Annotated in this window: 50 protein-coding genes and 1 tRNA gene; 31 read left to right on the top strand and 20 right to left on the bottom strand. The window is 63.6% G+C overall.

The genetic code is table 11. The features are described 5' to 3' along the window. Positions 1-78: 78 nt before the first annotated feature. On the bottom strand, positions 79-252 hold the full coding sequence (locus tag M3G14_RS10475) for a hypothetical protein (RefSeq protein WP_259926473.1): 174 nt from the start codon (positions 250-252) through the stop codon (positions 79-81). A 424-nt stretch (positions 253-676) separates the two neighbouring features. Continuing rightward, positions 677-750 (bottom strand) — tRNA-Gly (locus M3G14_RS10480). Between the two features lie 90 nt (positions 751-840). On the opposite strand from M3G14_RS10480, the gene dcd reads away from it, so the two are divergent. Continuing rightward, positions 841-1,404, top strand: coding sequence for a dCTP deaminase (dcd, locus tag M3G14_RS10485; RefSeq protein ID WP_259926474.1), 564 nt, complete (start codon positions 841-843; stop codon positions 1,402-1,404). A 33-nt stretch (positions 1,405-1,437) separates the two neighbouring features. On the opposite strand, the gene M3G14_RS10490 is transcribed toward dcd, so the two are convergent. Beyond that, on the bottom strand, positions 1,438-2,643 hold the full coding sequence (locus tag M3G14_RS10490) for a Fic family protein (protein ID WP_259926475.1): 1,206 nt from the start codon (positions 2,641-2,643) through the stop codon (positions 1,438-1,440). 203 nt (positions 2,644-2,846) lie between these two features. Between M3G14_RS10490 and M3G14_RS10495 the strand changes: the two genes are divergently transcribed. Both M3G14_RS10495 and M3G14_RS10500 read left to right on the top strand, forming a co-directional pair. After that, positions 2,847-4,166 carry a UDP-glucose/GDP-mannose dehydrogenase family protein gene (locus M3G14_RS10495; protein ID WP_259926476.1) on the top strand — a complete coding sequence of 440 codons (1,320 nt, stop codon included), beginning with the start codon at positions 2,847-2,849 and terminating at the stop codon, positions 4,164-4,166. 32 nt (positions 4,167-4,198) lie between these two features. Beyond that, positions 4,199-5,734 carry an FMN-binding glutamate synthase family protein gene (locus tag M3G14_RS10500; RefSeq protein WP_259926477.1) on the top strand — a complete coding sequence of 512 codons (1,536 nt, stop codon included), beginning with the start codon at positions 4,199-4,201 and terminating at the stop codon, positions 5,732-5,734. 89 nt (positions 5,735-5,823) lie between these two features. Here M3G14_RS10500 and M3G14_RS10505 read toward each other — a convergent pair whose 3' ends face one another. From M3G14_RS10505 to M3G14_RS10545, 9 genes are all read right to left on the bottom strand, one after another. Continuing rightward, positions 5,824-7,347 carry an ABC-F family ATP-binding cassette domain-containing protein gene (locus M3G14_RS10505; RefSeq protein WP_259926478.1) on the bottom strand — a complete coding sequence of 508 codons (1,524 nt, stop codon included), beginning with the start codon at positions 7,345-7,347 and terminating at the stop codon, positions 5,824-5,826. 233 nt (positions 7,348-7,580) lie between these two features. Further along, positions 7,581-8,870 (bottom strand): pyridoxal phosphate-dependent aminotransferase, encoded by a 1,290-nt coding sequence (locus tag M3G14_RS10510; RefSeq protein WP_259926479.1) that lies wholly within the window; start codon positions 8,868-8,870, stop codon positions 7,581-7,583. A gap of 9 nt (positions 8,871-8,879) precedes the next feature. After that, positions 8,880-9,500 (bottom strand): DUF1707 domain-containing protein, encoded by a 621-nt coding sequence (locus M3G14_RS10515; protein WP_259926480.1) that lies wholly within the window; start codon positions 9,498-9,500, stop codon positions 8,880-8,882. A 95-nt stretch (positions 9,501-9,595) separates the two neighbouring features. Then, positions 9,596-10,543, bottom strand: coding sequence for a substrate-binding domain-containing protein (locus M3G14_RS10520; RefSeq protein ID WP_259926481.1), 948 nt, complete (start codon positions 10,541-10,543; stop codon positions 9,596-9,598). Between the two features lie 15 nt (positions 10,544-10,558). Next, on the bottom strand, positions 10,559-10,849 hold the full coding sequence (locus tag M3G14_RS10525) for a hypothetical protein (RefSeq protein WP_259926482.1): 291 nt from the start codon (positions 10,847-10,849) through the stop codon (positions 10,559-10,561). A 9-nt stretch (positions 10,850-10,858) separates the two neighbouring features. Continuing rightward, positions 10,859-12,145, bottom strand: coding sequence for a Na/Pi symporter (locus M3G14_RS10530; RefSeq protein ID WP_259926483.1), 1,287 nt, complete (start codon positions 12,143-12,145; stop codon positions 10,859-10,861). A 113-nt stretch (positions 12,146-12,258) separates the two neighbouring features. Continuing rightward, the gene (locus tag M3G14_RS10535) at positions 12,259-14,145 is read right to left on the bottom strand and encodes an ABC transporter ATP-binding protein (RefSeq protein WP_259926484.1); all 1,887 of its coding nucleotides are present in this window, start codon (positions 14,143-14,145) and stop codon (positions 12,259-12,261) included. Then, positions 14,142-15,857 (bottom strand): ABC transporter ATP-binding protein, encoded by a 1,716-nt coding sequence (locus tag M3G14_RS10540; RefSeq protein ID WP_259926485.1) that lies wholly within the window; start codon positions 15,855-15,857, stop codon positions 14,142-14,144. Before M3G14_RS10540 ends, M3G14_RS10535 begins: the two co-directional genes overlap by 4 nt. Positions 15,858-15,929: 72 nt before the next feature. After that, positions 15,930-17,300, bottom strand: a complete 1,371-nt coding sequence (locus tag M3G14_RS10545; protein ID WP_259926486.1) for an FAD-dependent oxidoreductase — start codon at positions 17,298-17,300, stop codon at positions 15,930-15,932. Positions 17,301-17,683: 383 nt separating this feature from the next. Here M3G14_RS10545 and M3G14_RS10550 point away from each other — a divergent pair, with 383 nt between their 5' ends. Genes M3G14_RS10550 through M3G14_RS10580 form a run of 7 tightly spaced genes read left to right on the top strand, consistent with a single transcriptional unit; the run spans position 17,684 to position 24,283 of the window. Then, a complete protein-coding gene (locus M3G14_RS10550; protein ID WP_259926487.1) occupies positions 17,684-19,357 on the top strand; it encodes a nitrite/sulfite reductase in 1,674 nt (557 codons plus the stop codon). Beyond that, positions 19,354-19,620, top strand: a complete 267-nt coding sequence (locus tag M3G14_RS10555; RefSeq protein WP_259926488.1) for a hypothetical protein — start codon at positions 19,354-19,356, stop codon at positions 19,618-19,620. Before M3G14_RS10550 ends, M3G14_RS10555 begins: the two co-directional genes overlap by 4 nt. Beyond that, positions 19,617-20,399 (top strand): phosphoadenylyl-sulfate reductase, encoded by a 783-nt coding sequence (locus tag M3G14_RS10560; protein ID WP_259926489.1) that lies wholly within the window; start codon positions 19,617-19,619, stop codon positions 20,397-20,399. The genes M3G14_RS10555 and M3G14_RS10560 overlap by 4 nt, the downstream gene beginning before the upstream one ends. Before the next feature lie 31 nt (positions 20,400-20,430). Further along, positions 20,431-21,363 carry a sulfate adenylyltransferase subunit CysD gene (gene cysD / locus M3G14_RS10565; protein WP_259926490.1) on the top strand — a complete coding sequence of 311 codons (933 nt, stop codon included), beginning with the start codon at positions 20,431-20,433 and terminating at the stop codon, positions 21,361-21,363. After that, positions 21,363-22,652, top strand: coding sequence for a sulfate adenylyltransferase subunit 1 (locus M3G14_RS10570; RefSeq protein ID WP_259926491.1), 1,290 nt, complete (start codon positions 21,363-21,365; stop codon positions 22,650-22,652). Before cysD ends, M3G14_RS10570 begins: the two co-directional genes overlap by 1 nt. A 10-nt stretch (positions 22,653-22,662) precedes the next feature. Beyond that, the gene (locus M3G14_RS10575) at positions 22,663-23,352 is read left to right on the top strand and encodes a sirohydrochlorin chelatase (protein WP_259926492.1); all 690 of its coding nucleotides are present in this window, start codon (positions 22,663-22,665) and stop codon (positions 23,350-23,352) included. Continuing rightward, positions 23,345-24,283, top strand: coding sequence for a sulfite exporter TauE/SafE family protein (locus M3G14_RS10580; protein ID WP_259926493.1), 939 nt, complete (start codon positions 23,345-23,347; stop codon positions 24,281-24,283). Before M3G14_RS10575 ends, M3G14_RS10580 begins: the two co-directional genes overlap by 8 nt. Here the strand turns inward: M3G14_RS10580 and M3G14_RS10585 are convergent, their stop codons facing one another. Both M3G14_RS10585 and M3G14_RS10590 read right to left on the bottom strand, forming a co-directional pair. Continuing rightward, complete coding sequence (locus M3G14_RS10585; RefSeq protein WP_259926494.1) at positions 24,284-24,808, bottom strand: type 1 glutamine amidotransferase domain-containing protein; 525 nt, start codon at positions 24,806-24,808, stop codon at positions 24,284-24,286. 69 nt (positions 24,809-24,877) lie between these two features. After that, positions 24,878-26,233, bottom strand: coding sequence for an AI-2E family transporter (locus M3G14_RS10590; protein WP_259926495.1), 1,356 nt, complete (start codon positions 26,231-26,233; stop codon positions 24,878-24,880). 241 nt (positions 26,234-26,474) lie between these two features. Between M3G14_RS10590 and M3G14_RS10595 the strand changes: the two genes are divergently transcribed. From M3G14_RS10595 to M3G14_RS10620, 6 genes are all read left to right on the top strand, one after another. Beyond that, positions 26,475-27,995 carry an aldehyde dehydrogenase family protein gene (locus M3G14_RS10595; protein WP_259926496.1) on the top strand — a complete coding sequence of 507 codons (1,521 nt, stop codon included), beginning with the start codon at positions 26,475-26,477 and terminating at the stop codon, positions 27,993-27,995. A 99-nt stretch (positions 27,996-28,094) separates the two neighbouring features. Beyond that, complete coding sequence (locus M3G14_RS10600; protein ID WP_259926497.1) at positions 28,095-28,889, top strand: hypothetical protein; 795 nt, start codon at positions 28,095-28,097, stop codon at positions 28,887-28,889. Between the two features lie 200 nt (positions 28,890-29,089). Beyond that, a complete protein-coding gene (dnaK, locus tag M3G14_RS10605; RefSeq protein ID WP_259926498.1) occupies positions 29,090-30,934 on the top strand; it encodes a molecular chaperone DnaK in 1,845 nt (614 codons plus the stop codon). Positions 30,935-30,954: 20 nt separating this feature from the next. After that, positions 30,955-31,566: a nucleotide exchange factor GrpE gene (gene grpE / locus M3G14_RS10610; protein WP_259926499.1), complete on the top strand. Its 612-nt coding sequence runs from the start codon at positions 30,955-30,957 to the stop codon at positions 31,564-31,566. A 140-nt stretch (positions 31,567-31,706) separates the two neighbouring features. Then, a complete protein-coding gene (gene dnaJ, locus M3G14_RS10615; RefSeq protein WP_259926500.1) occupies positions 31,707-32,903 on the top strand; it encodes a molecular chaperone DnaJ in 1,197 nt (398 codons plus the stop codon). A 14-nt stretch (positions 32,904-32,917) separates the two neighbouring features. Next, a complete protein-coding gene (locus tag M3G14_RS10620) occupies positions 32,918-33,319 on the top strand; it encodes a heat shock protein transcriptional repressor HspR (RefSeq protein WP_259926501.1) in 402 nt (133 codons plus the stop codon). Here the strand turns inward: M3G14_RS10620 and M3G14_RS10625 are convergent. Beyond that, positions 33,316-35,085 carry a pyruvate dehydrogenase gene (locus M3G14_RS10625; protein ID WP_259926502.1) on the bottom strand — a complete coding sequence of 590 codons (1,770 nt, stop codon included), beginning with the start codon at positions 35,083-35,085 and terminating at the stop codon, positions 33,316-33,318. The genes M3G14_RS10620 and M3G14_RS10625 overlap by 4 nt on opposite strands. A gap of 42 nt (positions 35,086-35,127) precedes the next feature. Next, on the bottom strand, positions 35,128-36,216 hold the full coding sequence (locus M3G14_RS10630) for an alpha/beta hydrolase family protein (RefSeq protein ID WP_259926503.1): 1,089 nt from the start codon (positions 36,214-36,216) through the stop codon (positions 35,128-35,130). A gap of 394 nt (positions 36,217-36,610) precedes the next feature. Between M3G14_RS10630 and M3G14_RS10635 the strand changes: the two genes are divergently transcribed. Next, positions 36,611-37,441 carry a carbon-nitrogen hydrolase family protein gene (locus M3G14_RS10635; RefSeq protein WP_259926504.1) on the top strand — a complete coding sequence of 277 codons (831 nt, stop codon included), beginning with the start codon at positions 36,611-36,613 and terminating at the stop codon, positions 37,439-37,441. A 281-nt stretch (positions 37,442-37,722) separates the two neighbouring features. Beyond that, positions 37,723-38,997: an HNH endonuclease gene (locus M3G14_RS10640; protein WP_259926505.1), complete on the top strand. Its 1,275-nt coding sequence runs from the start codon at positions 37,723-37,725 to the stop codon at positions 38,995-38,997. A gap of 6 nt (positions 38,998-39,003) precedes the next feature. On the opposite strand, the gene M3G14_RS10645 is transcribed toward M3G14_RS10640, so the two are convergent. After that, positions 39,004-40,290: a hypothetical protein gene (locus M3G14_RS10645; RefSeq protein ID WP_259926506.1), complete on the bottom strand. Its 1,287-nt coding sequence runs from the start codon at positions 40,288-40,290 to the stop codon at positions 39,004-39,006. Positions 40,291-40,363: 73 nt separating this feature from the next. Here M3G14_RS10645 and M3G14_RS10650 point away from each other — a divergent pair, with 73 nt between their 5' ends. The 5 genes from M3G14_RS10650 (at position 40,364) to panC (ending at position 47,072) form a co-directional block, all read left to right on the top strand. Then, entirely contained in the window at positions 40,364-41,689 is a 1,326-nt protein-coding gene (locus tag M3G14_RS10650; RefSeq protein ID WP_259926507.1) for a sodium/glutamate symporter, read from the top strand. A 98-nt stretch (positions 41,690-41,787) separates the two neighbouring features. After that, entirely contained in the window at positions 41,788-44,343 is a 2,556-nt protein-coding gene (gene clpB, locus M3G14_RS10655) for an ATP-dependent chaperone ClpB (protein ID WP_259926508.1), read from the top strand. Between the two features lie 254 nt (positions 44,344-44,597). Next, the gene (locus M3G14_RS10660) at positions 44,598-45,752 is read left to right on the top strand and encodes an ImmA/IrrE family metallo-endopeptidase (RefSeq protein WP_259926523.1); all 1,155 of its coding nucleotides are present in this window, start codon (positions 44,598-44,600) and stop codon (positions 45,750-45,752) included. Further along, entirely contained in the window at positions 45,752-46,246 is a 495-nt protein-coding gene (locus tag M3G14_RS10665; protein WP_259926524.1) for a DUF4411 family protein, read from the top strand. Before M3G14_RS10660 ends, M3G14_RS10665 begins: the two co-directional genes overlap by 1 nt. A 28-nt stretch (positions 46,247-46,274) precedes the next feature. Continuing rightward, positions 46,275-47,072: a pantoate--beta-alanine ligase gene (gene panC, locus M3G14_RS10670; RefSeq protein ID WP_259926509.1), complete on the top strand. Its 798-nt coding sequence runs from the start codon at positions 46,275-46,277 to the stop codon at positions 47,070-47,072. Here panC and panB read toward each other — a convergent pair. Further along, the gene (gene panB / locus M3G14_RS10675; protein WP_259926510.1) at positions 47,069-47,887 is read right to left on the bottom strand and encodes a 3-methyl-2-oxobutanoate hydroxymethyltransferase; all 819 of its coding nucleotides are present in this window, start codon (positions 47,885-47,887) and stop codon (positions 47,069-47,071) included. The two genes, panC and panB, sit on opposite strands and share 4 nt — an antisense overlap. Positions 47,888-47,910: 23 nt before the next feature. Then, positions 47,911-48,924, bottom strand: coding sequence for an alcohol dehydrogenase AdhP (gene adhP / locus M3G14_RS10680; protein WP_396122252.1), 1,014 nt, complete (start codon positions 48,922-48,924; stop codon positions 47,911-47,913). Positions 48,925-49,078: 154 nt separating this feature from the next. On the opposite strand from adhP, the gene M3G14_RS10685 reads away from it, so the two are divergent. The 8 genes from M3G14_RS10685 (at position 49,079) to M3G14_RS10720 (ending at position 56,480) form a co-directional block, all read left to right on the top strand. Next, on the top strand, positions 49,079-49,492 hold the full coding sequence (locus M3G14_RS10685; protein ID WP_259926512.1) for a DUF4265 domain-containing protein: 414 nt from the start codon (positions 49,079-49,081) through the stop codon (positions 49,490-49,492). 55 nt (positions 49,493-49,547) lie between these two features. Next, a complete protein-coding gene (locus M3G14_RS10690; RefSeq protein ID WP_259926513.1) occupies positions 49,548-50,390 on the top strand; it encodes a sulfurtransferase in 843 nt (280 codons plus the stop codon). Positions 50,391-50,426: 36 nt separating this feature from the next. After that, positions 50,427-51,647, top strand: coding sequence for a hypothetical protein (locus M3G14_RS10695; protein WP_259926514.1), 1,221 nt, complete (start codon positions 50,427-50,429; stop codon positions 51,645-51,647). Continuing rightward, the gene (gene pyrE, locus M3G14_RS10700; RefSeq protein WP_259926515.1) at positions 51,648-52,190 is read left to right on the top strand and encodes an orotate phosphoribosyltransferase; all 543 of its coding nucleotides are present in this window, start codon (positions 51,648-51,650) and stop codon (positions 52,188-52,190) included. Next, positions 52,174-52,836, top strand: a complete 663-nt coding sequence (locus M3G14_RS10705) for a TrmH family RNA methyltransferase (RefSeq protein ID WP_259926525.1) — start codon at positions 52,174-52,176, stop codon at positions 52,834-52,836. The genes pyrE and M3G14_RS10705 overlap by 17 nt, the downstream gene beginning before the upstream one ends. A gap of 175 nt (positions 52,837-53,011) precedes the next feature. Beyond that, positions 53,012-54,133 (top strand): glycoside hydrolase family 76 protein, encoded by a 1,122-nt coding sequence (locus M3G14_RS10710; RefSeq protein WP_259926516.1) that lies wholly within the window; start codon positions 53,012-53,014, stop codon positions 54,131-54,133. A gap of 54 nt (positions 54,134-54,187) precedes the next feature. After that, entirely contained in the window at positions 54,188-55,222 is a 1,035-nt protein-coding gene (gene fbaA / locus M3G14_RS10715; RefSeq protein WP_259926517.1) for a class II fructose-bisphosphate aldolase, read from the top strand. 88 nt (positions 55,223-55,310) lie between these two features. Continuing rightward, complete coding sequence (locus M3G14_RS10720) at positions 55,311-56,480, top strand: aromatic acid exporter family protein (protein WP_259926518.1); 1,170 nt, start codon at positions 55,311-55,313, stop codon at positions 56,478-56,480. Between the two features lie 31 nt (positions 56,481-56,511). Here the strand turns inward: M3G14_RS10720 and M3G14_RS10725 are convergent, their stop codons facing one another. Then, entirely contained in the window at positions 56,512-57,363 is an 852-nt protein-coding gene (locus M3G14_RS10725; RefSeq protein WP_259926519.1) for a PRC and DUF2382 domain-containing protein, read from the bottom strand. Between the last annotated feature and the right edge of the window lie 151 nt (positions 57,364-57,514).

Raw genomic sequence — 57,514 nt, forward strand, 5'->3', positions numbered from 1 at the left:
CTCCATCTGCACTCGGCAATACGCCGAGTGGCCACACTTTTGCTACTTAACCCGTTGTTGATCTTCGTGCAGGCGGAATTAGAAGCGGGAGTTATCCCAGCGACCAACTGGGTCCTTCATTCCGCCAAGCAGCTCTGCCAACTCGCTCTGAAGGTGGATCTGGAAGAAGAAGTTATCAGCCAGCGGCACGGAAAGTAGTTGGAAGACATCCGGGGAACCGTTGACGCCGCGCCACCACTTGCCAACACCCATGCTGCAAGTATCTTGCTGGGTGGTGTTTGCCGAGGAAGTCAGAATTACTGGGCCAACTTCGTAGTATTGACCAGCGACCGGCCAGCACCAAGCACCGGCGGGAGCAGATGGGGATTTCCCCGGGGAAGCAGAAGCAGTGCCAGTCAGCGCTGACATAGAAACCAGAGCTGCAGTCATCGCCACAGCGATTCGACGCGAAGCGCGCATGAGATGCCTTTCACTAGTTGGGAAGCGTCTCTCAATGTACAGTAAAAACCCTGTGAGCGCGCGACAATCACGCAGGTGACTTTGCGGATCAAAATCGCCGGTGCAGACACACATTTTGTTACGTAACCCACAACATCGGCTCGGGGATTCGTACAAGTCAATGCATGACCTGCTGCATGACCTGCAACCCCGGTCAGCAGGAAACCCCCGGTAGTAGTGGAGCCGGCGACGAGAATCGAACTCGCACTCTCAGCTTGGGAAGCTGATGTTCTACCACTAAACTACGCCGGCATTTGTCGCACAACGATGCGCGCGACAATGGGAACACTGTAGCACCGTCCCGCGCTGAAACGGAAAACGTGCCTGCCGTATGCTTGTGGCGTGCTTCTTTCAGACCATGACATCCGTGACGCTATTGACTCCGGCCGCCTCGGCATCGATCCCTACGACGCTTCGCTGGTGCAGCCGAGCTCAATCGACGTGCGTATGGACAAGTTCTTCCGCGTCTTCAATAACTCGAAGTACACACACATCGACCCGAAGCAGGAGATGCCGGATCTCACCTCGGAAGTTGAGGTCCCAGAGGGGGAGGCCTTCGTCCTGCACCCGGGTGAGTTCGTCCTCGCGTCAACCCTGGAGCACTTCACGCTGCCGGCAGACCTCGCTGGGCGTCTAGAAGGCAAGAGCTCGCTGGGCCGACTTGGTCTGCTCACGCACTCCACGGCTGGCTTCATTGACCCGGGCTTTTCCGGCCACATCACCCTCGAGCTGTCGAACGTGGCGAACCTGCCGATCACGCTGTGGCCTGGCATGAAGGTTGGCCAGCTCGCCATCTTCAACATGTCTTCACCCGCCGAAGTTCCGTACGGCTCGGGCGCGCTCGGCTCGAAGTACCAGGGCCAGCGCGGGCCGACCCCGTCGCGCGCGTACTTGAACTTCCGCTAGGGCTTTCCGCTTGTCGACGCCCGCGTGCCCGTTTTACTGCAGATCCAGGTGTTGCCTGCCTAGTTCGGTCAGCTTCAGGGTGAGTGGCCGCTTTGATGCTGATTGCAGCAGTCCCTCTGATTCGAGTTCGTCTGCCACAGGTCGGAGTGTGTTCCAGGATCTGTCCATGGCTGCTGCGGCATCCTTCAGCGGAATTGGTTGGTCTGGGCCAAAAAGCAGTGCCTGTGCAGCCAGGAAAAGGAGACCGCGTTCGTATTGGTCACGCTTCAACGTCGATAGAGTGTCTTGCAAACTCCTCAGTTGCTCGTGTTTTTGGTCAAGAGATGATTCTAAGTCCTCTTGGGCGTCAACCAGCATCTCGAGCATCGACTTGAGAAAGAATGTCGCTTCTCCATAGTTCATACTATTTTCGGCATCTATAAAGGCCGCATAGTACTTCTTCCGTTGGAGCGAGAACTGATGAGAAAGGGACATCGAAGTGGGCGGGGACAGTATCTCGAGTGCCTTGAATGCGAGCAAGAATCGCCCCATACGCCCGTTTCCGTCGTAAAACGGGTGAGTGTACTCAAATATGAAATGGCCGATGAGCGCATTCACGAGCGTATGCGTTTCATGGAGTTGAGAGTCAAGGAAAGTTTGCATCCTCTTCTCAATGTCGTGTTCGCTGCGCGGGGCCCTGTGCACCTCTCTTACGCCGTCATGGATGTCCACGGAACCGGCGCGGAAGAGCTCACCATCGGGCAGGTCATCGCTGCTGATCTCCTTCGAGAGCAGTTTGTCATACTCTGCACGCAGCGCTGTCGGCGAATCTGGAAAAGGTGGGCGTTCGGCGGGGTCTAATAATGACTCATAAAAAGCAACCATTTCCCGGAAACGCTTATGGGGTCCGCTCTTAGGGGCTGTAAGCGCTTCAGCGATTTCCTTGCGTGTTGAGTGGACTCCTTCGATCTGGTTCGTGGCCTTGATCTCTTCGATGAGAAGGCCCGTGAGGTAGTGACTACGTGCGACGCCGGGAAGGGTTACCCATTTGTGAGCTATTTGGAGCTCAGCCCGCCAAACTTGTTCGAGAAGCGACTGAACCTCGCCGGTAAGCACTACGAATAGTTCGTGCTCGCCAACTTGAAAGTCCCAATGGAGGGTTGCAGGGGACTCGAACCTGGATGTGTACTCTGTTTCAACAACACGCCGACCATCTGAAGACATGTGAAACAGCGTCTTCAGTGATTTGTAATCGCTCACGTGGGCCGTCCTTTGCGTTTCAGTTCTTGCAATTCTGCAATCGTAGCGAAGAATTGCGTGCCCTATTTTTCAAAAACAGCGATTTTTGCAAAATAGGTTCGCGTCCCGCGCTGCTTCTTTACAGCTTTGAAAAATGCGGCGCTTGCCGACGCCCGCGCCCCTCACCCTGCCGGGCTTGACCCGACCGGGCATAATAGGCAGTTATGCGGATGACAGTAATTGGCACCGGATATCTCGGTGCAACCCACGCGGCATGCATGGCTGAACTCGGCCATGAGGTGCTGGGCGTGGATGTAGACGAAGTAAAGATTGATCAGCTCAAGGCCGGAAAGGTCCCGTTCTACGAGCCGGGCCTGCCGGAGGTGCTTGAGCGCAACATGGCCGCCGGCCGCCTCGATTTCACCACCTCGTACGAGGAGGCTGCGGCGTTCGGCAACGTGCACTTCATCGGAGTGGGCACCCCGCAGCAGCGCGGGTCCTACGCGGCGGATACCCGCTACGTCGAGGCCGTGATCGATTCGTTGGTGCCGCACCTGGAAGGTGCACACGTCATCCTGGGTAAGTCGACCGTGCCGGTGGGTACGGCGGCGGCGTTGCAGGAGCGCGCAGACGCACTCGCTGCCCCGGGGACCACGGTAGAGATTGCGTGGAACCCGGAGTTTCTGCGCGAGGGCTACGCGGTCAAGGACACGATCGAGCCCGACCGCATTGTGCTGGGCACCCGCCCGGAAGAATCGAACGCAGAAGCCATCGCGCGCGAGGTCTACGCGACCCCGCTGTCCAATGACACCCCGTTCATCCTCACCGATCTGCAGACTGCGGAGCTGGTGAAGGTCAGCGCCAACGCGTTTTTGGCCACGAAGATCTCGTTCATCAACGCAGTCAGCGAGGTCTGCGAGATCGTCGGCGCGGACGTGACCAAGCTCGCCGACGCGATTGGCTACGACGACCGCATCGGACGCAAGTTCCTGGGTGCCGGCCTCGGATTCGGTGGCGGCTGCCTGCCGAAGGACATCCGCGCATTCATGGCGCGCGCCGGCGAGCTTGGTGCCGACCAGGCGCTCACATTCTTGCGCGAGGTGGATGCGGTGAACATGCGCCGCCGGGAGCGCGTGGTTGACATGGCGCGCGCGGAGCTGGGCAGCCTGATCGGCCGCCGCATCACGGTGCTGGGCGCGGCGTTCAAGCCGAACTCTGACGATGTGCGCGACTCGCCAGCGCTTGCGGTGGCCGGCCAGCTCTCGCTCGCGGGTGCCTCGGTGCGCGTGTTTGACCCGGAGGCGATGCACAACGCGCGCCGCGTGTTCCCCACGCTCGACTACGCCGAGACACTCGACGATGCACTGACCGGCGCTGAGCTGGTGATTCTCGCGACGGAGTGGAAGCAGTTCAAGGAGATGGATCCCGTCGCCTCGGCCAAGCTCGTGGAGCAGCCGCTGCTTATCGACGGCCGCAACGTCCTCGATGCCGCCGCGTGGCAGCAGGCGGGCTGGACGATCCGGGCGCTGGGGCGCAGCTTGTAGACCTTGCTGCGAAACGGGTGCATGATGGAGGTATGCCTGATAAGAAGTCTGCACACCTTGTTCAGGGCGCCCTCGGTGCCGCTGCGGCGGCACTCGGCGGGGTTGCCGTCCACGATCTGACGCAGCAGAAGTACCCCGTACTGCGGAACTACCCCGTGCTGGGGCACATGCGCTACCTGCTCACGGATCTTGGCCCAGAGCTGCGCCAATACTTCATTGAGCGGGACTGGGACGGCCGCCCCTTCAACCGGGACCAGCGCAACGCCATCTACGAGCGCGCCAAGGGCATCCAGAGCGAGACCGCTTTCGGCACGGTGCAAAACGTGCGCGAACCTGGCCACGAGTACCTCGTGCACTCGGTCGCGCCGGTCGCGCAGCCGGATGAACCGCCGCGCACGCTCATCGGGGGCAAGGACTGCGCGAAGCCCTATTCGATGTCGCTGCTCAACGTGTCGGCGATGAGCTTCGGCTCGCTGTCGCGCAACGCGATCCGATCGCTGAACAAGGGCGCGGAACTCGGTGGGTTCGCCCACGATACTGGCGAGGGCGGGCTGAGCCCGTACCACATGGAAAACAACGGCGACCTGATCTGGGAGCTGGGCACCGGCTACTTCTGCGCACGCACGCCGGACGGCGACTTCGACCCCGCACAATTCCGCGAAAAGGCCGCGAACGACCAGGTCAAGATGGTGGAGCTGAAGCTGAGCCAGGGCGCGAAGCCCGGCATCGGCGGCGTGCTGCCGGCGGACAAGATCACCGAAGAAGTTTCGCAGATTCGCGGGGTTCCGCGCGGCCAGGACTGCATTAGCCCGGCCCGCCACCGCGTCTTTTCCACGCCGACCGAGCTGATCGAATTCATCGCGCAGATGCGCGAGCTCTCCGGTGGCAAGCCCGCGGGCTTCAAGTTGTGCGTGGGTAGCCGTCGAGAAGTGCTCGCGATCTGCAAGGCGATGCGTGAGGTGGGCACCACCCCGGACTTCATCGTGGTCGACGGTTCCGAAGGCGGTACGGGTGCGGCCCCCATAGACTTCGAGGACCACGTGGGCATGCCGCTTACCGACGGGCTGATGACGGTGCACAACGCACTCGTCGGCGCCGGCCTGCGCGACCAGGTCAAGCTCGGCGCGTCCGGTAAGGTCGCCGGCGGTGCGGATATCGTGATGCGCCTGATTCAGGGCGCCGACTTTACCAACGCCGCTCGCGCCATGATGATGGCACTTGGCTGCATCCAGGCGCAGCGCTGCCATACCGGCAAGTGCCCCTCGGGTGTGGCGACGCAGGATCCGCGCCGCAATCGTGCGGTCGTGGTGGAGGAGAAGTCGCGGGCCGTCTACAACTTCCAGAAGGCGACGGTGCAGCAGGCGGTGCGGCTCATGGCATCGATGGGTGTCAGCGACCCGGCTGAGCTGAATCCGGCGATGCTGCGTCGCAACGTCTCGCCGACCGAGGCTCGCTCGTATGCGGAGCTCTACGAGTGGCTCGCGCCCGGCCAGCTGCTCGACGACGCCCCGGCGTCCTGGGCCGCGGACTGGCACGCAGCCTCCGCGGACACCTTCCGCCCGGTGTAGGGCCGCAACGCCCGTGGTAGGCGGGCATGCAAAAAGTTCCCGGGTTCGCCTTGAAACCGGGAACTATTTTCGGGAAAAGGCCCATAACATCAGGTCAAATCATCGATGGAAACTTCCCTGTCAAGGTTCATACGCTCACAGAAGTCTTCGTCGTGGCTGACGAGAAGAAGCGCACCTGCATAACTCTCAAGAGCGGAGACAAGCCAGTTCACGGTTGAGATATCGATGTTGTTGGTGGGCTCGTCGAGAAGCAATAGCTGCGGAGCAGGCGACGAAAGAAGAACACGGGCAAACTCGACGCGGAAACGCTCACCACCCGAAAGCGTTCCGATAGGCGCGTGGACAGTCTCATTCTGAAACAACAATTGCGCGAGTTGGTCCCGAATATACTGCGGATCAGCAGAGGCGTTAGCCTCCGAGACCAACTCCAAGACTGACCGGTTGGGGTCAAGAACAATGCGCTGCCGGAGGTACCCCACATTCTCAATCACGTACCCCGCGCCTCCGTCTGCAACAGAGTTGAGCAGGGTCGTCTTTCCGCTGCCGTTCGGTCCAGTGATCCGGACACGCTCGGGGCCCACAACAGTGAGTCCTGGGATTTCCATAACGCGGGTTCCGTTCGGAAGCGCCGTTCCGGGAAGCTCAATGTACACATGTTGATCGTCGCGAACCTTGTCTTGCGCGTGACGATACTCAGCGAGAGACGACTCCACAGACTCGGCATGAGCCGCACCACGCCGAGCAGCAGTCTTCTCAGACCGATCCTTGTCCAGCCCCATCGCCATGCCAGGTTTACGATTGTTAGCAGCGAACTTCTTTCCGCGACGAGCGTCCCGCGCAATGCGAGTTTGCATCGCCTCACGCTCTCGAACCTGCCTACTGTGAATCGTCTTCTTTTCCCGAACCTCCCGCATCGCTGCATCTTGTTCATTGGCCAGAGCTTCACGGTAGGCGGAGTAGTTACCGGGGAAAAGTCGTAGCTTCCCGTCGTGAAGTTCTGCAATTTCGTCCACGGAATCCAACAAGTCGCGATCGTGGCTCACCACAATCGCAGGAACAGTGGATTTGGAAAGAGCGCGGATTAGCTGGGCTTTCGCTTCCGCATCGAGGTTGTTCGTGGGCTCGTCCATGACAATGAAATCGGGGTTGTCAGCCATGAGCGCAGCTAGTGCAACACGAACAGCCTCTCCACCGGACAGTGTAAACAGCGGCCTATCCAGGTTGAGCTCGAGTCCATGAGCTGACAACACAGCCCGAGTCTCTTCGGCAGCATCCCACCGGTCACCGATGAGCTCGAACAATTCGGGATTGAACTGGCCACCTTCGATGGCGCTGATTGCCTCGATGATTTCGGTGATCCCAAAGACGTCTGAAATCGTAGTGTCCAGTTGCAGTCCAAGATCCTGAGGTAGGTAAGCGATTTTCGACGGGCGCTCGACCGAACCAGTGCTCGGTTGCAGCTCGCCGAGGATGATCCTGATCAGACTCGTTTTTCCGGAACCGTTATCGCCGATCAGGCCGGTCAGGTGACTTGAAAAAATGGCGTTTAAGTCCGAGAAGCAGGGGGATCCGTTAGGCCACTCGAGGGAGACGTTATTCAGGGAAATAGGCATGCTCATTCAACTTTCTGTTTCGTGTTAGGCGGAAACACGGAACTTGAGCACGGCCTATTCCTTCCTTCGGGGACAGTTCCTCGTCGATATTATGACAGTGTCCGTCGGGGGTCAAGGGGTTTGCGCTGCTGTAAGTCGGGATAGGTGATGGTTTGAAGGTGGACCGCGGCTGACAGATTGCGGCGGAATCTGTCAGCGACCGGCAGCGGCACCCAACCGCCAACAAACGAGCCCTAGTGCTGGTGGTAATCGGCCAGGAAGTTGCCTAGGCGCTCGAGGGCGTTTTCCAACTGGGACGCCCAGGGCAGCGTCACTACGCGGAAGTGATCTGGTGTGGGGTAGTTAAACCCGCGGCCCTGCACCATCAAGATCTTCTCTGACTTGAGCAGGTCCAGCATGAAGCGCTCGTCGTCGTGGATGTTGTACATCTCGGCGTCGATCTTGGGGAAGCAGTAGAGCGCGCCTTTCGGCTCCACCACGGAGATGCCCGGGATCTCGCGCAGCTTGCGCACCGCCACGTCGCGCTGCTTGCGCAGGCGACCGCCCTCTGCGGTGAGCTCGAAGATGGATTGCCGCCCGCCGAGCGCGACCTGGATCGCGTGCTGACCTGGCACATTCGCGCACAGGCGAGTCCCGGAGAGCAAATCAAGCCCCTCGATGAAGCCCTTCGCGCGCCGGCGCGGGCCCGTGATGACCATCCAGCCTGCGCGGTAGCCGCACACGCGGTAGGCCTTGGACAGGCCGTTGAAGGTCAGGGTGATGACGTCGGGGGCGACTTCGGCCATGGAGATGTGCTGCGCATCGTCGTAAAGCACGCGGTCGTAGATCTCGTCGGAAAAGATCATCAGCTCGTGCTCGCGCGCGATGTCGGCGATGCCCTCGAGCACCTCGCGGGAGTAGACGGCACCGGTCGGGTTGTTCGGGTTGATCACCACGATCGCCTTCGTCTTGGAGGTCACCTTGGAACGGATGTCCTCCAGCGAGGGGTTCCAATCGTCCTCCTCATCGCAGGTGTAGTGAACGACCTTGCCGCCTGCCAAGGTGGACGCGGCCGTCCACAGCGGGTAGTCGGGGGCGGGGATGAGGATCTCGTCGCCGTCGTTGAGCGCAGCCTGCGTGACCATGCTGATCAGCTCGGACACGCCGTTGCCCAGGTAGACATCGTCGATGTCGAGCGGCGGGAAGTCGTCGATCATTTCGTAGCGCGTCACCACGGCGCGGCGGGCCGAGGTGATGCCCTTGGAGGTGGTGTAGCCCTGCGAGGTAGGCAGGTTGGCGATCATGTCGCGCATGATCACATCCGGGGCCTCGAAACCGAAGACTGCGGGGTTGCCGGTGTTCAGCTTGAGGATGGTGTGGCCGTCGCGCTCCATCTCCTCCGCCGTGGCAGACACCGGGCCGCGAATGTCGTAGAAGACATTTTTCAGTTTCTCGGCCTGGTCGAAGTGGCGGTGCCGACGAGGCTTTGTTGCCTTCGCTGGCTTTTCGGGTTGGGCGGGTGAATCAGCGTTATTTGTGGCCATACGGCCATGTTAGCCACGGCGACGGAACTTGTTCAGTGATTCCTGAGCAAAATTCAGGGTATCGCCGGTGAGACGGTCGATCTGTTCGCGCCGCTCCACCTTGCGCTGCGCTACCTCAAAGGCGCGGTCCGCCTCCAGCTCGAGCTGCTTCGCGCGAACGAGTCGGCGCTGCGCCCGTTCGATGTCGCGCAGCGAGGGGCTGTACCAGCTGTCCGGGCCGACCTTCATGACGTAGAGCAGGATGAACAACACCGGGATCACCGCAAGCAGGACGGGCACGTTTATCGCGACGGCGGCGGTGAAGCTGCCGACCGCGCCGAGCCAGAAGATGCCGGCGCGCATCCGCCGCCCCGAGCGGCGCGCCTCGACGACCTCGCGGGCACTAAAGACAGGTACGTCGTGTTGCTGCTGGGCGAGCTCCTGCGAGCCGAACGTCGGCCGCTGCGGCAGATCGGCAAACAGGGGAGCAAGGTCGGTGCGGGTCTTAGCGGTGGTGCACGCCTGGCAGCGCTCGTCGTACTCCTGCATGCTCAGCCGGCCCTCACCCAGCGCGTTTCCGAGCGCGGTCATGGCAGCGGTGCGGTCTGCATCAGAAAGCCGCACCTTATCTGGCTGGTGAGCATGAGTCATGTGTGAGCGAGCTCCTTTGATCAAATGCGCGTGTAAAAAGGCCGGTTCGCGGTGTGCGAGTACCGACCTTCAAGAATATCACCGTGGCCGGCCGGCTAGGCCTCCCAGCGAGCATCCGCCCCGGTTACCCGGTCGGCGAAGCGGGTGCGGGCGGTGTCGTACTCCTCCTCCGGGAGCTGGTAGAAGTACACGCGCGGCAGCACGCCTTCGACCCGGTTGAGGTAGGTGTCGATGAAGTCCGCGAGCGCGGAGTTGTGCTCCACCGACTCCGCGTTAACGTAGACGAACAGCGGGCGGGCCATGGGGTAATCGCCGGCCTGTGTGGCATCGCGAGAGGGTGCGACGCCGTCGACGGTGACGTTGTCGATTTTGTCGCGTACCTCACCTTCGGTGGCCAGGTAGTTGCCGATGCCCATGAAGCCGATGCCGTTGACGTCTTCAGCGATCCAGGAAGAAAGCTCGTCGATATCGTCGGTGGCCTCGTAATCATCGCGCAGCGCGTCGCCGTGCAGCACCTTGTCCTTGAATACCTCGAGGGTGCCGGAGCCGTCGGGGCGCCCGTAGAGGGAGATCTCCTCGTCCGGCCAGGCAGGGTCGATGTCGGACCAGGTGGTCACGGAAGAATCCTTCGCCCACACGTCGTGCAGCTGCTCGAGGGTGAGGTCCTTGGCCCACGTGTTCTCGTCATTCTTCACAATCGTGACCGCGTCGAGCGCGATCGGCAGCTCGATGAACTCGACCCCGTTGTCGCTGCACTGCGTTTGGAACTCCTGGGGGATAGCCACAGATGAATCGTTGATGTCGGACTTGCCGTCGCAGAAGTCGGCGAAGCCGTCGGTGGAGCCGTCAGCGGAAATGCGTACGTCCTGCTGCGAACGCTCAGCAATGAAGGCAGTGATCGGCTCGACGGTGGCGGATCCGGTGACGTGAATCGGGTCGTCGGCACCCGACTGGGTGTCCGTGCTGGTTTCGGTGGAGCAGGCGGTGAGACCGCCCGCGGTCAGGGCGAATGCGGCGGTGAGTGCAAGCAGGCGTGTGTGCATGTGAGTTTCCTCCACTTACTTCTTCGAGGCCTCGTCGCGCAGCTCGCGGAAGAAGCTCAGCACGTCGCGCCAGCGCGGGCGGGTCATTTCCAGGTATTGGGGGATGCGGTTGAGCTCCTCCAGCTGCTCGGGAGTGAGTCGCTCGTGGTCGGCCTTCTCGCGCACTTCGAGTTCGTTACGCAGCACGCGGGATGTTTCTTCGAGCTCGTCGATCAGTTCTTGGAGTTCGGCGTTTGGCGCGTCCGTGTCAATGAGCTTCTGGGCTCTCTTGCCCGAGGTGGACTGTTCGGGATCGGAGTGTGTCATGGCAGTTCCTTAGAAGAAGACGTTGGTGATCAAAACGGCGAGCAGCGGGAGGGCGAAGAAGATGCCGCCCACCCAGATGAAGACGTACCACTTGTTCTTGTCGGCCAACGTGGCCAGCCAGTTCGCGCCCTTCGGCGGCAGGGCACGGAGGAAGGGCAGGGACATAATGACGAGTGCGCCGAAGACGTTGAACATGGTGTGCACCAGCGCACCCTGCATTGCGGCTTCTGCCTCCACGCCGGAGGCGGAGAAGGCGGCGATCAAACCGGTCACGGTGGTACCGATGTTGGCACCCACCACGAAGGGGAATAGCTCCTTGACCTTGAACTTGCCGGAGGCGGCCAGCGGGACGGTCAGCGAGGTCGTGGTGGAGGAAGACTGGACCGCGGTAGTAATGAGCGCGCCGGAGAGGATGCCGGTGATCGGGCCGCGGCCGAGTGCGGCGTGCAGCATCTCCTGGGCGCGGCCCACGAGCAGGGCGGAGAGCATCTTGCCGATGTAGCCGATGACGACGAGGATGAGCACCACGCCGCCGATGGACAGCACGATGCCGCCCCACACGTCACCCAGCGGGCTGACGATGAGCTTGGCCAGGTTGACCAGGGGCTCCGTGATCGCATCGACGCCGTTGCCAATGACTTCGAAGATACCGGCGAGGACGCCGTCGCCTTCGCCCGCGAGCGAGCCGGCGAAGACGCCTGAGACCTTGGAGAGGAAGCCGGTAAAGATCTCGAGCGGGAAGAAGATGGCCAGCGCGAGCAGGTTGTAGAAGTCGTGCACCGTCGCCATGGAGAAGGCGCGGTGGAACTGCTGCTTGTTGCCAGAGAGGCCAAGCGCCACCAGGGTCGAGGTCACCGTGGTGCCGATGTTGGCACCGAAGAGCATGGGCACCGCCACTTCGAGCGGGAGACCGCCGGCGATCATGCCGACGGTAATGGAGGTGGTGGTGGAAGACGACTGCATGATGGCGGTGGCGAGGATGCCGACCGCCAGGCCAACGAAGGGATTCTCAGCGAAAGAGAAGAGCTCCTTGGCCTGATCGCCGGCGGCCATCTTGAAACCGGCACCGATCATGCCGACGGCGTTGAGCAGCAGCCAGATGGCGAGCACCACCGAGATCCACTCTGCGGCCTTCTTGGCCCCGCCACTCAAGGGGAGCCAGCCGAGCGGATCTGGCCGCTGCTCGCTGTCTTCGCTGTGCGCTTCTTGCGGTGTACGTTCTTGCGGTGTTCGTTCTCGCGGGGACGTGGTGGTGACGATGCTACTTCCCGCGGTGGGGGTGGCGTCTTGGCTCATCTGCGCTCTCGATCAACATGTGTACAAAAGTTTGGTCGTGCAGCACCTTAGATGCCCGAAGCAGATTCCCCGTGTCTTCCCGGTTAATTTACAGCAAACAAAGCACAGGCAGCCTAAGTATTCGAGAACTGGCTCTGATGCAGTGCAAAGTAGGCGCCTCGGCGTTGAAGCAGCTCTTCGTGGGTGCCTTGCTCGACAATCCGCCCGGACTCCATGACCAGGATCACATCCGCGTCCCGGATGGTGGAAAGCCGGTGCGCGATAACGAAGGAGGTCCGCTGCGCACGCAGTGCGTTCATCGCGTGCTGAATAAGCACCTCCGTACGGGTATCCACCGAGGAGGTCGCCTCGTCGAGAATGAGGATGCCGGGCCGCGAAAGGAACGCGCGCGCGATCGTAATCAGCTGCCGCTCGCCTGCGGAAATCGAGCCTCCGTCCTGGTCCACCACCGTGTCGTAGCCCTCCGGGAGCACGTGCACGAAGCGGTCCACGTAGGCCGCCTTCGCCGCCGCGATAACCTCCTCGTCGCTCGCATCCAGGCGCCCGTAGCGGATGTTTTCCATGATCGTGCCCTTGAACAGGACCGCGTCCTGCAACACCATGCCGAGCTGCCCGCGCAGCGAAGCGCGCGAAAGGGTACGGATGTCGCGGCCGTCGAGCATGATGGCGCACGCATCCACGTCGTAAAAGCGCATGAGCAGGTTGACCAGCGTCGTCTTGCCCGCGCCCGTCGGGCCCACGATCGCGGCGGTCTGCCCCGGTGCAACGCGCAGCGACAGGTCCTGGATCAGCGGCTCGTCGGTGTAGGAGAAGGAGACCTCGCGGAATTCCACCAGGCCCGCCGGGGCAGTGCTTGCCGACGCCGCGTCGTCCTCCACATCCGGTACCTCTTCTTCCGCGTCGAGCAACTCGAAGATGCGCTCCGCGGAAGCCACGCCGGATTGGACCATCTGCATCATCCCGGCGAGCTCGCCGAGTGGTTGGTTGAACTGGCGTGAGTACTGGATGAACGCGGTGGCGTCGCCAAGCGTCATGTGCCCGCTGGCCACCCGCAGGCCGCCGAAGACGGCGATGGCCACATACGACAGGTAAGAGATGAACTGCATGAGCGGGTGCATCGAGTTGGCCAAAAACTGCGCCTTCTGCGAGGCGGCGGCCAGCTCCTCGTTGCGCGCATCGAAAGTGCGGCGCAGCTGCTCGGTGCGGCCAAAGATGAGCGCGACGTCGTGGCCGGAAAAGGCTTCTTCCACCTGACCGTTGACCTCGCCGGTGGCCTTCCACTGCGCGGCGAATTGCTGCTGCGAGCGGGTGCCCACCACCCCCATCGCGAGGGCGGTCAGCGGGATGGCCAAAAGCGCTAGCAGGGCGAGCTGCCAGGACAGCCAGAACATCATCGCGATGATGCCAACCAAGGTGATAATCGAGCTGAAAATCTGGGACAGGGCCTGCTGGAGCGCCTGCTGCACATTGTCCACGTCGTTGGTGGTGCGGCTCATCACGTCGCCGCGCTGGCGCGAGTCGAAGTAGTTGAGCGGCAGCCGGTTGAGCTTCGCCTCCACCCGTTCTCGCAGCTGGTACACGGTGCGCATGGTGAGTCGGTTGAGTACCGCGCCCTGGGCCCACATCAGTACTGATGAGGCGGCGTACAGCGCCAGGATCACCAGGATGAGCTCGCGCAGGTGGGAGAAGTCGATGCCCTCGCCGGGGCGCAGCTCCATCGCCTCGGCCATGTCGGCAAACCGGTCCTCGCCGGCGGCGCGCAGGCCCGCGATCGTGTCTTCTTTGCTCACCCCGGCCGGCATGCGCGCCGAGATGGCCCCGGAGAAGATCACGTCCATCGCGCGGCCCATCACGCGCGGCGCGTACACAGAAAACACGACGGCGGCGACATTCATCACCAAGACACCGGCGAGCGCAAACTTGTACGGCACAAGCAGGCCCACTAGCCGTTTCGCCGAGGGCCAGAACTGTTTTGCCTTCCGTGGCTCTTGCTCACTCATGCCTGCACCGCCTTCTGGCTCTGCTCGATTTCCCGGTACGTCTGGCTGGATTGCAGCAGCTCTTCATGGGTGCCGCGCGCCACGACCTCGCCGGCCTCCATGACGAGGATTTGGTCGGCGTTGCTCAGCGACGCCACGCGCTGCCCCACCACGATGACGACTTTGCCCGCTGTGTACTCGGTCATCGCTTCGCGCACGCGCGCGTCGGTTGCGGCGTCGAGGGCGGAAAACGAGTCGTCGAAGAGGTACACGTCAGGTTGCGCCACCAGCATGCGGGCGATCGCGAGGCGTTGGCGCTGCCCGCCGGAGACGTTGGTGCCGCCCTGTGAGATCTCCATGTCCAGGTCGTCCACGAAGTCCGCCTGCGCCACGCGCAGTGCCCTCCAGAGCTCTTCGTCCGTGGCGTCGGGGTTGGCCATCCGCAGGTTGGAGGCGACGGTGCCGCTAAACAGCCAGGCTTTCTGCGGCACCATGGAGACGCGCTCGACGAGGTCGGGGCGGGCGAATTGGGTGACGGGTGTGGCGTCGATACACACTTCGCCCTGGGTTGGGTTGTGCAGGCGCGGAATGAGGCTGAGCAGCGTCGACTTGCCGGAGCCGGTCGCGCCGATGATCGCCGTGGTTGTTCCCGGGCGGGCGGTGAAGCTGACGTCTTTGACCACGGGGGCCTCCGCGCCGGGGTAGCTGAAGGAGACGTCGCGAAACTCCACTTCCCCGCCGCGCTTCGCCGGGGTGGTGGGGGAGGCCGGCTCGATGATCTGCGGTTCGTGGCCGAGTACTTCGGCGACGCGGCGGGCGCACACGATGGCGCGCGGCAGCATCATCAGCATGAACGTGGCCATCATCACGGCCATAAGGATTTGCATGAGGTACTGCATAAAGGCGGTGAGTGCGCCGACCTCTACCAGGCCCTCATCGACGCGGTGGCCGCCGAACCACAACACCGCCGCGGTGGCGAGGTTGAGGATCAGCATGATGACCGGGAACATGGTGACGAAAACGCGGCCGATATTCAACGAGACGCTGGTGATGCGCTCGTTGGCGTTTTGAAAGCGCTCCGCCTCGAAGTCTTCGCGGCCAAAGGCGCGGACCACGCGGATACCGGCGATCTGCTCGCGCAGCACCCCGTTGATAGCGTCCAGGCGCTCCTGCATCGTGCGGAACAGCGGCATGAGCAGCGCCGCGATGATGCCGACGACCACCGCGAGGACAAGGACGGCAACGGCGACCAACCACGACAACCCCGCATCTTGGCGCAGCGCCATGACGATGCCGCCGACGGCCATGATCGGGGCGGTGACCATGAAGTTGAAGAAGAGCAGCAACGTCATCTGAATCTGCTGCACGTCGTTGGTGCCGCGGGTGACCAGGGAGGGGGTGCCGAAGTGCGACATGTCCTCGGCGGAAAAGCTGCTGACGTGGCCGAAGATGGCCGCGCGGATGTCGCGGCCGGTGCGCATCGCGGTGCGCGAGGCGAACCAAATCGCGGCGACGGCGGCGATGACCTGGACAAAAGCGACGAGCAGCATGACGCCGCCGGTGCGCCAGATGTAGTCGACATCGCCCTGTGCCACGCCCCGGTCAATGATCGCGGCGTTGAGGTCCGGGAGGTACAAGGTGGCCAGCGTGGTGATCAGCTGGAGGACGATCACCGCGAGGATCGCGGGCCAATACGGTGAAGCATGCCTGGCCAGCAGGCGGGTGAGATGCATGAGCGAATGCTAACACTCATAGAAAAATCGACACGTCGCGCTGACGTGTCGATTCGGTGTACATGTCGGGTCTTACTCGCTTGCGCGGGAGTGGTTGAGCATGTCCTCCCACTCCACAATCTTCTTCCGCTCGCGCGGGAAATTCGTGTCCGCTTCGCCGAGGGCGCGCTCTGCCTCGTCGAGCTTGTACCAGCCGGCCCAGGTGGCGTAGTCAATGCCGCGCTCGCGCAGCAGGCCGAGGATGTCGTCGATGCCGGTGTGCGACGGCGCGGCAAGCTTACCTGCGTCCGCGTCGGCGAGCAGCATGTCGGTGGTTTCCTTCGCATCGGACTTGGTGTTGCCGATCAGGCCGACCGGGCCGCGCTTGATCCAGCCGGTGACGTACAGCTTGTCCTCGGGTGCGGCACCCTCCTCGGCGGAGGCGAGCACGCGGCCGCCGTCGTTCGGGATGACGTGGCGGTTGAGGTCGAAGGGCACGCCCTCGACGGGCTCGGAACGGTAGCCGACTGCGTGGTAGACCTGCTGGACCGGCCAGTCGGTGAACTTGCCGGTGCCCTTGATGCCGCCGTTGCCATCGAGCTCCTGGCGCTCGGTGCGGATGCCGGTGGTGTTACCGGCCTCGTCCACCAGAACCTCCACCGGCTCCTCGAAGAAGTGAATGTGAATCTTGTGCGGCGCATCGTCCGGCTCGCGCATGGCGTACTGCTCGAGCACCTGGCAGTTCAGGTCGATGGACTTGTCCGCGCGGCGGACTTCCTCGCTGGCGGCGTCGTAGTCGATGTCTTCCGGGTCGACGAGGACCTGGATGGTATCCGACAGGTCCATCTCGCGCAGTTCCTTCGGGGTGAACTTGGCCTGCGCCGGGCCGCGGCGGCCGAACATGTGGACCGTTTCGGCCTGGTTCTTCTTCAGCGACTCGTACACGTTGTCCGGGATCTCGGTGACGGCGAGCTCGTCGCCGGTCTTGGCCAGCACGCGCGAGATATCGAGGGCGACGTTGCCCACGCCGATGACGGCCACTTCCTTGGCTTCGAGGTTCCAATCGCGTTCGAAGCGGGGGTTGCCGTCGTAGAAGCCGACGAACTCGCCGGCGCCGATGGACTTATCGCCGTTCGGGATGAGCAGCTCGCGGTCGCGAACAGCGCCGGTGGACACGATCACCGCGTCGTAGTAATCGCGCAGCTCGTCGATGGTGATGTCGCGGCCGACGGTGACGTTGGCGATCAGGCGCAGGTTGTCCTTATCCAGCACCCGGTGCAAGGACTTGACGATGCCCTTGATGCGCGGGTGGTCGGGGGCGACGCCGTAGCGGATCAGCCCGAAGGGGGCGGGCATCTGCTCGAAGAGGTCGACGTGGATGTCGTGCTCCGCGTTGCGGAGGAGGAGGTCGGATGCGTAAATGCCGGCTGGGCCGGCGCCGACGACGGCGACGCGCAGACTCATGTAAGGGGTGTCCTTTCGAGGTTGGGAACCGTTTATTATTCAACCAATATAGCGTATAGACAGCTTGGTCTGAAAGTTGGGGCGTGTCAAGGGCTGCGCTTCTCGACGCCCCTCCGCCCGCCTATTCGTGCAGCGCATCGTAGGTATTGGCCAGCGAAAAAATGACAGACCGGGTGGTCCGATTGTAGTAAAAGTGGGTTGGCGCGACGTCGATAAGCGCACTACTTGGTCTGTAAAGGAATACATTCACAATAAAGGGCAAGGTCAGGGCGGGTGAATCCCCAAACGCTTGCCACAGACCGCTTGGTACGGCACACTCGACCGCACAGTAAAAACGTGCCGCACACCATAGACCGCTCGGTCTGTGCCGCTAGGAGGAAAACATGACCGTAACGACCGCCACCCGCGAGGTGAAGGCCCGCGCCAAGAAGCCCGAGGGACAGTGGCGCATCGACGGGACCGACCCGCTGAACCACGACGAGGAGCTCAAGCAGCGTGAGCCCGTCATGGAGGTAAAGCAGCGTGTCATTGGTACCTACGCCAAGGGCGGGTTCGACTCGATCGACCGCGAGGACCTGTACCCGCGCTTTAAGTGGTTGGGCCTGTACACGCAGCGCAAGCAGAACCTCGGCGGCGAGCACACCGGCGAGGATAACGCCGTGCTGGAGGACAAGTACTTCATGATGCGGATTCGCTTCGACGGCGGTATCTGCTCCACGGAGCAGGCGCGCGTGGTCGGCGAGATCTCTCGTGACTTTGCGCGCTCTACCGTGGACCTCACCGACCGGCAGAACATCCAGCTGCACTGGGTGCGCATCGAAGATGTACCCACGATCTGGGAAAAGCTCGAGGCCGTCGGTCTGAACACCTGGGATGCCTGCGGCGACGTGCCGCGCGTGGTGCTTGGCTCGCCGGTCGCCGGCATTGCTAAGGACGAGATCATCGACGCGACCCCGGCTATCCGCAAGATCCAAGAGATTGTCACCGACGAGGAGTTCCAGAACCTCCCGCGCAAGTTCAAGTCCGCCATCTCCGGCAACGCGCGCCAAGACGTGGTGCACGAGATCAACGACCTCGCCTTCATTGGCGTCGAGCACCCCGAACTCGGCCCGGGCTTCGAGTGCTACGTCGGCGGCGGCCTTTCCACCAATCCGATGCTCGCGCAGTCGCTCGGCGCTTTCGTCACGCTCGAGCAGGTACCCGAGGTGTGGGCTGCGGTCGTGCGCATCTTCCGCGACTACGGCTACCGCCGCCTGCGCAACCGCGCGCGCCTGAAGTTCTTGGTGGCCAAGTGGGGCGCGGCCAAGTTCCGCGAGGTGCTCGAGACCGAGTACTTGGGCTATGCGCTTCCCGACGGCCCGAAGGCCCCGAACAACCTGATCGACCGCGACCACATCGGCGTGCATGAGCAAAAGGACGGCAACGTCTACATCGGTGTGAAGCCGACGCTGGGGCACATGTCCGGCGAGCAGCTCATCGAGGTCGCCGAGGTGGTTGAGCGCTACGGCTCCACCTCCCTGCGCTTTACTCCCTTCAAGGAGCTGCTCGTACTCGACATTGCGCCCGAGCACGTCGAGGCGCTGCAGGCTGACCTGGAGTCGCTCGGCCTGTACGCCAAGCCCAGCGAGTTCCGCCGCGGCCTGCTTTCCTGCACTGGCCTGGAGTACTGCAAGCTCGCGCACGTGACCACCAAGTCGCGCGCTATCGAGCTTGCCGACGAGCTGGAGGAGCGCTTCGGGGATCTCGACAGCCCGATCACCATCTCGCTCAACGGGTGCCCGAACGCGTGCGCCCGCCACCACGTCTCCGACATCGGACTGAAGGGCCAGACGGTGACGAACGCAGAAGGTGAGCGCGTCGAGGGCTTCCAGGTGCACCTGGGCGGCACGGTCGGCGAGGGGGCGAACTTCGGCCGCAAGTTGCGCGGCCACAAGGTCGCCTCGACCGAGCTGACGGACTACGTCACCCGCGTGGTGCAAAACTACGTGGACAACCGCGACAAGGGCGAACTCTTCCGCGACTACCTGCTGCGCGCCGACGAGGAGTTGCTGCGATGAGTTTTCGCCGCGAGCCAAACCCGAACCGCAATCACCCCACCTTTTGCCCGTATTGTTCGGGCGAGGGGCTGTGGCCAAACGAGGAGACCGATTTCGCGTGGAAGTGTGACGCGTGCCTGCGTATTTTTGAGGTCAAGTTCTATGGACAGGACGACCCAGAACATGCGCCCGCGCCGGCTCGGTCCACCCCGCAGGCGCTGCAGGACTCGCTCGCTCGCCACGGCCACACCGCGGTAGCGCGAAATGATGGAGGAAGTAAATGATCAACCTTTTGCAGGGCGATAGCTCGCAGTACAAGGACCCGGAAGTAAGCCCGGAAGGTCCAACCAGTACTGCGCCGCTCGACGAAGACATAGCGGCGCGCAACGCCGAGCTCGTCGACAGGTACGCCGATTCGCTGTACGAGGCCAGCGCGGCCGAGATCTTGCGCTGGGCCCACGACCACGCACCGGGCCCGCTCGTGGTCACACTCTCGATGGAAAACACAGTGCTCGCGGAGCTGTCCAAGCGGTACCTGCCGGGTGCCGACTTCCTCTTCCTCGATACCGAGTACCACTTCCCGGAGACCCTTGAAGTGGCCGAGAAGGTCGAGCAGCGCTACCCCGAGCACACGCTGGTACGCGCGACTGCCCAGTTGAGCCGTCGAGAGCAGGACGAGGTATACGGGCCGAACCTGTACCGCCGTAACCCCACCGCCTGCTGCCGGATGCGCAAGGTGGAGCCGCTGGCGGTGCACATGAGCCCGTACGTCGGCTGGGTCACCGGCGTGCGCCGCGCCGACGGGCCCACCCGCGCGGAAGCGCCGGCGCTGAGCCTGGATCGTACGGGCAGGCTCAAGCTGTCGCCGCTGGTGACCTGGTCGTTGGAGGATACGGACGCTTTTATCGCCGACCGCGACTTGATCGTCCACCCGCTGACCACCCAGGGGTACCCCTCCATCGGCTGCGCAACGTGTACGTTGCCAGTGGCCGAGGGCGAGGACCCGCGCGCCGGGCGCTGGGCGTTCGCGCAAAAGACCGAGTGCGGCCTGCACACCGACTAGATCACGCTGGAGCAAGGAGCTTTTGACACACATGACTGTTGCAACGAACGAGGCGCGTACCACCGGCGGTGCGCTCTCGCCGCACCTGAAAGACCTCGAAGACGAATCGATCCACATCCTGCGTGAAGTCGCAGGCCAATTCGACAAAATCGGCCTGCTGTTCTCCGGCGGGAAGGACTCCTGCGTGGTGCTCGAGCTGGCGCTGCGCGCGTTCGCCCCAGCCGCGATGCCCATCGAGCTGCTGCACGTTGATACCGGCCACAATTTCCCGGAGGTGCTCGAGTTCCGCGACCGCGTCGTGGAGAAGTACGGGCTGCGCCTGCGCGTGGCCAAGGTGCAGGATTGGATCGACCGCGGCGATCTCGCGGAGCGTCCCGACGGCACGCGCAACCCGCTGCAGACCGTGCCGCTGGTAGAGACCATCGCCGAGGTGGGCTACAACGCCGTGCTCGGCGGCGCGCGCCGCGACGAGGAGCGCGCCCGCGCCAAGGAACGCGTCTTCTCCGTACGCGATTCCTTCGGCGGTTGGGATCCGCGCCGCCAGCGCCCCGAGCTGTGGGACCTGTACAACGGCGCGACCCTGCCGGGGGAGAACGTGCGCGTGTTCCCCATTTCTAACTGGACCGAGGCTGACGTGTGGGAGTACATCGGCGCCCGCGGTATCGAGCTGCCGAGCATCTACTTTGCGCACGACCGCGAGGTGTTCAACCGCGACGGCATGTGGTTGACGGCCGGTGAGTGGGGCGGCCCGCGCGAGGGCGAAACGCTCGAGACCCGCCGCGTGCGCTACCGCACGGTGGGCGATATGAGCTGCACCGGTGCTGTTGAGTCCGACGCAACAACGATCGACGCGGTGCTCGCCGAGATCGCCAATTCCACCCTTACCGAGCGCGGCGCGACGCGCGCCGACGACCGCCTGTCCGAGTCCGCCATGGAGGACCGCAAGAAGGAAGGTTACTTCTGATGACTGTCGCCCAAGCTGCTTCCGCAACTGACCTGCTCGCCGCGCGCCAGACGCTGCGACTGTGCACCGCTGGCTCCGTCGACGACGGCAAGTCGACGTTCGTCGGCCGCCTCCTGCACGACACGAAGTCGGTGCTGGCCGACCAGCTCGCTTCTGTTGAGCGCAGCTCAGCAGACCGCGGCTTCGAGGGGCTCGACCTAAGCCTGCTTGTCGACGGCCTGCGCGCCGAACGCGAACAAGGCATCACCATCGACGTGGCCTACCGCTACTTCGCCACCGACAAGCGCACGTTCATCCTCGCCGACACCCCGGGGCACGTGCAGTACACCCGCAACACGGTCACCGGCATGTCCACCTCCCAGGTCGTGGTCCTGCTTGTCGACGCCCGCAACGGCGTCGTCGAACAAACGATCCGGCACCTCACGGTGGCGAAGCTGCTCGGCGTGCGCACCGTGATCCTCGCGGTGAACAAGATCGACCTGGTCGACTACTCCGAGGACACCTTCACCCAGATCAAGGACACCTTCGAAGCGAAGGCCCGCGGGCTGGGCATCGAGCAGCCGATCGTCGTGCCGATCTCCGCGCTCAAGGGCGACAACGTGGTCGAGCGCTCGACCAACATGGATTGGTACACCGGCCCCACGGTCCTTGACGTGCTCGAGGAGATCCCGGTGCACTCGGGCCGCGCCCTAGACCTCGACTTCCGCTTCAACATCCAGTACGTGCTGCGCGAGCACGCCAGCGACTACCGCGCGTACGCGGGTCGGATCAACGCCGGCACGATCAACGTCGGCGATACGGTGACCACCCCGCACGGGCGCACCACCACCGTTGTCGGTATCGACACCTCCGACGGCGAGGTGGACTCGGCCCGTGCTGGGCAGTCCGTCGCGCTGCGGCTTGCCGACGACATCGACCTCGTCCGCGGTGACCTGCTTGCCGCAGGCGAACGACCGGAGGCGACGCGTGAGTTCGAGGCGACCGTCGTCGGCTTGTCGGAAAAGGACCTTACAGCCGGCAAGGCGGTGAAGTTGCGCTACGGCACCGCCCTGGAGCGCGCCCGCGTTGTGGCCATCGAGCGCACCCTGGACATCGACTCCGCAGACAACGACGTGCTCGATCCGGCTGCGGTGGGCTTGAACGACATCGCACACGTGACCATTCAGACTGCGGGCGAGCTGCCGGTGGAGGACTACGCCGCCCGCGGCGCGGTGGGCAACTTCCTGCTCATCGACCAGGCCTCCGGCAACACGCTCGCCGCCGGCCTGGTGGGCAAGCGCCTGCGCTAGGAGTACGCCAATGGTTGCCCTGCTCACGCTCTCGCACGGTTCCCGCCACCCGCGGGCCCGCGCAGGCGTGCGCGCGTTAACCGGCGCGGCGGCGCAGCGGCTCGGGGTGCCGTGGTTGGACGCTCACCTGGATTTTGATCAGCCCAACCTCGAGGATGCCGCCCGCGAGCTCGCAGCCCGCGGGGAGGACCGCGCCATCGTGGTGCCACTGCTGTTTACCCAGGCCTTTCACGCCAAAAACGACGTGCCTGCGCACATGCGGGCCGCCGCCGAGTTTTTGCCCCTGACCCGGGCCGCAAGCATCGGGTTGGGCGAGGACCTCATCGATGTGCTTGCCGCGCAAGCGCTCGCCGACGCCCCACCCCACGCCCACCTCGTCGTCTACCCGGTCGGCACGTCCGACGCGGCGCAGGCGGCGCGGTACGAAGGGGTGCGGCGGGGCGTCGAGAAGCGAACTGGGCGCGCAACACACCTGATTGGCGCAACGCGCGGCGGGCCTGAGGCGCTCGCCGAGCAGGCGCGAAACACCCCGACCCACCTCCTCCCACTCTTTGTCACCGACGGCCTCCTGCTCGATACGGCACTGGCCGCCCTGGCGCCATTTTCCGAGGCCACGGCCTCGAAACCCCTTACTACGGCACTCGCGGACATCGTGGCACACCGCTTCCGCGTGGCGCTTGAAGGAGCTTCCCATGTATAAACCCAGCACACTTTTGCTCATCGCTGTCGCAGGACTTGCGGCGCAGCTTGTCGACGGTGGCCTCGGCATGGGCTTCGGCGCCACTTCCACGACGATCCTGGTCATGCTCGCCGGCCTCGGTCCTGCTGCTGCCTCTGCGGTCGTGCACACCGCCGAGCTGGGTACGACTCTTGCCTCGGGCGTGGCGCACTGGCGCTTTGGCAACGTTGATTGGAAGGTCGTGGCGCGCATTGGCGTGCCGGGCGCAATCGGTGCCTTTATCGGCGCGACGGTACTGGCCAACCTGTCGACTGAGGCGGCGCAGCCGGTGATGTCGCTGATCCTGGCGCTCATCGGGCTGAATCTGATGATCCGCTTTTCCCGCGGGCTCACGCAGCGGAAGCTGGAGACACAGCCGCACTCCACGCAGTTTTTGGGCGGGCTCGGACTGTTCGGCGGGCTTGTTGACGCGACCGGGGGCGGCGGCTGGGGACCGGTGACCACCTCGACGTTGTTGGCCGCGGGACGCAGCGAGCCGCGGCGCATCGTGGGCACCGTCAACACGGCGGAGTTCTTGGTCACCGCTGCCGCGACCGCGGGCTTCGCTATCGGCATGTGGCACGACCTGGTGGCCAACCTCGCCGCCGTGCTGGCGCTTCTGGCCGGAGGCATGGTTGCCGCCCCGATCGGCGCGTGGTTGGTCTCCCGCCTCAACCCGATTCTGTTGGGCGGGGTGGTGGGCACCCTCATCGTGTTCCTCAACCTGCCGAAGGTGCTTGCTGCCGTCGGGGTGCCTGACGACGGGCTGTGGGCCGCGCGGGGTGTCGTGGTGCTCCTCGGCGCGGCGCTGTCCTGGCGCGGCGTGCACCGGGCGCGAGCCACGAAAGCGGAAACGCCCGCCCCGGTGAACGAGGACCCGCAGCGGCAGACGACGCGGGTGCACGCAGCCTAGCTACTTGGCAAACTCCTTCACCAGGGCGGCGTTGAAGGCCTCGAGGTCGGCCGGGGTGCGCGAGGAGATGAAGCCGGAATCCACCACGACCTCCTCGTCAACCCAGTTGGCACCGGCGTTGACCAGGTCGGTCTTCACGTTGGCGACCGAGGTGAGTGTGACGCCCTTGAGCAGGTCGGCGTCGGTAAGGATCCAACCGCCGTGGCAGATCACGCCGATCGGTGCGCCGGCGGCCTTGAAAGCCTTGACCAGCTCCACTGCGGGTGCGTCCACGCGGATCGCGTCCGCGTTCAAGGTGCCGCCAGGCAGGATGAGCGCATCATAATCAGCGGCGTTCGCCTCTGCGGTGGTGAGATCCACCTTGACGGTGGCACCCTTCTTGCCTTCGATCTCGCCGCTTGCAGGCGCGATAACGGCGGCGGTGGCGCCGGCGGCCTCGACGGCCTCCTTGGGCGAAGTCAGCTCCGAATCCTCGAAGCCGTCGGTAGCGATAATTGCAATCTTTTTGCCATTCAGGTCAGCCATGATGCTCCTTAAATTTCTTCGGGTGCATTACGGGGCCCAGGGTAGGGGCGACCCTGTGCGGCTCGCCACCTATTCGTCGTTTACCGCGCCGCGCGGCACCTTCGTCGAGCCGAGGGAGGTGTCTTCGACTGGTTTCTTCTCCCGCTTGGCAATGCGGACCATGTGGTCGCGCACGGCGAAGAACGCTTGCTTGGAATCGAGCGTCTCGCTCTGTGAGGTTGAGATCTGTATATCGTCCGCGGTGATCTCGCCAGTACGCAGTGAAACCATCTCGGCCCAGTAGCGGAACCAGACGGCCACGACGGCGGCCACGGGGACGGCCAGGAACGCGCCGACGATGCCGAAGATCGTGCCGCCGAGCGCGACAACGAGCAGCACGATTGCCGCGTGCAGGCCCATCGCCTGGGACTGCAGGATCGGCTGGAGGATGTTGCCCTCGATCTGCTGCACGGCGATGATGAGGACGAGTACGAACACGGCGTTCATGAAACCGTTCGACACCAGCGCGATGATCACGGCAAGTGCGCCGGCGGTAAAGGCACCGACGATCGGCACGAAGCCGGCGAAGAACGTGGTGACCGCAAGCACCGGCCACAGCGGCACACCGAGGACGAGCAGGCCGATGCCGATGAAGATGGCGTCGACCGCAGACACGATCGCCTGGGTGCGGATGAACCCGGACAGGGTGTTCCAGGAGCGCATGCACACCTCGGTGAGGTGCCAGCCGGCCTTCACACCGACGTACTGGCGCAGCCACGGCAGGAAGCGGTCGCCGTCCTTGAGGAAGAAGAAGGTGAGAATCAGCGTGAGCACGAGCGTCGTGCCGACCGAGGCGATCGCGCCGATGCCGGAGAAGACGCCGGAAGCGATATTCGACGCCTGCCCGCGCAGCGCATCGGCCGCCTGCGAAAGCTGCTCGCGAATCTGGTTCGGGTCAATGATGGAAGGATCGACCCGCTCATTGACCCAGGCGATGATCTGGTCGATACCCTGGCCGGCCTGCTCGTAGAGCTGCGTGCCCTGCTTCTTTACGGTCGGCCCCATTGCGGCGAAGATGCCGGCGATGATGCCGAAGAAGCCGATGATGACGGCGAATGTGGCCAGCGCTGCCGGGAACTTTTTGGAGCGCAGCCAGCGCACCGGCGGCCACAGGACGGTGCTCACAATCAGTGCGAGGAAAATGGGGAGCAGCCCCATCCACACGAACTTGAGCAGGTAGAGCAAAATTGCCGTGGCGGCAACGATGATGATGAAGCGCAGCGCCCACGCGGCAGCGGTGCGCCCATCTGCGGCAATAACCTCGCCGCGGTCGGTGGGCTCATTGGAGAGCTCCTGGGCGGCGTCGGCCGGGGTGGGCATCATGTCGACTTCTTCGACGGTGGTGTCGAGTGCGCCGACGAAGTCGTTTGTGTTCTTCTCAGTCACGCTGCTCATTGTGCCAGACGGACGGGCAAAGAAATCATCCACGTTGCCGCGAAATGACGATTCATTGACAGATTAAGGGGGTGCCTAATCTAACAATGTCTTGATTCACGCTGGTCACGGGTGATCTATGGGGGTTGCTGGATGGGCGTGGCGTCGATAAGCGCTATGCCCTAGCTCGCTCCTAGGATTGCGTGTAGGGTAGGTCACATTCCATCCTCAATTAGCGAAAGGAAACAAGGACGTGACTGTCTACCCCAATCCTGGCACTGCTGATTCCCCCGTGAAGTTCCGTGAGCAGTACGACAACTACATCGGCGGTCAGTGGGTCGCCCCGGTCGACGGTGAGTACTTTGACAACATCACCCCGGTGACCGGCGAGACCTTCTGTCGCGTGGCGCGCGGCAAGGAAGCGGACATCAACCTGGCGCTGGACGCGGCGCACAAGGCGGCGCCGGCGTTTGGCAAGACTTCTCCGGCGGAGCGTGCGCTGATGCTGCACCGCATCGCGGACCGGATGGAGGAGCACCTCGAGGAGATCGCGGTGGCCGAGACCTGGGAAAACGGCAAGGCCGTGCGTGAGACGCTCGCTGCCGATATCCCGCTGGCTATCGACCATTTCCGCTACTTTGCGGGCGCGATCCGCGCGCAGGAAGGCCGCCTCAGTCAGATCGACGACAACATGGTGGCCTATCACTTCAACGAGCCGCTCGGAGTGGTCGGGCAGATCATTCCGTGGAACTTCCCGCTGCTCATGGCGGTGTGGAAGCTCGCCCCGGCGCTGGCGGCCGGCAATGCTGTGGTGATGAAGCCGGCGGAGCAGACCCCGGCCTCCATCCTCTATCTGTTGGATCTTGTGGGTGATCTGATCCCCGATGGCGTGGTCAACGTGGTCAACGGCTTCGGCGATGAGGCGGGTGCGGCGCTGAGCGGGTCCGACCGTATCGCCAAGATCGCGTTCACCGGCTCGACGCAGGTGGGCAAGATCATTAACAAGGCGGCCGCGGACAAGGTCATCCCGGTCACCCTGGAGCTGGGCGGCAAGTCGCCGTCGCTGTACTTCGAGGACATCTTTGCCCACGACGACAACTTTAAGCGCAAGGCGATCGAGGGCTTTGCCATGTTCGCGCTGAACCAGGGCGAAGTCTGCACCTGCCCCTCGCGCGCGCTGATCCACGAGTCGATCGCCGACGAGTTCCTCGAGCTCGGCGTGGAGCGAGTCAAGCAGATCAAGGTGGGCAACCCCTTGGACACCGAGGTGCAGATGGGTGCGCAGGCCTCGCAGGAGCAGATGGATAAGATCAGCAGCTACCTCGAACTCGGGCCGAAGGAGGGGGCGGAAACGCTCACCGGCGGCAACGTGAACAAGCTCGAGGGCTTTGAAAACGGCTTCTACATCGAGCCGACCGTGTTCAAGGGCACGAACGATATGAAGATCTTCCAGGACGAGATCTTCGGGCCCGTGATGTCGGTGACCACGTTCAAGGACTTCGACGACGCGATCCGTATCGCCAACGACACGATCTACGGGCTGGGTGCGGGCGTGTGGTCGCGCAACCAGAACACGGTCTACCGTGCCGGCCGCGCGATCCAGGCGGGGCGCGTGTGGGTGAACCAATACCACTCGTACCCTGCTCACGCCGCCTTCGGTGGCTACAAGCAGTCCGGCATCGGCCGCGAGAACCACCTGATGATGCTGAACCACTACCAGCAGACCAAGAACCTGCTCGTCTCCTACGACGAGAACGAGACCGGGCTGTTCTAGGCTCCCGTCCGACCTCAGTGCCCCGCCGCTGCCGCGTAGCTTGCGCGCCAGCGGCGGGGCCCGCTGTCTTCCTTCCCATATACAAGAAAAGAGTTTCCCGTGAATACCAACCGTTTTGCCGCCGCGGCTCTTGCCGTCTCCCTCACTGCTTCGGCAGTTGCCGCTCCACCGGCGCAGGCCTACGAGACCAGATATGACGCCGAGAACAACCAGTGCACCATCACCTTTACGGACAAGGACACCGAACGTGTCAACGGTGCCTACTCTGTGCTGTTTGCCCGGCTGGGCGAGCAGGTCCGCGACAGCTTCGAGGGTGAGGAGGCGAAAGACCAGGCCACAACGGTGTGGGAGTACGGCCAGCGCAAGGACGTCAAGAGCGCGAGCGATCTGCCGGTGCCCGCGGACCGGAAGGTTTCGGACGCGCAGGCCGCGCTTGCGCTGGGCAAGCAGAAAGATAAGTACTGGCGCATGGTTGGCTTTATCAACGCGTCGAAAAATGACGTGATTACCGAGCAGAAAATCACGATCACCCCGGAGAAGGCGCACGAGCTCGGCCCGCTGTACGGCGTGGACTTCGGGCCCGTCGTGGGTGGAACCGCCGGCGGCGTCCTCTTCGGCACGAGCTTTGTGGAGATCCGCGACGGGATCATCGACTCAGCCAAGACCTATGCGCCAGAGTTTGCCGGGCCGGTCATCTCCTATTACCAGGCGTTCTCGGACTGTGCCGAGGGCAAAACGCGCAGCAGCTCGGTGTTGCCGGCAAGCTCCATGACGTCGAGCCAAACGACCGGGCTCGCCATCGCCGGAGTAGTGGTTGGGCTCATCGCTCTCGTCGGTTTGGGCTACGCCGCCCGCCCGCTTATCGACGATGCGCTGGCCCAATTCCAGCGCTAGACCTTCCCAAAAATATGAGTTGACCTGCTTGAACGAAGAAAGTTGAGTCGAGCGGGAACAACTTTGGGGCGTGTGCCGTTGTAAGGATTGAGTGCGACAGGCTCAACTCTGGTAGGCCATCTGTTACAGTGGTTGCCGTGAAGTTGAGTCGATGCACATCAACTTACTGATAAACCCCACGTATACAGGAGGAAAAGCACATGGCACGCGCAGTAGGTATTGACCTCGGTACTACGAACTCGGTCGTCTCCGTCCTGGAGGGCGGCGAGCCGGTCGTTATCGCGAACGCGGAGGGCTCCCGTACGACCCCGTCCGTCGTTGCTTTTGCAAAGAACGGCGAGGTGCTGGTTGGCCAGTCCGCGAAGAACCAGGCGGTGACCAACGTCGACCGCACCATTCGCTCCGTCAAGCGCCACATGGGCGACGACTGGACCATCAACATCGATGACAAGAACTACACCCCGCAGGAGATCTCGGCGCGTACGCTGCAGAAGCTGAAGCGCGACGCCGAGGCTTACCTGGGCGACGAGGTCACCGATGCAGTGATTACCGTCCCGGCGTACTTCGAGGACGCACAGCGTCAGGCCACCAAGGAGGCCGGCCAGATCGCAGGCCTGAACGTCCTGCGTATCGTCAACGAGCCGACCGCTGCCGCGCTGGCTTACGGCCTGGAGAAGAACGACTCCGAGCAGACCATCCTCGTCTTCGACCTGGGCGGCGGTACCTTCGACGTCTCCCTGCTGGAGATCGGCGACGGCGTGGTCGAGGTGCTCGCTACCGCCGGTGACAACGAGCTGGGCGGCGATGACTGGGATAACCGCATCGTCGAGTGGCTGGTAGACAAGTTCAAGTCCGCACAGGGCGTTGACCTGTCCAAGGACAAGATGGCGATGCAGCGTCTGCGCGAGGCTGCGGAGAAGGCGAAGATCGAGCTGTCCTCCTCCCAGCAGGCCTCCATCAACCTGCCGTACATCACCGTTGATGCGGAGAAGAACCCGCTCTTCCTGGACGAGACCCTGACGCGCACCGAGTTCCAGAAGATCACCTCCGATCTGCTGGATCGCACCAAGACGCCGTTCAACCAGGTGATCAAGGACGCTGGCCTCTCGCTCGGCGACATCAACCACGTCGTGCTGGTCGGTGGCTCCACCCGTATGCCGGCTGTCTCCGACCTGGTCAAGGAAATGACTGGCAAGGACCCGAACAAGTCCGTCAACCCGGACGAGGTCGTGGCCCTGGGCGCTGCCCTGCAGGCTGGCGTGCTCCGCGGCGACGTCAAGGACGTGCTGCTGCTCGACGTCACCCCGCTTTCCCTCGGCATCGAGACCAAGGGTGGCGTGATGACCAAGCTGATCGAGCGCAACACCACGATCCCGACCAAGCGTTCCGAGACCTTCACCACCGCTGAGGACAACCAGCCCAGCGTGCAGATTCAGGTCTTCCAGGGCGAGCGCGAGATGGCGTCCGCGAACAAGCTGCTCGGTTCCTTCGAGCTGGCAGGTATCGCTCCGGCGCCGCGCGGTGTGCCGCAGATCGAGGTCACCTTCGACATCGACGCCAACGGCATTGTCTCGGTCTCTGCGAAGGACAAGGCCACCGGCAAGGAGAACACGATCAAGATCCAGGACGGTTCTGGCCTGTCCCAGGAAGAGATCGACCGCATGGTCAAGGACGCGGAGCAGCACGCGGAAGAGGACAAGAAGCGCCGCGAGGAGCAGGAGACCCGCAACGGTGCAGAAACCGCCGCGTACCAGACCCGCAAGTTCATGGACGACAACGCTGACAAGCTGCCGGAGGATCTGAAGACCCGCGTGACCGAGGCCGCAGACGCGGTCGACGAGGCACTCAAGGGCGACGACCTCGAGGCCGTGAAGTCCGCGGTGGAGAAGCTGAACACTGAGTCGCAGGAGCTGGGCAAGGTGCTCTACGAGGCGCAGGCCAACGAGGGTGCTACCCAGGCTGACGCGCCGGCCGACGACAACGTGGTCGACGCCGAGGTTGTTGAGGATGACGCAGAGGAGTCCAAGGACTCCGACAACAAGTAAGTCAGGAAGTGGTGAAGGTTATGACGAACCCGAACCCGGAGATGCCGGAAGATCCAGGCGCGCCGGAGCATACCGACGAGGAAGCCGTCACCCCTCAGGAGGCGGAGGCCGCAGCCAGCATCGATGAGGAGCTCAACGACATCGAGGCCGCGGTTGCCGAAGACGAGGGTGAAAGCGACGTCGAAAAGGAGCTCGCGGAGCGCACCGAGGATCTGCAGCGTGTCAGCGCGGAGTACGCGAATTACCGTCGCCGTACCGAGCGCGAGCGCGGCCAGATCGCCGAGCACGCGAAGGCGAAGTTCGCGGGCGAGCTGCTGCAGCTTCTCGACGACCTCGACCTGGCCGAACAGCACGGCGACTTGAAGGAGGGCCCGCTGAAGGCTTTCGCCGACAAGTTCCGCAGTGTGCTCGCCGGTCAGAAGGTCGAAGCCTTCGGGGCTGAGGGCGACGCCTTCAACCCGGAGATCCACGAGGCGGTCCAAGACCTGTCCTCGGGCGGCGAGCAGGTGATCGGCAGTGTGCTCCGCAAGGGGTACAACGTCGGTGACAAGCTCATCCGCAACGCGATGGTGATCATTGCGGATCCTGCTGAACCTGCCGAAGAGGCGGACACAGCGGGCGAAGACGCCTAAGGCCACGCGCGGCTATTAGGTAAGCGGCCGGGGAACGAGGAAGCGAGCAGCACGCGGACTCTTCCCCGGCCATTTTTATAAAACGAAACACAATTTAGCCACGTACATCGCACTACAGTTGTGTGAAAGGAGGGTGCGAGATGGCAATGCAACAGGAATGGGCAAACAAGGACTACTACGGCGATCTCGGAGTGTCCTCGAGCGCCTCGGCGGCAGACATTAAGAAGGCATACCGCAAGCTCGCCCGCGAAAACCATCCCGACTCCAACCCCGGCAACAAGGCCGCGGAGGAGAAATTTAAGCGGGTGGCCGAAGCGTACGACGTGTTAGGCAACGAGCAAGACCGCAAGGAATACGACCAGTTCAAGTCCATGATGGGCTCCGGCGGCTTCGGTCGCTTCGGGGGAGGTGGTTCCGGCTTTCCGGGCGGGTTTCGCACGACGCAAACGGACTTCTCCAACTACTCCGACTTCTCCGACGTCTTCGGACACGCCGGTGCTGGACAAGCTGGAGACGGCGGCCTTGGTGATCTCTTCGGTGGCCTCTTTAACCGCGGCGGCGCTGCTGGCAGGAACGCTCGGCCGTCGCGGGGGGCCGACGTCGAAACGGAAATAACGCTCGATTTCCGCGAGGCGGCGAAGGGCACGACCTTCCCGGTGGAACTGACCGGCGAGGCCCCGTGTACCACGTGCCACGGCTCCGGCTCTAAGGACGGGAAGACGCACCGGTGCGGCCAGTGCGGTGGCTCCGGCTACGTGCGGGAAAACAGCGGCGCTTTCGGCATGGCGCGCCCGTGTAGCGAGTGCCAGGGCACCGGCGAGATTATCGAGGACCCCTGCACCACCTGCCGCGGCACCGGCACGGTGCGCCGCACCCGCAGCATCACCGTGCGGATCCCCGCCGGCGTGATCGATGGGCAGAAGGTGCGCCTGGCCGGTCAAGGCGAGGCGGGGCCGAACGGTACTCCAGCCGGCGACTTGTTCGTGCACGTGCATGTGCGCGAGGACGCGGTGTTTACCCGCTCCGGCGACGACCTTGAGGTCACCGTCCCCGTTTCCTTCGGCGAGCTCGCCCTTGGCGGCACCGTGACCGTGCCGACGCTGGAGAAGCGCGTGCGCGTGAAGATCCCGGCGGGCACCCCGAACGGGCGCACCCTGCGCGTGAAGGGTCGCGGCGTGCCGCGCAAGTCTGGCAAGGCAGGCGACCTGCTCGTCACCGTCGAGGTGGCGGTGCCGAAGGACCTGGATGCGGCAGCCACCAGCGCGTTGCGCGCCTACCACCAGGCGGAGCGGGATGCTGGCTTTGACCCGCGCGCCGGGTGGGCCGGTAACCAGTAGGAGGTGGTGCACACATGGCGAAGGAGACGGAGCAGTACTTCGTGATCTCCGTGGCCGCGGAGCTCACCGGCATGCACGCCCAAACGCTGCGCACCTACGACCGGATGGGCCTGGTCACCCCGATGCGTACGAGTGGCGGCGGGCGTCGTTACTCGCGCCGCGACATCTCCCTGTTGCGCCGGATTCAGCAGCTGTCCCAGGAGGACGGCGTGAACCTGGCCGGTATCAAGACGATCATCGAGCTGACCGAGCAGATCGATGATTTGCAAGAGGAGCTCGCCGCCAAGCACGAGGAGAACGCGCAGCTGCGCAGGCGCTTGGAGTCGCGCCCCCGCGGCGGCGAGCTCGTGCACGTGCCGCGCTCGACCGCGGTGGTGACGTGGGAGCCCGCCGCTTCTCGACGCCGCCGGCGCTAGCCGCCGAACTCGATCGCCGCAGCGCCGCCGATGTGGCGCAGGTTGGACTTTGCCAGGTTGAACAGGCGACCCACGCCGCCTTCGAGGAAGGCGGTGCGGGCGCCCGACTTGGTAAAGCCCTTCATCATGTCCCAGGTAATCCCCGGCGGCAGGGAAAGGGCCTCCGGGTCGGTGACGATGTCAACCAGTACCGGGCCGTCGTAGGCTAGTGCCTCCTTGAGCATGGGCTCGAGGTCTTCGGGTTCTTCGATGCGGAAGGACTTGATGCCTGCGCCCTCGGCAATTTCGGCGTAGTTGGCCTGCTCGTGGTCGGTGCCGAAGTAGGGCATGCCGGCCACCATCATCTCCAGCTTGACCATGCCGAGCGAGGAGTTGTTGAAGCAGATGACCTTCACCGGCAGCTGGTGCAGCTTGATGGTGAGCAGCTCGCCCATGAGCATGCCGAGTCCGCCGTCGCCGGACCAGGAGATCACCTGGCGGTCGGGCTGCGCGGCCTGCACGCCGATGGCCATCGGCAGGGCGTTGGCCATGGTGCCGTGGAGGAAGGACGCAGCTTCGTCGCGCTTGCCGTTGGGGGTGAGGTAGCGCGAAGACCACACGTTGCACATGCCGGTATCGACGGTGAAGTAGGCGTCATCGTCGGCAAGCTTGTCCAGCACGGAGGCAGCCAGCTCGGGGTGAATTGGCTTCTTCGACTCGAAGGCCTCCGAGGTGTAGCTCTTCACCACGTGGTCGAGCAGCTGGTAGTGGCGCTTGAGCATTTTGTCCAAGAAGGCGCGGTCCGTCTTCTCTTCCACGTGGGGAAGGATGTTCTCGATCACGCTCTGTACATCGCCGACAACCGGGTAGTCCACCTTCGTGCGACGGCCGATGTGCGCGCCGTCGATGTCGATCTGCGCGACGTTCTCGTCCGGCAGCCAGTCGGTGTAGGGGAAGTCGGTACCCACCATGATGAACAGGTCAGACTCTTCCATCGCGTCAAGGCAGGCACCGTAGCCGAGCAGCCCGGACATGCCCACGTCGAAGGGATTGTCGTACTCGAAGTACATCTTGCCGCGGAAGGAGTGGCCGATGGGGGCCTTGATCTTCTCCGCGAGCGCGAAGACCTCGTCGCGGGCGTCGCGCGCGCCGTAGCCGCAGAACAGCGTGACCTTGTCGGCCTTGTTGATCGCCTCGACCAGGCGCGCGGCCTCGTGCGGATCCGGGTAGACGCGCTTGTTCTTGCCGGTGGCGTAGACGGAGTCGGCGCTCAACGGGCCCTCCGGGGCGTCCGTAGCGAAGACGTCGCCAGGCACGACCATCACGGAGACGCCTTCGCCTGCCAGCGTGTTCTGCACGGCGTTGTGGAACACGCGCATGCCCTGCTCCGCGTTGTGCACGACCTCGCAGTAGGAGGAGCACTCCTGGAAGAGTAGCTCGGGGTGCGTCTCCTGGAAGAAGGAGGAGCCGATTTCAATCGTGGGGATGTGCGAGGCGATGGCCAGAAGCTTCGAACCGTTGCGGTGCGCCTCGAACAGGCCTTGGACGAAGTGGGTGTTGCCCGGCCCGCAGGACGCGCCGCAGACGGCGAGCTCGTCGGTGGCAAGCGCGTCCGCGCCGGCGGCGAAGGCTGCGGCCTCCTCGTTGCGCACGTGAACCCACTCGATTTCGCTCTGGCGTACGGCATCGGACAGCGGGTTTAGTGAGTCGCCGACCAGCCCGTAAATACGCTTAATACCGAGTGCTTCGAGTTTGGAAACTAACGCTTGTGCAAAATTTTCAGCCATGAACCTTCCCTTTGGTGATCGATCACGCAATTGCCAATCATGCTACGTTTTTTCGTCGGCCTTTTGGGCTGCTTGTGTTAAGGCTGACAGGAACGTCGGGTCTGTGAAGTAGTCGGTATGGCTGCCGGTCACTCCTTCAATTTCGATAGCACCGTAGCTTGGGTGCGCCGGTGAGGCCCCGAGCGCCGCGGCGGGCCCGGAGCGTAAGACGAGGATGATGTCCTCGGGTGAGTCGACGACGTAGACCTGGGAGTCTGGGCCGGCGAGTGTGAGATCGTCGACGCTGTCGCCGGCGACTCCAGCGCTGCCGACGAGCCACAGGTCGTCGACAAGCAGCCCGCCCTCGACTGCCGCCCTGGTGGGCACGAGCGTGCCGTAACTGTGTGCGACGAGGGTCTTTTGCGCGTCGGGGAAGCGTTCGTCGAGCGCGGCCTGGAAGCGCGAGAGGTTGCCTGCGCCGCGGCGGGCCGGGGTTTGGATGCCGGCGTCGGGGAGGTTGGCGGGCGGGCCGTAGCCCTGCCAGACCACGACCGCGGCACCGGTGCGTGCGGCGATACGCTGCGCTTTGTCGAGCTCACCGCCCAGGTCCTCCGGTTTGCCCGTGTGCGTGCCGGCGACCATGGTGATGATCCGCGTTGGCGCGTGCGTATCGCCGACCATTGCGGTGGTGCTTGCAGGCCCGGCCTCGAGGATTGTGGCGCCGTGGTCTTCGATGGCGCGGCGAGTCGTTGCAGGCACGGTGGCGATGTGACGCGCGTGCAGCTCATCGACTGATTCGTTGGGGTGGTGGAAAAGCTCGTCGATCGTATGTTGTGGAATATTCGTGCGCAGCGCGTCGCCCGCCGCCTCGTCGAGTGCGAAAGACAGTTGGTTGAGCCAGAGGATCAGCCGGTAGTGGCCGTAGCGCGTCGCGAGCTCGGCAAAGCGGTCCAGCAGTTCGTGCACTTCAGCGGTGGTGTCGAGGATGGTGCTGATGCGTGCAAGCTCCGCGTCGTGCCCGCGAAGTGCGTCCTGCTGCGCGTGGAGCCGGCCCACTGCGGCGTCGGCGGCGGGGCCGGCAAAGCCAGAGGCGGGCAGCGCGTGTACTGCATATACAGCATTACGCAATTGCTTGTCGACGTCTCCACGCACCCGCCCCAACTCCCACACCGCACCCCGAAGCTGCGCGGTAACAAGGGTCGGTTTGTAGGTCGCGCTATGCATATGTGAGCTTTCGGGCGAGTTCGGCGTCGAGGCGGCAGGTGGTGTCGGCGAAGTCGGCGACTGATCCGAGGTGTGAGGCTATCGCGTGCACGGTGCGGTGGATGCCCTGTGTAAGTTCCGCGTGCGCGTCTGTCAATGCGTGTGCGGTGCGTGATGGGTTGAGGGGGATAGGAGGATAGTTCGAGGCGTGTGGAATGTGTCTACGAGCTTCGTTGGCGGTCTCTTCTGAAATAACTAAAACGGTCATGGCGCAACCGTAATATACGAATTACGTTTGCGCAAGGCCCTGCCGCGCCTAGTTGAGTTATGGCAGGGTTGGGGCATGAAACTCGCGTGCATCCAGACCACCACCGGCCCCTCCGTGCGTGACAATGTGGCGCTTATTGCCCCGCTGATTCGCGCCGCTGCAGCCGAAGGGGCGACGCTGATCGTGCTCCCCGAGGCAACGAGCCAGGCTTTCGGCCAGGGCCGCCTGGACACGCAGGCGGCGGGCCTTGATGGCGAGTTTGCAACGCAGCTTGCTGCGCTGGCGAAGGAAACCGGGACCACTATCGTTGCTGGGACCTTCCGCCCTGCCGATACGCGCGAGGTCGAGGGGAAGACGATCCACCGGGTGTTCAATACCGCGCTGGTCACTGGCGCGGACGTGCATACGGGCTACGACAAGATCCACACGTACGATGCCTTCAATTACCGCGAATCCGACACCGTCCGTCCTGGTGATGAGCTGCTGCTCTTCGAGCATGAGGGAACGAAGGTTGGCGTTGCGGTGTGCTTTGACATCCGTTTCCCGGAGCAGTTCCGCGAGCTCGCGCGACGCGGCGCTGAGGTGATCGTCGTGCCGACGAGCTGGGCCGACGGCGAAGGCAAGCTCGAGCAGTGGCGGCTTTTGACCTGCGCCCGTGCGCTCGATTCTGGCGCATTTATCGCAGCCGCCGGCCAGGCGCGCCCCGACTTTTTGGAAAAGGCAGGGCAGGAATCGGGGCCCACCGGTATCGGCCACTCCGTGGTGGCCGCACCCGACGGCACCGTGGTGGCCGAAGCGGGCTACGGGCCGGAAACACTCATCGTCGATATTGATCTCGGGCGTGTCGCCGAGACGCGAAGGGCCCTGCCGGTGGTCGAGATCGAGGCTTCGACAACCATGCGTTAGCGCCGAACCCCTTCCTTAAAAAACTGCGCAATGCGCAGTTTTCGGGCGGATTGTGTACATATGTTCGCCCACTACTAGTTTTCGTGAATGCTCCCTTAAAAAACTGCGCATTGCGCAGTTTTCACTCCTCTAATTGGAGCGAAATTATTGCACAAACATGCTTGCTATAAGGGGTTGTAGAATCTTCGAAAAGCGCAGGTAGCAACCATGTTCTGGCGTGATGTTAGGCTTTCTTTTCAAACGTCACACGCCCACTTAAACCCACAAGGAAACCTGCAGCAATGACTACTCCAACCGGTACCACCGATGATCTGAAGCTCCACCGCTCCCCGTCGACGCAATTCGAAAAAATAATCGGTCAAGAGGAGGTGCAAGCCATTGCTGATCGAATCGAAGCAACCTTCGGCGGTATCACGCGCCACAAAGCGCGCCTCCTCTACGACATCGGTGTTTTCGACTCGCTGCGCCTCGCCCCGAAATGCGGCGCGAAAACGACCGCCGGCTGGCTCATCCGCCGTCTCGGCATCTCGCAAACTACCGCGCACGAATACGTCCGCGTCGCTCGGAAATTGACCCGCCACGGCCTGCTCGCCGGAGCCTTCGCCGACGGGGTAGTGAACTACTCCAAGGTCCGACTGCTGATGCCGTACCTGGCCAAGAACGACGAGCAACTGTTGGTCGACATGGCGAGGGACTACACCTACCACCAACTCGAAGCCGAACTCGCCCTGCTTGAGCGCGACGACGAGGACGACCAGGCCAAGGCGAAACCGAGGTCGTACGTGCGTATCGCCGAGCGTAAGAACGGTCGCTTCGGTCTCTGGGCGGATCTCAGCCCACTGGAAGGAGCGCAGGTCGCCGCGGCGCTCAAAATTGGCGAGCTGGCCTACCACGACGTCGACTTGCAAGACGTCGTTGAGCGCGACGCTGTCGACGAGACCCTGGATGCGTTGCCAACCTCCTCGGGGTTCGGCACGCCCACCGGCAGGGTGATGCTCGCGGCTTTCATGGGCATGGTCAATATCGTGCGTTCACGGCCGAAAAACCCGCTGCGTACCCCGGGCGCGCACGTCAACATCGTCACTACCGTCGACGGAGGGGCGTATCTGCCGGTGGGCGGGAGCGCGGCGTCGACAAGCGTGGCCCACGCGGTGGCCAATGCGATGGTGCGCATCAACACGGTGAACGAAGATGGGCTAATTATCAATACGTCGCGCGCGTCGCGCTTGGCCACTGACGGCCAGGTGAACGCGATGATGACCATGTGGGGCGGTAAATGCGCGATGCCCGGATGCAATCACTCCAAGTTCATCGAGCTCCACCATGTCCACGACTGGGCAGCAGGGGGATCCACCGATCTGGATAACCTCATTCCGCTCTGCTCGGCGTGCCACTCGCTCGTCTCGGACGAGTTCATCCAGATCAAAGCTGACGGGCCGGATTACCACTTCGTCTTTCCCGACGGGACCAGGCACGTGTCGGTGAATTATCGGCGACCGAAACGCGAGGATACTGCCCTTACCCTCGCCGAATACAACGCGCTCGACGACGGTTAAGGGGTGCTAGGCCAGCTTCGCGTCGAACCATTCGGGTTCGGCGTCGGGGGCAATCACCAGCGGCGCCGGCGCACCGGCCTCGCGGAGCGCGTCGGACAAGAGCGTGCAGCGGGCGGTCGAACCGCAGAGGATGAGACGGCGGCCCCACCAGGTACCGGTCGCGGAGACCAGGGTCTCCAGGCCCACCCACACGCGGCGCAGCCCGTCGCACACCGCGGGTGCCTCCGCGCTTTCCGGGTCCATGACCTGCTCAGCAACGCAGGTGACCGTGAGCCAATCGCGGGCGGCAGCGCTCGAGGCGAGCGCGGCGATGGTCGGCAGATCGTAGAACTCGTCCTCGTGCTCGACCCCGATTATCAGCTCCACCTGCGGTTTGTGCTCGCGCTCCATGAGCTCGAAGAGCATCGCCTTGGCCGCAGCCAGGCCGGTGCCGTCGGCGACGAGTACAACGCGCTCGCGCGAGGCTGCGGCAGCGTCGTCTGCTGGGAACGGAACCGGCCCATAGGCGGTGCCGAGGGTGACGTGGTCGCCCACCTCAACGTCCAATTCGTCGCGCACGTGGAACTCCAGCTGACCCAGCTCGTTCGGAGGCAGCGCGGAAGCCAGCGAGTGCCACACCCCCTGGCGGTTGGCCTGCATGACGGGGATGACCTGGCCGGACGCGTACTTGATCGGGGTGCTCGCCTCCAAACGCACAATGCGGGTAGCGGTAGCGCTCGCGCTCCCCGCGCTTGCCGACGCCTCCGTCACCGACATCACCTGAGCGGCAGACGCCGGGGGGATGCCGTCGAGGTCGGCCTTTTCACTCGCTTCCTGCATGGTGCTCGCGCCCCGGTGGATCGCGTCTGCCAACTCGTCGTCGACAGGGTGGCCGAGCAGCTCCGTAAGCACGTCGATGTAAATCTGGGCGGCGCGCGGGAACTCGGAGGCGGGGAAGCCCGTGCGGCGCAGCTGCAGGGCCCAGGTGCGTAGGCCCTCGCGTACGACCCCGTCGAGTGCTTCCTGGTCCTGCTCCGAGACGGCGAGGTCCTCATCGCCCGGTGCCGAGGTATGAGAGGCATCGAACACCCACGGCGAGTTCGCGCACGCGTCGATATTGCCCGCTGCACGGCTGAGCGCCTTGGCGGGAATGCACACCATTTCGTGCGGAACCTCAGTCACGCCGACGGGAAACAGTCCCGGCGCTTCCGGGAATGCGGCGACGAAGTGGGTCCAGAGGGTAGAGCGGGACAGCGATTCGTCGTGAAGCAAAGCGTGAGCGGCTTCGTTGGCGCTGGAGCGGAAGGAGGTCATAATTAACAGAGTAATGTGACTGTAGAAACAGCGAAGAGAAAGGTGGGTAGCGGTGGAATTTACGCCCTACACAATGCTGACAGACATTGGCTGGATTTCGTTGCTGCTCATCGTCGGCAACGTGCTGCGCAACAAGCTCAAGGTGCTCCAGGCGCTCCTTTTGCCAGCGCCGATCACCGCCGGGCTCATCGGGCTGGTCTTGGGGCAGGAAGTGCTTGGCCTGATCAACTGGTCCGAGCACGTGGGCACGTACACGACATTGCTGATCGCGGTGGTTTTCGCCTCGATGGCGTACTCGATGGAGCTCGGCGGGTCGGTGGCTTCCGGCGCGCGCAACATGTGGGCGTACTCCACGTCGATGTTCATGGGGCAGTGGGGGCTGTTTATCCTACTCGGCCTGTACCTGTTTGCGCCGCTGTTCGACACCGAGCCCTGGTTCGGCATGATGCTGCCCGTCGGTTTTGTCGGCGGCTTCGGTACTGCCGCGGCTGTCGGCTCCTCGCTGGAGGGCATCGGGGTGGAAAACGCCTCGTCGATTGGCTTTACTGCGGCGACGGTGGGCACGCTCGTTGCCATCGTTGGCGGTGTCATCGTGGCGAACTGGGGTATCCGCAAGGGCAAGGCGGGCCAGTTGCGCGGCGATCTGCCGCAGGAGCTGCGCACTGGCTACATCGCGAAGGAGGACGAGCGCCCCTCGATTGGTCGGGCGACCACCAACCCGTCCTCGATTGAGCCGCTTGCGCTGCACGGCGGGTTCGTCGTGTTTACCGTGCTTATCGCCTACATGCTCAACCAGCTGATCAAGGGGCAGTGGGAAAACGTCTCGATCCCGCTGTTCGCTATGTCCTTTGTGGTGGGCCTGATCGGCCGTGGCCTGCTGAAGGCGGCGGGCAGGTCGAACTACCTTGACCGCGACACGATCACCACCATTTCCGGCGCGGCCACCGACTATATGATTGCCTTTGGTATCGCCTCGATCGTGCCTGCCGCGCTGGCTGGCTACTGGCAGGCGCTGCTGCTCCTGTTCGTCCTCGGCACTATTTTCTGCGTGGTCTGGATGCTGTGGGCCGGCCCGCTGTTCTTCGGTGAGAATTGGCTGGAGCGCGGCATCTTCGGCTGGGGTTGGGCCACCGCCGCGGTGGCAACCGGTATCGCACTGTTGAAGATGGTCGATCCGAAGCTGAAGTCCGGCACGCTCAACGAGTACGGCGTGGCCTACGTGGGCTTCGCGCCCTTTGAGATTGGCATGACCATTCTCGCCCCGATTGCCGTCATCGCCGGCTTTGTCACTGGGTTTGGTTGGATCTCCTTCGCTATCGCGGTGGGTGTGGTCATCTTGGCGTTTAGCTCGAAGTGGGTGCCGGTGCGGGAGGCGCCGTCGAAAACTCGCGAGGGTTGAGTGGAACAGACTCAACTTCCGGTGCGTTATAGAGAGTGACCCGGGTAAAACGGGAAACAAATACCTCACATAAACGCACACGGAAAGGAGGATGCACCATGGCATCCTTTACCCCCACAACGAAGACGCAGGAGGCAATCCAGCAGGCGCTGCAGAAGGCGTCTGCGGCAGGCAACCCGGATATTCGCCCGGCGCACCTGCTTCAGGCAATTCTTACGCAGGAAGACGGTATCGCCGCCCCCGTGCTCAAGGCCACGGGCGTTGATCCGGATACGGTCGCGCGCGAGGCAGGCGAGCTCGTCGCCGGTTACCCCAAGGCGGAGGGCCAGAACATGGCCAACCCCAACTTCAACCGCGATGCGCTCAACGCGCTCAATGCATCGCAGGAGCTTGCCGGGCAGCTTGGCGACGAATACGTGTCCACCGAAGTCCTCCTCGCCGGCATCGCCCGCGGCAAGGATGAGGCGGCAGAGCTGTTAACTAAGCGCGGTGCCACCTTTGATGCGATTAAGGCAGCCTTCCAATCCGTCCGCGGCAACAAGAAGGTCACCACCGAGGCACCGGAGGACCAGTTCCAGGCGCTGGAGAAGTACTCCACGGACCTCACCGCGCGTGCTCGCGAGGGCAAGATCGACCCGGTGATCGGGCGTGATTCGGAAATCCGCCGCGTCGTGCAGGTGCTCAGCCGCCGCACGAAGAACAACCCGGTCCTGATCGGCGAGCCCGGCGTGGGCAAGACCGCGATCGTCGAGGGCCTGGCCCGCCGCATCGTCGCGGGCGATGTCCCGGAGTCGCTGAAGGGCAAGACCCTGATCTCCCTGGACCTGGGCTCGATGGTCGCGGGTGCGAAGTACCGTGGTGAGTTCGAGGAGCGGCTCAAGGCTGTGCTGGATGAGATCACCTCGGCTGAGGGCGAGATCATCACCTTTATCGACGAGCTGCACACCATCGTCGGTGCCGGCGCCAGCGGCGAGGGCGCGATGGATGCGGGCAACATGATTAAGCCGATGTTGGCCCGCGGCGAGCTGCGCCTCGTTGGTGCCACCACGCTCAACGAGTACCGCCAGCACATTGAGAAGGACGCCGCGCTCGAGCGTCGCTTCCAGCAGGTCTACGTTGGCGAGCCGACGGTGGAGGACACCATTGGCATCCTGCGCGGGCTGAAGGAGCGCTACGAGGTGCACCACGGCGTGCGGATCCAGGACTCCGCGCTCGTCTCCGCGGCGGAGCTGTCCAACCGCTACATCACCAACCGCTTCCTGCCGGACAAGGCGATCGACCTGGTCGACGAGGCCGGCTCGCGCCTGCGCATGGAGATCGACTCCTCCCCGCAGGAGATCGACGAGCTCGAGCGCGTTGTGCGCCGACTCGAGATCGAGGAGATCGCCCTGCAGAAGGAATCGGATGCTGCCTCCCAGCAGCGCCTGCAGGATCTACGCCAGGAACTCGCGGACCAGCGGGAGAAGCTCGGCGAGCTGAAGACGCGCTGGTCGAACGAGAAGGCAGAGATTGACAAGGTGCAGTCTGCCAAGGAGGAGCTGGAGCGGCTGCGTAACGAGTCCGAGATCGCGGAGCGTGAAGGCGACTACGCCAAGGTTTCCGAGCTGCGCTACGGGCGCATTCCGGAGCTGGAAAAGCAGGTTGCGGACGCCGAATCGAGCGCCAACGAGACCCAGAAGACGATGCTTACCGAGGAAGTCACCCCGGACGTGATCGCCGAGGTCGTCTCTTCCTGGACGGGCATTCCCGCCGGCAAGATGATGCAGGGAGAGACCGAGAAGCTCCTGCACATGGAGGAGATCCTGGCCGGCCGCGTCGTCGGGCAGAAGGATGCGGTCAACGCGGTCTCGGATGCAGTGCGCCGCTCCCGCGCCGGTGTGGCCGACCCGAACCGCCCGATCGGCTCCTTCCTCTTCCTCGGCCCCACGGGCGTGGGCAAGACGGAGCTTGCCAAGGCGCTCTCGGAGTTCCTCTTCGACGATGAGACGGCCATGGTCCGCATCGACATGTCGGAATACGGCGAGAAACACTCCGTCTCCCGCCTGGTCGGTGCCCCTCCGGGCTACGTCGGCTACGACGCCGGTGGCCAGCTCACCGAGGCGGTCCGCCGTCGCCCGTACTCGCTCGTGCTTTTCGACGAGGTCGAGAAGGCCCACCAGGACGTCTTCGACATCCTGCTGCAAGTCCTGGACGAAGGCCGCCTGACCGATGGCCAGGGCCGCACTGTGGACTTCCGCAACACGGTGGTCATCCTGACCTCCAATCTGGGTGCCGGCGGCACCCGCGAGCAGATCATGGACGCGGTGAAGCACCACTTCAAGCCCGAGTTCATTAACCGCCTCGACGACGTCGTCGTCTTCGACGCCCTGTCGGCGAAGCAGCTGGTGGGCATCGTGGACATCCAGCTTGGTGCCCTGGCCGACCGGCTGGCTTCTCGACGCCTCACGCTCCACGTCTCGGATGCGGCGAAGGCGTGGCTGGCCGAGCGCGGCTACGACCCGGCCTACGGCGCGCGCCCGCTGCGTCGCCTGATCCAGCAGGCCATCGGCGACCGGCTCGCGAAGGCCCTGCTTGCCGGCTACGTGCGCGACGGTGACACCGTCAACGTGGATGTGGCCGAGGGCGGTGAAAACCTCACCGTCGACGCGGCGTAGGGGCGAGGCCGGGCGGCTTCCGGTTGGTCGGTTGTCCGGCCACCGCCTGGCTGGCTACCCGGCGTTCGTCTACATGGAGCTAGCTCCATTTGCGTGCGGTGAGTGTGTAAAACCGCAGGTCGCGTTCCGTCCAAAACCCCAAACGGAGCTAGCTCCATTTAGACCCGGTACGGACGACCCCGTGTACGAGCGTCAAAGAAACGTATGATGATGCCTACATAGGTCGATCCAGAAGGTCGGTGGAGGTGAGCGGAATGGTAGTGCGGGTGGATGTTGCTCCAGAGGTTCTTCGGTGGGCCGTTCGACGGAGCGGCTGGGATGAGGACACTACTGTTCGCCGTGCTCCGAAGCTTGACGTATGGCTCTCTCAAGAGGAACGTCCCACACTTAAGCAATTAGAAAAATTTGCAAACGCTACTCATACGCCTTTGGGGCTGCTTTTTCTTCCGGAGCCGCCGGTAGAAGCGGTTCCAATCCCGGATATGAGGACGTTGGGCAACGTTGGGGTTCAGCAACCCTCGGCAGATCTCCTTGACACGATCTACCAGTGCCAGCAGCGCCAAGACTGGTATCGCGAACATGCCTTGATAAACGGGTTCGACGAAGTCTCTTTCGTTGGTGCTGCCACAGTGGAGGAGCCAGTTGAAGAAGTCGCGAGCGAGATTCGGGGCGCGTTAGATTTTGGCCTTGATGAACGTGCCACTTTCCCGAATTGGGAGCATGCTTTACGTCAGTTGATTGACCGGATCGAGGCTGTCGGCGTTTTGGTCATGGTGAGTGGTGTCGTTGGTTCCGATCCGCATCGGAAATTAGATCCTAGCGAGTTCCGAGGATTTGCTTTGGCGGACCCTCTTGCCCCGCTGATTTTTGTCAACGGAGCGGACACCAAGGCAGCCCAGATCTTCACACTCATTCACGAGCTGGCACACATTTGGTTAGGCGGCAGCGCACTCTCGGATGCCGCCATGACAGCTAAAGACGGCCCTAAAGCTGAACTCTGGTGCAATCAGGTCGCTGCAGAGGTCCTTGTTCCGTTGCATGCTTTGGTTGAGGAGTTCCAGGGCGTCGTGAGCGTCGATGAGTTGGAACGCCTTGCTAGGACCTACCGCGTCAGTACGCTGGTCATTCTCAAACGTCTTTTTGATGCCAAGGCTCTTACTTGGGATGAATACATCGAGGCGTATGAAGCAGAGAAGCAGCGTGTCATGTCTTTTTTGGACGGGCGACGCAGCGATGGCGGTGGCAACTATTACTACACCCAGCCCCTGCGCCTCAGTCGCAGTTTCTCTCGAGCGGTCATAGCGAGCGCATTGGAGGGTTCCACCGCGTACCGGGATGCATACCAGTTGCTCGGCACGAAGAAACACGCAACGTTTGAGAATCTTGCAGAGGAATTGGGGGTTGCGTGATGTTCCTGCTCGACGCCAACATCCTCATCGAGGCCAAGAACCGGTATTACGCTTTCGACCTCGCGCCTGGGTTCTGGGATTGGCTCGAGGATGCGTATCGGCAGGACTTAGTGTGCAGCATCGAAGCCGTCCGGGATGAACTCCTACAGGGCAATGATGAGCTCGCTGAGTGGACACGCGCAAATCCTGGTTTCTTTAGGGCAATTGATCAGCCAACGACGGAGCATTTCCAGCCGCTTTCTCAGTGGGCCTATTCAGGGTCATACCGGGCAGAGGCCATCCAAGCTTTTGTAGGTAACCACGCTGATTATCTTCTCGTTGCTTACGCTCGTGAGCATCAACATACGTTGGTAACCCATGAGCGCTCACAACCACACTCACGGAAAAGGATTCTTATCCCGGATGCCTGTTTGGCGATGGGGGTGGATACAGCCGACACATTTGAGATGATGCGCGAGACGGGCGTCACCTTGCACCTGCAGAAATCCCCGTAGTTGCTTGGCACGTTCCATAATCATCTACATGACACACCTTGTTCACACGCCCGAAGCGCTCAAAGACGTTCTCGGAACCGCCCCCGTCTCCCTGGTCCCCACGATGGGGGCGCTCCACGACGGCCACCTCGCCCTGGTCAAGCAAGCAAAAACCCTGGGCAACCCGGTGGTGGTGAGCATCTTTGTCAACCCGCTGCAGTTCGCGCCGGGCGAGGACCTGGACGCGTACCCGCGCACGCTCGCCGAGGACGTGGAAAAACTTAAGGCGCAGGGCGTCGAGGCCGTGTTCGCCCCGACCCCGGAGACGATGTACCCGCACGGTCCGCGCACGACCATCCACCCGGGCCCGCTTGGACAGGTGCTGGAGGGCGCGACCCGGCCGACGCACTTCGCCGGCGTGCTCACGGTGGTGGCGAAGCTCTTCGCCCTCACGGGTGCCACGGACGCGTTCTTCGGCGAGAAGGACTACCAGCAGCTCGCGCTCATCCGTCAGATGGTCGAGGACCTGCACATGCCGGTGCGCATCCACGGCTGCCCAATCGTGCGCGACGCCGACGGACTCGCCCTGTCCTCGCGCAACCGCTATTTAAGCGCTGCGGAGCGAGAAACGGCGCTCGCGCTGTCCAGGGCGTTGCGTACCGGCAGCCTCGCACAAGCCCGCTCGCTTCTCGACGCCACACCCGGCCTCACCCTCGACTACCTCGTCGCCACCACGCCGGACCTCGGCGAACTCCCCGCCGGTTTCACCGGCGAGGCCCGCCTGCTGGTCGCGGCCAAGGTCGGTTCCACCCGGCTGCTGGACAACGCGCCGATCCAGATCGGCTAGAAAGTATGCTCTGAAGCCGGGAACTCGCCGGTGTGCACCGCTCGTTTGTAGGCGGCGGCTGCGGCGGTGAGATCGGCGCCGATGGTGCCGAAGCGGTGGACGAAGCGCGCCCGGTGGTCGCCTTCGGGCAGGTCAGCCATGTCGTGCCAGACCAGAACCTGCGCGTCGGTATCCGGGCCCGCGCCGATGCCGACGGTGGGGATGGGGCAATCTCGCGTGAGCTTCGCAGCGAGCGCGGCCGGCACCATCTCGAAGACGACGAGGTCGGCGCCGGCGTCGGCGACGGCGTTGACGTCGGCAAGCAATTGCGCGGCGGAGTCATCGCGGCCCTGCACCTTGAAGCCGCTCAAGCTGTCGACGGACTGCGGGGTGAACCCGACGTGCGCGCACACCGCAAGACCTGCGTTTTTCAGCGCGCGGATGCGAGGGGCGATGCGCACGCCGCCCTCGAGCTTGACCATATGCGCGCCCGTGCGGCGCACCATGTCGGTGGCGGTACGGACGCATTGCTCGTCGCTCGCCTCGTAGCTGCCGAAAGGCAGATCGAGGATGACCAGGGCGTTGCCGGCTCCGCGGACCACGGCGGCGCCGAGGTAGACCATCTCGTCGACCGAGACCTGGTTGGTGGTCTCGTAGCCGTAGACCACGTTGGCGGCGGAGTCGCCGACCAGGATGCACTCGATCCCGGCCTGGGCGAACGCGCGGGCAGTGGAGTAGTCGTAGGCGGTGAGCATCGCCCACTTTTCTCCGGCTGCTTTCTTCTGTACCAGGTCAGCGACCCGGACCTTTTTCGTAGGGGTGAGGTAACTCGTCACGCAGACAGCTTAGCCTGCGGACGTTAGTAGCGAATTGCCATGCGCCCGTCGATCTTGCCTTGGCGCATTCGCTCGAAGACCTCGTTGACGTCGTCAAGCTCGCAGGCGGTGACATGTGGCACCACCTTGCCACGGGCGTAGAAATCCAGCGCTTCAGCCATATCCTGGCGGGTTCCGACCAAGGAGCCGCGGACGGTGATGCCACGCAGCACGATGTCGAAGATAGGCGCGGGGAAATCTCCCGGCGGCAGACCGTTGAAAACGATGGTGCCGTCGGAGCGGCACATGCCGATGGCCTGGCCGAACGCGGCTGGGTGAACGGCGGTGACGACGATGCCGTGCGCGCCACCCGCAGTGTATTCCTGTACCGCTTCTGCCGGGTCCTGGTCCGCCGCGTTGACCGTGAATTCGGCACCCAGCTTCGTGGCCAACTCCAGCTTCTCGTCCGCGATATCGATGGCGACCACTCGCATGCCCATCGCGACGGCATATTGCACGGCAACGTGGCCGAGGCCACCGATACCCGAGATCACGACGAACTGGCCGGGTTTGGTCTCGGTCACCTTCAACGCTTTGTAGACGGTCACGCCTGCGCACAGGATAGGGGCGACCTCCACTGGGTCTGCGCCTTCGGGAATGCGCGGTGCGTAGCGCGTATCCACCAGCATGTACTGGCCAAAGGAGCCGTCCACGGTGTAGCCGCCGTATTCGGCTTGGGCGCAGTAAGTTTCACGTCCTGTGCGGCAGAATTCGCACTTCCCGCACGAGGACCACAGCCATGCGTTGCCGACCATGTCGCCGACCTGGACTGGGTGCTCACCGGGGCCGAGCTCGACGACCTCACCGACGCCTTCGTGGCCGGGAATAAATGGCGGCTCCGGCTTGACCGGCCAGTCACCTTCTGTTGCGTGCAGATCGGTGTGGCAAATACCGGAGGCGTGCAGCTTCACCAGGGCTTGGAAGGGGCCAGGGGTCGGTAGTTTTGTCTCTTCAACGTGCAGTTCGGGGCCAAATTCCTTGACCACGGCGGCGCGCATGGAAGTAGGGGCAGTCAATTGTGGTCTCCCTCCTTGGAGTTAGAGAATGTAGTGACGCACGCCATGCTACTGAAATAAACGTGACGGGGGCAACACCTATACCCCCGTGTCAATATCGACCCACCCATTTGACGCGCGCGGTAGGCTGCGAGGCATGCAGTACCCCACCACGATTCTCACCCGGGTGGCGATGCCCGGGGTGGAAAATGAACAGTTGGCCGCGCACAGCCTGGGCGGGAACCACTTCGTGGTGGCGAGCGTCCCCTTCGTCGATGTCTCGCTGGCCGTCGGCGACATCGTCGAGTGCGTGCGCGTCGGCGGCAATTGGCACGTCGACAGCGTGGTGGTGCGCGGCGGGGCGTCGACAATGCGCATCCTGCCGGAGGGGCAGCAGCCGCACGAGATCGCAGAGACCCTTCTGGCGTTCGGGTGCCGCGTCGAGCTCGGGCCGGGTGGCATGCTTGCGGCGAGCATTGGCCCGGATTGCCCGATCGAAGGCATCCGCGAGTGGCTCGATGGGCTTGAGGCGGAAGGCGTGATTCAGCAGGCCCCCGGCTACATGGCCTAAACAGTAGCGATACTTCGGCCTGTGGCGGGCGCGTACGCCGGTTACACTGGCTGCCATGAGCGTATTTGTCTCCGCGGAAGACCTCCGGCAGCGCATCCGCGCCGGCGAGAAGAACACCATCCTCGCGTCCCTATGGGAGTCCGAGGAAGGCAAGGCCGTGTCCAAGTACCGGTCCGAGCACATCCCGACCTCCCAGTTCTGCGACCCGGCCGCGCACCTCGCGGGCCTGCCGGGCTCGCGCAACGGCCGTAACCCGCTGCCGGCGCCGGCGGTGGTTGAGCGGGCGATCCGCAAGTGGGGCATCGGCGCCGGTCGTCCGATCATCGCGTATGACCAAGGCAACGGCCTGTACGCGTCGCGCGCGTGGTGGGTGCTGCGTTGGATGGGCATCGAGGGCGTCCACATCTTGGACGGTGGATTCGCGGACTGGGATCGCCGCGGGTTCCACACGATTGCGGGCCCGGGCTCGCCCGCGGTCAGGCGCAAGGTTTCGACCCGCCCGGGAAGCATGCCAACTGCAGAGATGTCGGAAGTGCGCGAGTTTCAGGGCCTGCTTATCGACGCCCGCGGGGCCGACCGCTTCGCCGGCCGCAAAGAGAACCTGGACCTGCGCGCAGGCCACATCCCCGGTGCGCTGAACCTCCCGGTCTACGACCTGTTTGAAAAGGAGACGCGGACGCTGCGCTCGGTAGAGGAGGTCCGCGATCGTCTCGCCGCAGTGGGCCTGACCCAGAATGTCGACCCGTCTGAGGTGATCGTCTACTCCGGCTCCGGCAACCACTCCGCCCTGCTGATCGCTGCAATGGAGCACGTCGGTCTGCCCGTGGTGAAGCACTACGTGGGCGGCTGGTCGCAGTGGAGTGCAGAGAAGTCCAACCCCGTTGCCACGGACGTGTAACGGGCAGGCAAGGCAAGGCAGTAACATCAGTTCGCGATGGCACCTTTACTCATTGTTCTAGCGCTGCTCGTCATTGCAGCCGGAGTTGCGCTTTGGCTTAGCGACGCGCGCGAGCGCCCCTCCCGTGACTCGGCTGCACCCGTCGAACCCGCCCCTGCAGCCGAACCCGTTGCACCTGCTGCCCCGCGTGAACCTGAGCCCGAACCGGAGCCGGCTCCCGAACCAGAGCCGGCTCCTGAACCTGAGCCGGTTCTGGAGCCGGAACCAGAACCTGAGCCGGAACCAGAGCCCGCGCCAGCTCCCGAACCAGAGCCCGAACCCGAACCAGAGCCCGAACCAGAGCCGGAGCCCGCTCCGAAGCCCGCGCCGCGGGCGCACCGGAAGTCCGGCCTGCAATTCCCCGGCGCATCGCGGCGCGAGCGCAAGGCATGGGCAGAAGGCCACGGGTTTAGCTTTGCCAAGCACAGCGATGAACTCGTGGGTGAGTGGCAGCGCGGCGCTGCGGCCGCGGGAGCGATGCCGAAAGATATTGCCTCGGGGTCGATCTACGGTCACGCGACGCACGTGATGGACATGGGCGGTGTCACCGTCATTGCGATGGATACGGGCCGGATCAGTGACGTGGTCGTCGATATGCGACGCGCTGGTTTCCACGCCGATTCCTCCGCTGACCTCGTCACGGTGACAGAAGCCGAAGGCTTTACCGTACTGGGCACTCATGCCGGCGCGGTCGAGCGCTTCTTGGACGTGCGAGTGCGTACTGCGCTGGACTCTCTCCCGGAGGCAGTCACCGCTGCGTGGTTCGAGTCCGACTGGGTGCTCGCCGAGATGGATCGCTCGTCGGCGGCGGCGCAATGGGACGAAACCCTGGCTCCGCTTGCATTGCTCGCCGATGCCGCACGGACCCTCCCGCCGGAAACTGCGGACGAGCTCGAATTTGGCTTCGCCACCCGAGACATGCCTGAGCAGGCACTGCCGCAGGACGCGCAGACGCAGCTGCGACCGGCGGCGCGCCCGGAGCCAGAAGAGCCGCACGTACAACGCCCCGACGAGCCGCTCGAGATGCCGACGAGGGTGACCGGTGCGGTGCGCGGCCAGGTGGACTACAGCGATCTCGGCGGCGATGAGGTCGCCGCGATTGCAGACGGCACCCCGGAGGAGCAACCCACCGATCTCACGCGCGTGCGACGAACGCAGGAACCCTCGTCAATTTTCGACGATGCGCAGCAAGAGCAACCAGAGAAAGAGGAAGAGTAGATGAGCAACACAGCAGACAAAGCACGGCTTGCAGACCTGGTCAAGGAGCTCGCGGTTGTCCACGGCAAGGTGACGTTGTCCTCCGGCAAAGAGGCGGACTACTACGTGGATCTGCGCCGTGCCACCCTGCACCACGAGGCCTCCCGCCTGATTGGCGCACAGCTGCGCGAGTTGACCAAGGACCTGGAGTTTGACGCTGTCGGCGGCCTGACCCTGGGCGCGGACCCTGTGGCAACTGCGGTGATGCACGCCGAGGGGCGCGACATCGACAGCTTCGTGGTGCGCAAGGAGGCGAAGAAGCACGGGATGCAGCGCCGCATCGAGGGCCCGAGCATCGTGGGCAAGAAGGTGCTGGTTGTCGAGGACACCACCACGACTGGCAACTCCCCGCTGACCGCAGTCGAGGCCTGCCGCGCCGAGGGTGCCGAGGTCGTCGCTGTCGCCACGGTGGTCGACCGAGCAACCGGCGCCGCGAAGGTCATCGAGGACGCGGGCTTGGAGTACCGCTTCCTCCTCGGCCTCGAGGATCTGGACCTTGCCTGAAGATCCGGGGAAGGGCCCCACGGAATGGAATGAGGGTCGCCACGGCGTCGGCCCGTGGGAGGGGCCCGTGCCTAACGACGCCCGCCTGGACCCAGAGCTACTGGCCAACGGCGACCGACGCAACGTCGTCGATGCCTACCGCTACTGGTCCATGGACGCGATTGTGGCGGAGCTCGATAGCCGCCGGCACCCGTTCCACGTGGCGATCGAGAATTTTGAAAACGACATGAACATCGGCACGGTCGTGCGCACCGCTAACGCCTTTTTGGCGAAGGAGGTACACCTCATCGGCCGCAAAAGGTGGAATCGGCGAGGTGCGATGGTCACGGACCGCTACCAGCACATCCACCACCACGAGAGCGTCGAGGCCTTCGCAGCGTGGTCGAGTGAAGTAGACATCCCCGTCGTGGCCATCGACAACACCCCGGGGTGCGTTCCACTGGAAACGGCAAAGCTGCCGAAGCGCTGCGTGCTCGTCTTCGGCCAGGAGGGACCCGGCATTACGGAGGAAACCCAGCACGCAGCGAGTATGACGTGCTCGATCGCCCAATTCGGCTCGACTCGCTCTATTAACGCGGGCGTCGCTGCGGGCATTGCGATGCACGCGTGGGTGCGCCAACACGCGGACCTGCGCCAGGCCTGGTAAAAATCGGTGGATATATCACTGCAACGTCCCAGCGGACTCTGGCAAGATTAAAGACCGTACGAACTCGTTGCAGGTGTTGGGAGCAGAAGTGTCAGAACCCGGGTCGCCGTGGCCACGGCGTGCCGATCTTGCTGAGCAAGCGATTCACAAGCGGCACGCCCAGAAGCTGTGGAAGATGCCGCGGACCAACTTGGCTGTGGTGACCTGGCCCCCGGGGGCGAAGGATCGCTTCTTCTGGCACTGGCACTACTGGTGGCAGGCGCACTACCTGGACTGTCAGGTCGACGCGGCGTTGCGCGACCCGTCGATGGAGCGTCGCCACCGCGTGAAGGACACGCTGCGCGCTATCAGTTACCGCACGGGCGGCAATCTCACCGCCAACAAGTACTACGACGATAAGGCGTGGCTGGCGTTGGCGTGGAACCGCGCGCTCGCACTGGATGGGGTGCGCCGCACGAAGGCACTGAACCAGCTCGAGTTTGACCTGCTTGCGGGCATCGACCCGGTGACCGGCGTGCTGCCGTGGCGCCGAGGGGAAACGTTTTATAACGTGCCCTCGAACGGGCCGGCGGCGATTCTGTTTGCGCGCACCGGGCGGTTGGATAAGTCGCGGCAGGTGCTCGACTGGATCTTTGACAACCTGGTGCGCGAGAACGGGCTGTTGGAGGACGGCATCCGGATGCGCATGCACGGCCCGGAGGTGGTGGAAAAGATCTATACCTACAACCAGGGCACCGTGCTTGGCGCGAGCCTGGAGATCGCGTTGGCGCTGCGCAATGAAGTGGGGCTGGCACACAACGAGCCCATCGACTCCTTTGCCAACTCCGAGCGCGCGGACGCCTCCGTCTTCTACATCACCCATATCCGGGCGATCGTGCAGGCGATTGCGCTGCACCTGGCCACCCCGCAAGGCGTCATCATTAGCCCAAAGTACGAATCTGGCGACGGCGATGGGGGCCTCTTTAAGGGGATCCTGGCGCGCTACCTGGCGGAGGTGGCGGTGCGGATGCCGGAGGACAGTCGCGAAAACATTGCGACGAAACGGGTTGCCGCTCGCCTCGTGCGCGCATCCGCCGAGTCCTTGTGGCAGCACCGCCTTGAGGTCGACGGGCTGCCCGTCTTCGCCGCCGAGTGGACGGAGGACGCCAAGCTGCCGCACAACTACGGGTTAGGCCCTGCGAGCATCAGCGAAGCGGTGGGGCTTTTGCGCATCGACGAGCGCGATTTGTCCGTGCAGCTTTCGGGTTGGATGCTGCTCGAGGCGGCGGCGCGAATTTCCAATGCACCGGGGCTGTAAAAAGGGCATACTGGAACACGTACTACCTACCCGCAACTTTGGAGGTTTTTCCCCATGCCAATTGCTACTCCTGAGGTCTACAACCAGATGCTGGATAGTGCAAAGAAGGGCGGCTACGCTTTCCCCGCCATCAACTGCACGTCCTCGGAGACCATCAACGCGGCGATTAAGGGTTTCGCTGAGGCTGAGTCTGACGGCATCATCCAGTTCTCCCTCGGTGGCGCTGAGTTCGGCTCCGGCTTGGGCGTGAAGAACAAGGTGGCGGGTGCTCAGGCGCTGGCCGCATTCGCGCACGAGATCGCGCAGCACTATGACGTCAACATTGCGCTGCACACGGACCACTGCCAGAAGGAGGTCCTGGACGAGTACGTGCGTCCGCTGCTGGCTATTTCCCAGGAGCGCGTGGACCGCGGCGAGCTGCCGCTGTTCCAGTCCCACATGTGGGACGGCTCTGCGGTGCCGATCGATGAGAACCTCGAGATCGCGCAGGAGCTGCTGGCGAAGGCAAAGAAGGCCAACATCATCCTCGAGGCAGAGATCGGCGTCGTCGGCGGCGAAGAGGACGGCGTTGAGGCGAAGGCCGGCGCAAACCTCTACACCTCCCCGGAGGACTTTGAAAAGACCATCGACGCCCTGGGCACCGGCGAGAACGGCCGCTACCTGCTGGCAGCCACTTTCGGCAACGTCCACGGCGTGTACAAGCCGGGCAACGTGAAGCTGCGCCCGGAGGTGCTGGACGAGGGCCAGAAGGTCGCCGCGAAGAAGCTGGGCCTGGAGGAGGGCGCTCGTCCCTTCGACTTCGTGTTTCACGGCGGCTCGGGCTCCGAGAAGGAGAAGATCGAGGAGTCGCTGCGTTACGGCGTCGTGAAGATGAACGTGGACACCGATACGCAGTACGCGTTTACTCGCCCGGTGGCTTCGCACATGTTTGAAAACTACGACGGTGTGCTGAAGGTCGACGGCGAGGTGGGCAACAAGAAGGCCTACGACCCGCGTTCCTACCTGAAGAAGGCTGAGGCCTCCATGACGGAGCGCGTCATCGAGGCTTGCCAGGACCTGCACGCTGTGGGCCACACTGTAGCGAAGTAAGCTTTCGCAGCTGCGCTTCCAAGCGCCGTCCCGCTGGGGCGGCGCTTTTTGTGTGTCTGGGCACGAGGTGAGGGGTTAGGGTATTGGCATGGCCAAAGAGAGGATGAGTACGCGCGAGCGCCTTAAGCAGGTGGATAAGTCGCTCCATTCGCGCCTACTGCGTGTGCGTAAGCGGATGCTGCCGATTCTGCAGATCGGCCTCGCTTCCGGCGTCGCGTATTGGATCGCGAAAGATATTTTTGACCACCAGCGCCCGTTCTTCGCACCGATTTCTGTGATCATCATGATCGGCATGACCGGCGGGGACCGGCTGACCAAGGCGTGGGATTTGGCAATCGGCTGCATCCTCGGCGTGCTGGTCGGCGATTTGTTGTTCTACCGGCTTGGCGAGGGCGGTTGGCAGATCGCGCTGATCGTGTCGGGGGCGCTGCTCATCGCGTCTTTCCTCTCGAAATCGCAGTTGGTGAACAACCAGGTGGCGATCGGCTCGGTGCTGATCGCCACGATTATGCCGCCGGGTGGCGAGGTCACCGGCCTCGACCGCACAGTCGACGCGATCATCGGCGTGGCGGTCTCGATGGCCACGTTGGCGCTCCTCCCCCAGGGGCCAATGCAGGGTGCGCGCGCCGAGATCTCGAAGGTGATGGGCATTTTGAGCTCAGTGCTTGACGACGTCGCGTCGGGGCTTTCCAACGGCGACCCCCACATCATCGACGAAGCACTAGAATCCATCCGCGGTTCGCAGACCGACATTGACCGAATGGCCTCGGCCGTGAAGTCGGGCAAGGAGTCGACGCGTATCTCCCCGTTCCTATGGGGTGTACGCCGCTATATCAACTCGCTGTCACGCGTGATCCCGCCGGTGGACAACGCCGTGCGTACGACCCGTGTATTGGCGCGACGTGCGCGCGTGCTGTGTGAGGACAGGGACGAGGTGACTGAGGAACAGATTGAACTCTTGGACACGCTTTCGCAGGTGTGCCTGGAGTTTTCCGAGGTCTATGGGGGCGAATCCCGCAAGGCGCAGGCGATTACCATCCCGCGTATCGTCAACGAGCTGCGCGTGGCGGGACAGCGCGCTTCGATGGACGCGTTGCCGGAAAACGCGGTGCTGTCCGCCTACGCCATTTTGGCGCAGACCCGTTCGCTCATTGTGGATTTGCTTGAGACCGGTGGTATGTCCAGGGAGTCCGCGGTGGCGGTCCTGGCGCCGACCTCGCACACACCAAAGTACCCGCCTGAGCTTTACCACGAGTAAAGCTCAGGCGGGTACGAAAAGCGGCGGCTATTTACTTCTTGTCGCCGTCGACAACGCCCTCGACGCCGTCGGTGTCGAAGCGCTCCTTGCGCAGCTCCTCAGAGACGCGCTCGGTGTCCTGGACGGTGTCCTTCTCCAGGGAGACCTTCTCTACCGGGACGGACTCCTTGGACACGTTGACGCGCTCCTCGTGCAGGGTGACGGAAGCCTCCTGCTCGCCGATCTTGCCGTCGAAGTTTGCGCGGTCGGCGTCGGTAATCGGCTCGCGGACGACGCGAACCTCCTCGCGCTCGACCGGGACCTCGACGGTCTCGGTCTCGTTGACGACGTACTTGCGCAGACGGACCTGGCCGGACTCAACGCGGTCCTTCTGTACGTTGAGCTGCTCCTCGGAGCGGATGATCGCGTCCTTGTCGGCAGCGTCGGTGCGAGCGCCCGCAGCGGTAGCGTCGGTCTCCACCTCGCGACGCTCGCCTGCAGCAGCACCTGCGCCAGCGGCACCAGCGGCCGCACCTGCACCGGTGCCAGCTGCGGCGTGGCGGCCGGTGTCGTAGGTGGTGACGTCCTTGGTCTCGGTCAGGCCGTAGTGGCGGTAGAAGGCATCCTGGTCGTCGGTGGTCAGGTGGCCGTTCTCGTCGAGATCCGGCGCGTCCTCGATGCGATCCTTCTGGAACGCGAGGTGCAGCTCGCCGTCGCGCAGGGTGTGGCCGCGCAGCGGGACGATGGAGGTGCCAGCACCGAACAGGCCGTGGTTGACGGAAACGAAGTCCGGCTGACCGGTGGTGTCGTTGACGTAGACGTCCTTGACGCCGCCGACCTTGTCGCCGTCGACGTCGAATGCGGTAGCGTTTGCAAGATCTTCAATGCGATTGGTCTCAGCCATGGTGCTTAAAAGCTCCTTTGTTGCAGTTTCATTCTGGGGGTCTAACTAATGTGTCCCGCCGACCGCTGGCATTGCGGTGGCGGTCTCGCTTGCACTGTGTGGAGCGTGTGCTCCGCTGCGTTGCGAACACAATCCAACGTAGGACGCTTCT

Origin of the sequence: Corynebacterium sp. p3-SID1056 (assembly GCF_025152525.1) — a bacterium.
Lineage (GTDB): Bacteria > Actinomycetota > Actinomycetes > Mycobacteriales > Mycobacteriaceae > Corynebacterium.

What these genes read in the sequence shown, in the direction of transcription:
- panC (WP_259926509.1), top strand. Translation starts at nt 46,275, where the DNA reads ATGACACACCTTGTTCACACGCCCGAAGCGCTCAAAGACGTTCTCGGA.
- grpE (WP_259926499.1), top strand. Translation starts at nt 30,955, where the DNA reads ATGACGAACCCGAACCCGGAGATGCCGGAAGATCCAGGCGCGCCGGAG.
- M3G14_RS10570 (WP_259926491.1), top strand. Translation starts at nt 21,363, where the DNA reads ATGACTGTCGCCCAAGCTGCTTCCGCAACTGACCTGCTCGCCGCGCGC.
- clpB (WP_259926508.1), top strand. Translation starts at nt 41,788, where the DNA reads ATGGCATCCTTTACCCCCACAACGAAGACGCAGGAGGCAATCCAGCAG.
- M3G14_RS10495 (WP_259926476.1), top strand. Translation starts at nt 2,847, where the DNA reads ATGCGGATGACAGTAATTGGCACCGGATATCTCGGTGCAACCCACGCG.
- dnaJ (WP_259926500.1), top strand. Translation starts at nt 31,707, where the DNA reads ATGGCAATGCAACAGGAATGGGCAAACAAGGACTACTACGGCGATCTC.
- pyrE (WP_259926515.1), top strand. Translation starts at nt 51,648, where the DNA reads ATGAGCAACACAGCAGACAAAGCACGGCTTGCAGACCTGGTCAAGGAG.
- M3G14_RS10690 (WP_259926513.1), top strand. Translation starts at nt 49,548, where the DNA reads ATGAGCGTATTTGTCTCCGCGGAAGACCTCCGGCAGCGCATCCGCGCC.
- M3G14_RS10685 (WP_259926512.1), top strand. Translation starts at nt 49,079, where the DNA reads ATGCAGTACCCCACCACGATTCTCACCCGGGTGGCGATGCCCGGGGTG.
- M3G14_RS10640 (WP_259926505.1), top strand. Translation starts at nt 37,723, where the DNA reads ATGACTACTCCAACCGGTACCACCGATGATCTGAAGCTCCACCGCTCC.
- M3G14_RS10550 (WP_259926487.1), top strand. Translation starts at nt 17,684, where the DNA reads ATGACCGTAACGACCGCCACCCGCGAGGTGAAGGCCCGCGCCAAGAAG.
- M3G14_RS10510 (WP_259926479.1), bottom strand. Translation starts at nt 8,870, where the DNA reads ATGGCCACAAATAACGCTGATTCACCCGCCCAACCCGAAAAGCCAGCG.
- M3G14_RS10560 (WP_259926489.1), top strand. Translation starts at nt 19,617, where the DNA reads ATGATCAACCTTTTGCAGGGCGATAGCTCGCAGTACAAGGACCCGGAA.
- adhP (WP_396122252.1), bottom strand. Translation starts at nt 48,924, where the DNA reads ATGCGCGCCGCCGTGGTCAAGGAATTTGGCCCCGAACTGCACGTTGAA.
- M3G14_RS10665 (WP_259926524.1), top strand. Translation starts at nt 45,752, where the DNA reads ATGTTCCTGCTCGACGCCAACATCCTCATCGAGGCCAAGAACCGGTAT.
- M3G14_RS10650 (WP_259926507.1), top strand. Translation starts at nt 40,364, where the DNA reads ATGCTGACAGACATTGGCTGGATTTCGTTGCTGCTCATCGTCGGCAAC.
- M3G14_RS10545 (WP_259926486.1), bottom strand. Translation starts at nt 17,300, where the DNA reads ATGAGTCTGCGCGTCGCCGTCGTCGGCGCCGGCCCAGCCGGCATTTAC.
- dnaK (WP_259926498.1), top strand. Translation starts at nt 29,090, where the DNA reads ATGGCACGCGCAGTAGGTATTGACCTCGGTACTACGAACTCGGTCGTC.
- M3G14_RS10635 (WP_259926504.1), top strand. Translation starts at nt 36,611, where the DNA reads ATGAAACTCGCGTGCATCCAGACCACCACCGGCCCCTCCGTGCGTGAC.
- M3G14_RS10520 (WP_259926481.1), bottom strand. Translation starts at nt 10,543, where the DNA reads ATGCACACACGCCTGCTTGCACTCACCGCCGCATTCGCCCTGACCGCG.
- M3G14_RS10645 (WP_259926506.1), bottom strand. Translation starts at nt 40,290, where the DNA reads ATGACCTCCTTCCGCTCCAGCGCCAACGAAGCCGCTCACGCTTTGCTT.
- M3G14_RS10515 (WP_259926480.1), bottom strand. Translation starts at nt 9,500, where the DNA reads ATGACTCATGCTCACCAGCCAGATAAGGTGCGGCTTTCTGATGCAGAC.
- M3G14_RS10475 (WP_259926473.1), bottom strand. Translation starts at nt 252, where the DNA reads ATGGGTGTTGGCAAGTGGTGGCGCGGCGTCAACGGTTCCCCGGATGTC.
- M3G14_RS10720 (WP_259926518.1), top strand. Translation starts at nt 55,311, where the DNA reads ATGGCCAAAGAGAGGATGAGTACGCGCGAGCGCCTTAAGCAGGTGGAT.
- M3G14_RS10530 (WP_259926483.1), bottom strand. Translation starts at nt 12,145, where the DNA reads ATGAGCCAAGACGCCACCCCCACCGCGGGAAGTAGCATCGTCACCACC.
- M3G14_RS10625 (WP_259926502.1), bottom strand. Translation starts at nt 35,085, where the DNA reads ATGGCTGAAAATTTTGCACAAGCGTTAGTTTCCAAACTCGAAGCACTC.
- M3G14_RS10585 (WP_259926494.1), bottom strand. Translation starts at nt 24,808, where the DNA reads ATGGCTGACCTGAATGGCAAAAAGATTGCAATTATCGCTACCGACGGC.
- M3G14_RS10555 (WP_259926488.1), top strand. Translation starts at nt 19,354, where the DNA reads ATGAGTTTTCGCCGCGAGCCAAACCCGAACCGCAATCACCCCACCTTT.
- M3G14_RS10660 (WP_259926523.1), top strand. Translation starts at nt 44,598, where the DNA reads ATGGTAGTGCGGGTGGATGTTGCTCCAGAGGTTCTTCGGTGGGCCGTT.
- M3G14_RS10505 (WP_259926478.1), bottom strand. Translation starts at nt 7,347, where the DNA reads ATGCCTATTTCCCTGAATAACGTCTCCCTCGAGTGGCCTAACGGATCC.
- M3G14_RS10525 (WP_259926482.1), bottom strand. Translation starts at nt 10,849, where the DNA reads ATGACACACTCCGATCCCGAACAGTCCACCTCGGGCAAGAGAGCCCAG.
- M3G14_RS10725 (WP_259926519.1), bottom strand. Translation starts at nt 57,363, where the DNA reads ATGGCTGAGACCAATCGCATTGAAGATCTTGCAAACGCTACCGCATTC.
- M3G14_RS10500 (WP_259926477.1), top strand. Translation starts at nt 4,199, where the DNA reads ATGCCTGATAAGAAGTCTGCACACCTTGTTCAGGGCGCCCTCGGTGCC.
- cysD (WP_259926490.1), top strand. Translation starts at nt 20,431, where the DNA reads ATGACTGTTGCAACGAACGAGGCGCGTACCACCGGCGGTGCGCTCTCG.
- M3G14_RS10695 (WP_259926514.1), top strand. Translation starts at nt 50,427, where the DNA reads ATGGCACCTTTACTCATTGTTCTAGCGCTGCTCGTCATTGCAGCCGGA.
- M3G14_RS10580 (WP_259926493.1), top strand. Translation starts at nt 23,345, where the DNA reads ATGTATAAACCCAGCACACTTTTGCTCATCGCTGTCGCAGGACTTGCG.
- M3G14_RS10710 (WP_259926516.1), top strand. Translation starts at nt 53,012, where the DNA reads ATGCCGCGGACCAACTTGGCTGTGGTGACCTGGCCCCCGGGGGCGAAG.
- fbaA (WP_259926517.1), top strand. Translation starts at nt 54,188, where the DNA reads ATGCCAATTGCTACTCCTGAGGTCTACAACCAGATGCTGGATAGTGCA.
- M3G14_RS10575 (WP_259926492.1), top strand. Translation starts at nt 22,663, where the DNA reads ATGGTTGCCCTGCTCACGCTCTCGCACGGTTCCCGCCACCCGCGGGCC.
- M3G14_RS10535 (WP_259926484.1), bottom strand. Translation starts at nt 14,145, where the DNA reads ATGAGTGAGCAAGAGCCACGGAAGGCAAAACAGTTCTGGCCCTCGGCG.
- M3G14_RS10540 (WP_259926485.1), bottom strand. Translation starts at nt 15,857, where the DNA reads ATGCATCTCACCCGCCTGCTGGCCAGGCATGCTTCACCGTATTGGCCC.
- M3G14_RS10620 (WP_259926501.1), top strand. Translation starts at nt 32,918, where the DNA reads ATGGCGAAGGAGACGGAGCAGTACTTCGTGATCTCCGTGGCCGCGGAG.